The organism is Streptomyces sp. NPDC017202, assembly GCF_044331705.1.
Lineage (GTDB): Bacteria > Actinomycetota > Actinomycetes > Streptomycetales > Streptomycetaceae > Streptomyces.
Genome location: NZ_JBIRNP010000034.1, coordinates 1 through 45680, shown reverse-complemented (window position 1 = coordinate 45680; position 45680 = coordinate 1). Strand labels below are relative to the sequence as shown.

General features: G+C 71.1%; 37 protein-coding genes. 23 read left to right on the top strand and 14 right to left on the bottom strand.

Annotated elements, in window-relative coordinates:
• Positions 1–141 precede the first annotated feature (141 nt).
• Entirely contained in the window at positions 142–1047 is a 906-nt protein-coding gene (locus tag ACH4N1_RS33880; RefSeq protein ID WP_398104186.1) for a pseudouridine-5'-phosphate glycosidase, read from the bottom strand.
• A gap of 102 nt (positions 1048–1149) precedes the next feature.
• Here ACH4N1_RS33880 and ACH4N1_RS33875 point away from each other — a divergent pair, with 102 nt between their 5' ends.
• Positions 1150–1578 (top strand): VOC family protein, encoded by a 429-nt coding sequence (locus ACH4N1_RS33875; protein ID WP_398104182.1) that lies wholly within the window; start codon positions 1150–1152, stop codon positions 1576–1578.
• 111 nt (positions 1579–1689) lie between these two features.
• Here the strand turns inward: ACH4N1_RS33875 and ACH4N1_RS33870 are convergent, their stop codons facing one another.
• Positions 1690–2244: a methylated-DNA--[protein]-cysteine S-methyltransferase gene (locus ACH4N1_RS33870; RefSeq protein ID WP_398104180.1), complete on the bottom strand. Its 555-nt coding sequence runs from the start codon at positions 2242–2244 to the stop codon at positions 1690–1692.
• A 73-nt stretch (positions 2245–2317) separates the two neighbouring features.
• Positions 2318–3187, bottom strand: a complete 870-nt coding sequence (locus tag ACH4N1_RS33865) for a glycerophosphodiester phosphodiesterase (RefSeq protein ID WP_398104178.1) — start codon at positions 3185–3187, stop codon at positions 2318–2320.
• A 275-nt stretch (positions 3188–3462) separates the two neighbouring features.
• Between ACH4N1_RS33865 and ACH4N1_RS33860 the strand changes: the two genes are divergently transcribed.
• From ACH4N1_RS33860 to ACH4N1_RS33835, 6 genes are all read left to right on the top strand, one after another.
• Complete coding sequence (locus ACH4N1_RS33860) at positions 3463–4320, top strand: MHYT domain-containing protein (RefSeq protein WP_398104176.1); 858 nt, start codon at positions 3463–3465, stop codon at positions 4318–4320.
• Between the two features lie 40 nt (positions 4321–4360).
• Positions 4361–6508: an excinuclease ABC subunit UvrB gene (gene uvrB / locus ACH4N1_RS33855; RefSeq protein ID WP_398104174.1), complete on the top strand. Its 2148-nt coding sequence runs from the start codon at positions 4361–4363 to the stop codon at positions 6506–6508.
• A 154-nt stretch (positions 6509–6662) separates the two neighbouring features.
• Positions 6663–7241, top strand: a complete 579-nt coding sequence (locus ACH4N1_RS33850) for a TerD family protein (protein WP_366062170.1) — start codon at positions 6663–6665, stop codon at positions 7239–7241.
• 54 nt (positions 7242–7295) lie between these two features.
• On the top strand, positions 7296–9320 hold the full coding sequence (locus ACH4N1_RS33845) for a TerD family protein (RefSeq protein WP_398104172.1): 2025 nt from the start codon (positions 7296–7298) through the stop codon (positions 9318–9320).
• A 288-nt stretch (positions 9321–9608) separates the two neighbouring features.
• Positions 9609–10610, top strand: coding sequence for a TerC/Alx family metal homeostasis membrane protein (locus tag ACH4N1_RS33840; protein ID WP_398104170.1), 1002 nt, complete (start codon positions 9609–9611; stop codon positions 10608–10610).
• Positions 10611–10736: 126 nt separating this feature from the next.
• On the top strand, positions 10737–11837 hold the full coding sequence (locus tag ACH4N1_RS33835) for a calcium:proton antiporter (RefSeq protein WP_398104168.1): 1101 nt from the start codon (positions 10737–10739) through the stop codon (positions 11835–11837).
• A 78-nt stretch (positions 11838–11915) separates the two neighbouring features.
• On the opposite strand, the gene ACH4N1_RS33830 is transcribed toward ACH4N1_RS33835, so the two are convergent.
• Complete coding sequence (locus tag ACH4N1_RS33830) at positions 11916–12449, bottom strand: hypothetical protein (protein WP_398104166.1); 534 nt, start codon at positions 12447–12449, stop codon at positions 11916–11918.
• Between the two features lie 69 nt (positions 12450–12518).
• Positions 12519–13565 carry a S66 peptidase family protein gene (locus tag ACH4N1_RS33825; protein WP_398104164.1) on the bottom strand — a complete coding sequence of 349 codons (1047 nt, stop codon included), beginning with the start codon at positions 13563–13565 and terminating at the stop codon, positions 12519–12521.
• Between the two features lie 102 nt (positions 13566–13667).
• On the opposite strand from ACH4N1_RS33825, the gene aroQ reads away from it, so the two are divergent.
• Positions 13668–14141, top strand: coding sequence for a type II 3-dehydroquinate dehydratase (gene aroQ / locus ACH4N1_RS33820; RefSeq protein ID WP_398104162.1), 474 nt, complete (start codon positions 13668–13670; stop codon positions 14139–14141).
• Positions 14142–14332: 191 nt separating this feature from the next.
• Complete coding sequence (locus ACH4N1_RS33815; protein ID WP_398104160.1) at positions 14333–14644, top strand: hypothetical protein; 312 nt, start codon at positions 14333–14335, stop codon at positions 14642–14644.
• Between the two features lie 154 nt (positions 14645–14798).
• Here the strand turns inward: ACH4N1_RS33815 and ACH4N1_RS33810 are convergent, their stop codons facing one another.
• Positions 14799–15452 carry an MBL fold metallo-hydrolase gene (locus tag ACH4N1_RS33810; RefSeq protein ID WP_398104158.1) on the bottom strand — a complete coding sequence of 218 codons (654 nt, stop codon included), beginning with the start codon at positions 15450–15452 and terminating at the stop codon, positions 14799–14801.
• A gap of 10 nt (positions 15453–15462) precedes the next feature.
• The gene (locus tag ACH4N1_RS33805) at positions 15463–16152 is read right to left on the bottom strand and encodes a maleylpyruvate isomerase family mycothiol-dependent enzyme (protein WP_398104156.1); all 690 of its coding nucleotides are present in this window, start codon (positions 16150–16152) and stop codon (positions 15463–15465) included.
• 222 nt (positions 16153–16374) lie between these two features.
• Here ACH4N1_RS33805 and uvrA point away from each other — a divergent pair, with 222 nt between their 5' ends.
• On the top strand, positions 16375–19386 hold the full coding sequence (uvrA, locus tag ACH4N1_RS33800; protein WP_398104154.1) for an excinuclease ABC subunit UvrA: 3012 nt from the start codon (positions 16375–16377) through the stop codon (positions 19384–19386).
• Between the two features lie 51 nt (positions 19387–19437).
• Here uvrA and ACH4N1_RS33795 read toward each other — a convergent pair whose 3' ends face one another.
• Positions 19438–20349, bottom strand: coding sequence for a carbohydrate kinase (locus ACH4N1_RS33795; RefSeq protein ID WP_398104152.1), 912 nt, complete (start codon positions 20347–20349; stop codon positions 19438–19440).
• A 365-nt stretch (positions 20350–20714) separates the two neighbouring features.
• On the opposite strand from ACH4N1_RS33795, the gene ACH4N1_RS33790 reads away from it, so the two are divergent.
• Positions 20715–21140 (top strand): Rieske (2Fe-2S) protein, encoded by a 426-nt coding sequence (locus ACH4N1_RS33790; protein ID WP_398104150.1) that lies wholly within the window; start codon positions 20715–20717, stop codon positions 21138–21140.
• Between the two features lie 100 nt (positions 21141–21240).
• Here the strand turns inward: ACH4N1_RS33790 and ACH4N1_RS33785 are convergent, their stop codons facing one another.
• Positions 21241–22269 carry a hypothetical protein gene (locus ACH4N1_RS33785; protein WP_398104148.1) on the bottom strand — a complete coding sequence of 343 codons (1029 nt, stop codon included), beginning with the start codon at positions 22267–22269 and terminating at the stop codon, positions 21241–21243.
• A gap of 273 nt (positions 22270–22542) precedes the next feature.
• Between ACH4N1_RS33785 and uvrC the strand changes: the two genes are divergently transcribed.
• The 11 genes from uvrC (at position 22543) to pgi (ending at position 37357) form a co-directional block, all read left to right on the top strand.
• Positions 22543–24639 (top strand): excinuclease ABC subunit UvrC, encoded by a 2097-nt coding sequence (uvrC, locus tag ACH4N1_RS33780; RefSeq protein ID WP_398104146.1) that lies wholly within the window; start codon positions 22543–22545, stop codon positions 24637–24639.
• A complete protein-coding gene (rapZ, locus tag ACH4N1_RS33775) occupies positions 24636–25784 on the top strand; it encodes an RNase adapter RapZ (protein WP_398104144.1) in 1149 nt (382 codons plus the stop codon). The genes uvrC and rapZ overlap by 4 nt, the downstream gene beginning before the upstream one ends.
• Positions 25781–26848 carry a uridine diphosphate-N-acetylglucosamine-binding protein YvcK gene (gene yvcK / locus ACH4N1_RS33770; RefSeq protein WP_398104142.1) on the top strand — a complete coding sequence of 356 codons (1068 nt, stop codon included), beginning with the start codon at positions 25781–25783 and terminating at the stop codon, positions 26846–26848. Before rapZ ends, yvcK begins: the two co-directional genes overlap by 4 nt.
• Positions 26839–27828: a DNA-binding protein WhiA gene (gene whiA, locus ACH4N1_RS33765; RefSeq protein ID WP_398104140.1), complete on the top strand. Its 990-nt coding sequence runs from the start codon at positions 26839–26841 to the stop codon at positions 27826–27828. Before yvcK ends, whiA begins: the two co-directional genes overlap by 10 nt.
• A gap of 365 nt (positions 27829–28193) precedes the next feature.
• Positions 28194–31160, top strand: a complete 2967-nt coding sequence (locus ACH4N1_RS33760; RefSeq protein WP_398104138.1) for a M14 family zinc carboxypeptidase — start codon at positions 28194–28196, stop codon at positions 31158–31160.
• Between the two features lie 229 nt (positions 31161–31389).
• The gene (gene gap, locus ACH4N1_RS33755; RefSeq protein WP_366062536.1) at positions 31390–32400 is read left to right on the top strand and encodes a type I glyceraldehyde-3-phosphate dehydrogenase; all 1011 of its coding nucleotides are present in this window, start codon (positions 31390–31392) and stop codon (positions 32398–32400) included.
• 132 nt (positions 32401–32532) lie between these two features.
• Positions 32533–33744: a phosphoglycerate kinase gene (locus tag ACH4N1_RS33750; protein WP_398104136.1), complete on the top strand. Its 1212-nt coding sequence runs from the start codon at positions 32533–32535 to the stop codon at positions 33742–33744.
• Between the two features lie 6 nt (positions 33745–33750).
• Entirely contained in the window at positions 33751–34527 is a 777-nt protein-coding gene (gene tpiA / locus ACH4N1_RS33745; RefSeq protein WP_398104134.1) for a triose-phosphate isomerase, read from the top strand.
• Between the two features lie 112 nt (positions 34528–34639).
• Entirely contained in the window at positions 34640–34870 is a 231-nt protein-coding gene (gene secG, locus ACH4N1_RS33740; RefSeq protein WP_356569274.1) for a preprotein translocase subunit SecG, read from the top strand.
• Between the two features lie 209 nt (positions 34871–35079).
• Positions 35080–35415, top strand: a complete 336-nt coding sequence (locus ACH4N1_RS33735) for an RNA polymerase-binding protein RbpA (RefSeq protein WP_082412914.1) — start codon at positions 35080–35082, stop codon at positions 35413–35415.
• Between the two features lie 289 nt (positions 35416–35704).
• Complete coding sequence (gene pgi / locus ACH4N1_RS33730; RefSeq protein ID WP_398104131.1) at positions 35705–37357, top strand: glucose-6-phosphate isomerase; 1653 nt, start codon at positions 35705–35707, stop codon at positions 37355–37357.
• Positions 37358–37438: 81 nt separating this feature from the next.
• Here the strand turns inward: pgi and pgl are convergent, their stop codons facing one another.
• The 5 genes from pgl to tkt are packed head-to-tail and all read right to left on the bottom strand — an operon-like array spanning position 37439 to position 44127.
• Positions 37439–38221, bottom strand: coding sequence for a 6-phosphogluconolactonase (gene pgl, locus ACH4N1_RS33725; protein ID WP_398104129.1), 783 nt, complete (start codon positions 38219–38221; stop codon positions 37439–37441).
• Positions 38218–39363 (bottom strand): glucose-6-phosphate dehydrogenase assembly protein OpcA, encoded by a 1146-nt coding sequence (opcA, locus tag ACH4N1_RS33720; RefSeq protein ID WP_398104127.1) that lies wholly within the window; start codon positions 39361–39363, stop codon positions 38218–38220. Before opcA ends, pgl begins: the two co-directional genes overlap by 4 nt.
• Positions 39360–40883, bottom strand: coding sequence for a glucose-6-phosphate dehydrogenase (gene zwf, locus ACH4N1_RS33715; protein ID WP_366062354.1), 1524 nt, complete (start codon positions 40881–40883; stop codon positions 39360–39362). Before zwf ends, opcA begins: the two co-directional genes overlap by 4 nt.
• Before the next feature lie 4 nt (positions 40884–40887).
• Positions 40888–42006 carry a transaldolase gene (gene tal / locus ACH4N1_RS33710; RefSeq protein WP_398104125.1) on the bottom strand — a complete coding sequence of 373 codons (1119 nt, stop codon included), beginning with the start codon at positions 42004–42006 and terminating at the stop codon, positions 40888–40890.
• Between the two features lie 33 nt (positions 42007–42039).
• Complete coding sequence (gene tkt / locus ACH4N1_RS33705) at positions 42040–44127, bottom strand: transketolase (RefSeq protein WP_398104123.1); 2088 nt, start codon at positions 44125–44127, stop codon at positions 42040–42042.
• Positions 44128–44538: 411 nt separating this feature from the next.
• Here tkt and ACH4N1_RS33700 point away from each other — a divergent pair, with 411 nt between their 5' ends.
• On the top strand, positions 44539–45486 hold the full coding sequence (locus ACH4N1_RS33700) for a heme o synthase (protein ID WP_398104184.1): 948 nt from the start codon (positions 44539–44541) through the stop codon (positions 45484–45486).
• Positions 45487–45680: the final 194 nt, after the last annotated feature.

Sequence of the window (45680 nt, the reverse complement as noted above, 5' to 3'; positions counted from 1 at the left end):
GGACGAACTCCCACTCCGCATCGGACAGTTCATGGCGACGTATCACCCGACCATGATCCACCACTCAAGATCATTTGAAGACACCACCTAGGCCGTCGGAGCCTCGATCCGCCCCGCCGGAACCCGGCCCCGGACCGCCGGTCACGCCCCGGCCCACGCCGAGGCGATCCGCCCCGCCAGCCGTACGTTGCCGCGCACCGCGGCCAGGTTGGCGCTCAGGGAGGCGCCGTCGGTGTGGCGGACCAGGTGGTCGAGCAGGAACGGCGTGACGGCCTGGCCCGTGACCCCCTCCGCCGCACACGCCTCCAGCGCCTCCGCGAGCACGCGCGCGTGCAGCGCGGGATCCAGCTGCTCCTCCTCCGGCACCGGGTTCGCGACGATCAGCGCCGACTCCGGCAGACCGAGCGCGACCTGAGCCCGCATCACGTCCGCCACCTGACCGGGACTCTCCAGCGTCCAGTCCACCGGATGCCCCGAGTCGGACAGGTAGAAGCCGGGAAAGCGGTCGGTGCCGTACCCGGCGACGGCGACCCCCAGCGTCTCCAGCCGCTGGAGCGTCGCCGGCACGTCCAGGATCGACTTCACCCCCGCGCACACCACCGTGATCCGGGTACGCGCCAGCAGGCCCAGGTCGGCCGACTCGTCCTGGGTGACCGTCCACTCCCGGTGCACCCCACCGAGTCCGCCCGTCGCGAACACCCGCACCCCGGCCAGCGCCGCGAGCAGCGCGGTCGCCGACACCGTGGTCGCCCCGCTCGCCCCCGAGGCGACCGCGAGAGGCAGGTCGCGGTGGCCCAGCTTGCGGATGCCGTCCTCGTTGGCGACCCGCTCCAACTGCTCCTTGTCGAGTCCGACACGGGGCCGCCCGTCCAGCACGGCGATCGTCGCCGGTACGGCGCCCTCCGCGCGCACCAGCGCCTCCAGCTCCCGCGCCACCTGAAGGTTGCGCGGACGTGGCAGCCCGTGGGCGATGATCGTGGACTCCAGCGCCACCACGGGGCGACGCGCGTCGACCGCCTCCCGCACCTCTTCCGACACCACCAGCACCACGTGCCCGCCTCCTGTCCGTCGGTCCTCCCTCATCTCTGGCGGGCGGCGCGCCCGGCCAAACCCTTGCGGCCTGTGCGGGACGACACCAGGCTGGAAGGCATGACCGACAACTCGCCCCGCCTCGACCACGTCGTCCTGTGGGTGCGCGACCCGCTCGCCGCGGCCGACTTCTACGAGAACGTCGTCGGCCTGGCACCCGTCCGGCTCGCCGAGTTCGCCGCGGGTGAGGAGCCCTTCCCCTCCGTCCGGGTCGACGACGGGAGCCTCCTCGATCTGATGCCGCTGACCATGGTGAAGGGCATGACGATGCTCCCCGGGGCGGCCGACAGTGCCGGACACCCCGTGAACCACATCTGCCTCGCCCTGTCCCGCACCGCCTTCGACGCCCTCCGCACCCGCCTGGCCGAGCACGCCGTCCCGGTCTCGGACGTCTCGCACGGCTCGTTCGGCGCCCGGGGCGCGGCCACGCGCAGCCTCTACTTCCGCGACCCGGACGGCAACGTCGTCGAGATCCGGCACTACGACTGACGCGGGCGCCGGTACACACCCGCACCGCCCCGCCCGCACGCCGTCGCCCGCACCCGTCGCGGACCAGCATCCCAGCCGGTCCGCGCCTGCCCCGACGCCCGCCCGAGCCGCTCAGAACAGCGGCTCGGGCAGAACCCCCTCCAGGGCGAGCAGCCTGCGCTTGGCCTCCAGGCCGCCGCCGAAACCGCCGATCCCGCCGTCGCTCTCCACCACCCGGTGGCAGGGCACCACGACCGGCAGCGGGTTGGCACCCATCGCCGTCCCCACCGCCTGCGCCGCGCCGGGCTGGCCCACACGCTTGGCCAGATCGCCGTAGCCGACGACCGCGCCGTACGGGACGCCGGAGGCCAGCTCACGCAGGACCTGCCGGTTGAAGCCGGAGATCAGCGACCAGTCCAGGGGGAGTGCGAAGTCGCGCCGCTCCCCGGCGAAGTAGGCGTCGACCTGGCGTATCGCCTCGCGCAGCAGAGGAGATCCGGGCGACTCGACCGGCTCCGCACCCAGCCGGTCCGCGAGGCGGCGGAGCGCTTTCTCGCGCACCGGCTCATCGGCGTGGAACACGACATTGACCAGACCCGCGCGAGTCGCGGCCAGCAGCAGCGGACCGATGCCGGTGTCGACGACGGTCCACACGACCTGCTGCTCGTACTGTCCGTGGCTGTCCATGTGCCCACCGTACGACCCGCCGCCGACAACGCCGCGGCCCGACGGCGGGCACGGCGCCGGACCGGTCGCGGGGTCAGTGCCCGTACAGGGCCCGCGCCACCACGTCCGGCTTGTCGGTGATGATGCCGTCGACGCCGTACCCGGCCACGGTCCGGGCCGCCGCCGCGTCGTCCACGGTCCAGACGAAGATCCTCAACGGGCTGCCGTGCGGTCCCTCGACCGCGTGCACGGCGGAGACGTACTCCGCGGAAAGAGACACGTACGAGGGATTGACCAGGTCGGTGAAGGCCGCGCTGCCGGGCAGGTCCCGCACCGGTGGCTTGCCCAGCAGACCGGTCGTCACCGACGGCGCCAGGTCGTGGACGGTCCGCAGACTGCCGGCGCCGAAACTCTGCACGACCAGCCGGTCGAGATGCTCCCGGTCCAGCCACCCCTCGTCGGCGAGCACCTTGAGGGTGTCCTGTTCGATCCCCGGGTACAGCGCGGGGTTCTTCAGCTCCAGCAGCAGTTTCTGGCCGTGACGCTCGACACGGCGGACGTACTCCCGGAGCGTCGGCACGCGCGCGCCCGCGTACGCGGGGCCGAACCAGTTGCCCGCGTCGAGCCGTGAGACCTCGGCCGCGGTGAAGTCCCGCACCTTCCACGGAGCCCGTCCGGGAAAGACCTCCTCGACGTCGGTGGTCCGCTCGAGGCTGTCGTCGTGGATCACCACCAGTTCGCCGTCCTTCGTGCGCTGGACGTCGTTCTCCACCCAGCGGGCGCCCAGGTCGGCGGCCGCGTCGACGGCCGCCAGCGTGTTCTCGGGAGCCTGGGCGGAAGCGCCCCTATGGGCGATCACCACGGGCCGCCCGACGATCCCCGCCCGGGCGTCGTGCACCGGGAGCAGGAGGGCGACGAAACCCACCAGTGCGGTGGTCGCCGCGGCGACTGCGCGCGCGTGCATGCGTACTCCTCGCATCGGCCGATCACGTACGGCACCACTGTGACAGCAGAGAGTCGACGGCGGATGCGTGTGGGAAGGCCGAAGGACGGAGGTTGACGGCCGGGACCGCACACCGGTGCCGCACATTGCGGCAAGGCCGTGTTTCTTTGCCGGAAAATCGTTCGACCATTCCGGTGGCAGTCATACTGCTCTGCGTCAACCCTGATCGCTCGCGCGGTCCTGGGTACACGGCGCGCTCCAGGCATTCCAGCACCAGGGCGGAAGGGCAACCGCGCATGCACGGCACGGCCGACGGATTCAGCTACGGACTCGTGACACCGCTGGTGGCCTACCTCATGGCCTGCCTCGGCGGTGCCCTGGGCCTGCGCTGCACGACCAGAGCCATGCGCGTCGCCCGCTCCTGGCGCCCCGGATGGCTCGCCCTCGGCGCGGCCGCGATCGGCTCCGGCATATGGACCATGCACTTCGTCGCCATGACGGGCTTCACGGTCGCCGGCGCCCCGATCCACTACGACAAGCCGATGACCTACGCCAGCCTCGGCGTCGCCGTCGTCATGGTGGGCGTAGGGATCTTCATCGTCGGCTACCGGGGCGCGGCCGGCACCGCCCTGTTCACCGGAGGCACCATCACGGGCCTCGGGATCGCCTCGATGCACTACCTGGGCATGGCCGGTATGCGGTTCGACGGCAAGTTCGAGTACAACACCCTCACCGTGGGTGTCTCCGTGGCCGTCGCCATGGCCGCCGCCACCACCGCGCTGTGGGCCGCCGGGCAGGTCAGGGGCTTCCTGTGGAGCGTCGGCGCGAGCCTCGTCATGGGCCTCGCCGTGACCGGCATGCACTACACGGGCATGGCCGCCCTCAGTGTCCATCTGCACGCCACGGGATCGCCGTCCGCCGGCGACTCGCCCACCGATCTCCTCGCGCCGATGCTGATCGGCCCGCTCTCCTTCCTCTGCCTCGCCGGCGTGGTGGTGCTGTTCGACCCCCTCATGACGACGGGCAGGCCCGACCGCGGCCCCGCCGAGCACCGGCCCGGCGTCCCGGCCCACCCGCACCCCGTCGCCCGGGCCCGGCTCCGCACCCGCCGCAAGGCGGCCCCCCACGAGCACCGGACCCCGCAGAACCGCTGACCGGACCGCATTGTCAGTGGCGGGTCGTACGGTGGATGGCATGCGGCCCGTTTCCAGCATCGAACGCACGGTGGCGCCTTTCGAGGTCGTCAGCCCCTACCAGCCCAGCGGTGACCAGCCGGCGGCCATCGCCGAACTGGCCAAGCGCATCGAGGCCGGTGAGAAGGACGTCGTCCTCCTGGGCGCGACCGGCACCGGCAAGTCCGCGACCACCGCGTGGATGATCGAGAAGCTCCAGCGCCCCACGCTCGTGATGGCGCCGAACAAGACGCTGGCCGCCCAGTTGGCCAACGAGTTCCGCGAGCTGCTGCCGAACAACGCGGTGGAGTACTTCGTCTCGTACTACGACTACTACCAGCCCGAGGCGTACGTCCCGCAGTCGGACACCTACATCGAGAAGGACTCCTCGATCAACGAGGAGGTCGAGCGGCTGCGCCACTCCGCGACCAACTCGCTGCTCACCCGCCGGGACGTCGTCGTGGTCGCTTCGGTCTCCTGCATCTACGGCCTCGGCACCCCCCAGGAGTACGTGGACCGCATGGTCCCGCTGAAGGTCGGCGCCGAGATCGACCGCGACCAGCTGCTGCGCCGTTTCGTCGACATCCAGTACACGCGCAACGACACGGCCTTCACCCGCGGCACCTTCCGGGTCCGCGGCGACACCATCGAGATCTTCCCGGTCTACGAGGAACTGGCCGTCCGCATCGAGATGTTCGGCGACGAGATCGAGGCCCTGTCGACCCTCCACCCGCTCACCGGCGAGATCATCAGCGACGACGAGCAGCTGTACGTCTTCCCCGCCACCCACTACGTGGCCGGTCCGGAGCGCCTGGAGCGCGCCGTCAACGACATCGAGAAGGAGCTGGGCGAGCGCCTCGCCGAACTCGAGAAGCAGGGCAAGCTCCTCGAGGCCCAGCGCCTGCGCATGCGCACCACGTACGACATCGAGATGCTCCGCCAGATCGGCAGCTGCTCGGGCGTGGAGAACTACTCGATGCACTTCGACGGGCGCCTGCCCGGCTCCCCGCCGAACACCCTGCTCGACTACTTCCCCGACGACTTCCTCCTCGTCATCGACGAGTCCCACGTCACCGTCCCGCAGATCGGTGCCATGTACGAGGGCGACGCCTCCCGCAAGCGCACCCTCGTCGACCACGGCTTCCGGCTTCCCTCCGCCCTCGACAACCGCCCCCTGAAGTGGGAGGAGTTCCAGGAGCGCATCGGGCAGACCGTCTATCTGTCGGCGACGCCCGGCAAGTACGAACTCTCGCGCGGGGACGGCGTCGTCGAGCAGATCATCCGCCCCACCGGCCTCATCGACCCCGAGATCGTCGTCAAGCCCACCGAGGGCCAGATCGACGACCTGGTGCACGAGATCCGCACGCGCGTCGAGAAGGACGAGCGGATCCTGGTCACCACCCTCACCAAGAAGATGTCCGAGGACCTCACCGACTACTTCCTGGAACTCGGCATCCAGGTCCGCTACCTGCACAGCGACGTCGACACTCTGCGCCGCATCGAGCTGCTGCGCGAACTGCGGTCCGGTGAGTTCGACGTGCTGGTCGGCATCAACCTCCTGCGGGAGGGCCTCGACCTGCCCGAGGTGTCCCTGGTGGCCATCCTCGACGCCGACAAGGAGGGCTTCCTGCGCTCCGGCACCTCGCTGATCCAGACCATCGGCCGCGCCGCGCGCAACGTCTCCGGCCAGGTCCACATGTACGCCGACAAGGTCACCCCGGGCATGGAGCGGGCCATCGAGGAGACCAACCGCCGCCGCGAGAAGCAGATCGCCTACAACACGGCGCGCGGAATCGACCCGCAGCCGCTGCGCAAGAAGATCAACGACATCGTCGCGCAGATCGCGCGCGAGGAGGTCGACACCGAGCAGCTGCTGGGCTCCGGCTACCGCGCGAAGAAGGACGGCGGCGGCACCAAGGCGCCGGTGCCCTCCCTCGGCGGCAAGGCGGCCAAGGGCGCGAAGTCCACCAGCGCCGCGAAGGGCAAGGCCAAGGAGACGGTCCCGACCGACCGCCCCGCCGCCGAACTCGCCGGCCAGATCGAGGAGATGACGGCGCGGATGCGGGCGGCCGCCGCGGATCTCCAGTTCGAGGTCGCGGCCCGGCTGCGCGACGAGGTCTCCGAGATGAAGAAGGAACTGCGCCAGATGAAGGAGGCGGGTATCGCCTGACGTACCACGCGGGGCCCGGCCGTCGTACGCGCTGTGTTGCAAGAACGACACAAAGTGCGGTCCTGGGTACGGCACTGTCAGTGCCCTTGCGTAGGGTTTTCGTCAACCGCGGGGACCGCGGCAACAGGGGACAGTCCGAGAGGGGAATCAGCGCGTGACCGTCAACATGACCAAGGGTCAGGCCATCAGTCTGCAGAAGACCGACGGAGGCAGCCTGACCGCGGTGCGCATGGGTCTCGGCTGGCAGGCTGCCCCCCGGCGCGGCCTGTTCGGCTCCCGCACCCGGGAGATCGACCTCGACGCCTCCGCGGTCCTCTTCGCGGACAAGCAGCCGGTCGACGTCGTCTTCTTCCGTCACCTGGTGAGCGACGACGGCTCGGTCCGGCACACCGGCGACAACCTCGTCGGCGGCGTCGGCCAGGGCGGCGACGACGAGGCGATCCTCGTCGACCTCTCCCGCGTGCCGGTCCACATCGACCAGATCGTCTTCACGGTGAACTCCTTCACCGGCCAGACCTTCCAGGAGGTGCAGAACGCGTTCTGCCGCCTGGTCGACGAGACCAACGGCCAGGAACTGGCGCGCTACACGCTCGCGGGCGGCGGTGCCTACACCGCCCAGATCATGGCCAAGGTGCACCGGGTGGGCGCGGGCTGGAACATGACCGCCCTCGGCACCCCGGCCAACGGCCGCACCTTCCAGGACCTGATGCCTGCCATCCTGCCCGCGCTGTAACCGGGCCGGGCGGCACACGACGACACGACACGCGACGCAGGGGGACCACAGGCGATGACGGCCGAGCTGGTGCGGGGCCAGAACCACCCGCTCTTGGAAGTCCGCCTGGAGATCCGGGTCTCGGCCGGCGCCCCGGTCGTGGCGGCGGCCACGCTCTGCGACGAGAGCGGCAGGATCCACGGCGTGGAGTGGGTCGCCCACCCGGGCGCACCCACTCTCCCCGGTCTCGAGGTCTCCCGGCAGGCGGCCACCGACCACCGCCTCGCGGTGGACCTGGACGCCGTCGCGGAGAGCGTGCACCGCGTCAGCGTTCTGCTCGCCCTGCCCACCGGGGTGGGCGGACCGGTCGTCTTCGGCTCCCTCGCCGCCCCCTTCGTCGCCGTCACCGGCCTCGACGGTTCCGAAGTGGCCCGCTTCACCCTCACCGGTCTCGGCCCCGAGTCGGCCGTCGTCGCCCTGGAGCTGTACCGGCGTCAGGGCGCCTGGAAGGTCCGGGCGGTCGGCCAGGGGTACGCGGGCGGCCTCGCCGCCCTCCTCGCGGACCAAGGCCTGGCGCAGGCCCAGCAGCTCGCGTCCGGTATCAACGAGGCCGTGGCCCAGGGCATGGCCCGCTCGGTGCCGGCCCCACCGCCGCGCACGGCCGACGCCGACCGCTCCCGACAGGCGGCCGCCTCCGCCCTCGGCCCCGACCAGGGCGGATCCCCGTACGGCGGGCAGAGCGCCCCGGGCCCCGTCGGCCCGTACCCCGGTCCCCAGCCGTCGCAGGGGGCGGCGGATGCCGTGGCGGGGCACCCGACAGGGCCCGCGGACCCCGCGGCCACCACCCAGCCGGGCACCCCCGCGGCGTCCGGCACCGGCGGCCCCGTCGACTACAGCCACCCGCGGCGGCGGAACACCGCCCCGCCACCCCCGCCCGCCGCACCCCCGGCCGAGCCCGGCAGGCCCGCGCGGCCGGTCGCCGGCGACGCCACCGGCTGGTCCATGGAGGAGCGGCTGTACAACCAGGTCTGGGGCATGTTCGAGGACCTGGCCCGCACCACGGCCGCGTACCGCAGCGCCGTCGACTTCGCCGACACGCGCAGGGAAAGGGAACTCGACGAGGCCCTCTCCGACCCGCGCAGCCGGATCGGCGGCCAGGGCGACGCCGCCCGCGAGACCGCTCACGCCAAACACACCCAGCTCGTCGACCAGGCCCGGCAGGTGCTGGACCGTGATCTCGCCCAGCTCGTGGCCGAGGCCGACGTCGTCGAGCCGGCGCTGCCACCGGCCTTCGCGCGTTGGGACAACCCCGTCTGGCACGCCTATCGCGTCCCGATGGAAATGCCCATGGCGCTGCGCCTGGGCGACCTCCGCCTTCCCGAGAGCGACCGGCTGCGCATCCCCATGCTCATCCGCCTCCCGCTGGAGCGCGGTCTGTGGATCGACAGCGGGCGGACGGGCTCGCCCGACGGCTCGTTCCTCGACTCCCACGAGCTGCGCCGTCTCGCACTGGACTCGGCCGTGGCGCACACGGCCCGGCTGCTGGCGGTCCACCCGGCCGGCGAGTTCACGGTGCACGTCGTCGACCCGGACGGTTCGGGCGCGTCGGCGCTCGCCCCGCTGGTGCGGAGCGGAGTGCTGGCGGCACCGCCCGCGGTGGGCTCGGCCGGCGTGACGGACGTGCTCACCCGGCTCACGCAGCACGTCGACCTGGTGCAGATGGCGGTGCGCGGCGGTGCGGCCGACTCGCTCCCGCCCGGTTTCGACACCGCCCAGCAGCTCCTGGTCGTCAACGACTTCCCGCACGGCTTCGACGATCGTGCCGTGACCCAGCTCCGCTACCTCGCGGACGAGGGCCCGTCCGTCGGCGTCCACCTGATGATGGTCGCCGACCGCGAGGACGCCGCCGGTTACGGTCCGTTGCTGGATCCGCTGTGGCGCGGGCTGATGCGGCTGACCCCGGTGCCCGACGACCACCTCGCCGATCCCTGGGTCGGCCACGCCTGGACGTACGAGCCGGCCCTCGTGCCGCCCGGCAGCCAGGTTCTCCAGCAGGTCCTGACGCAGGTCGCCGCGGCCCGCCGGGCGTGGCGGGGCTGATCGCTTCCACCGCTTCGCCAAGCGACCGTAAAGCCGCCCTGACCAGGTTCTTTGATCTTTCCTTTGCCAAACTCTTTACCTTTCCTTGGCGATTGGGTACTGTTTTTCGTGCGGAGGGGAGTACTCCCTGTCAACTGCGGCGTACCCGTCAATACGGATCAGAGCTGATCCCGGGGCGTCGGCCCGTGCGGCCCCGTGCGCATGCCCTGCGCCGGGACCCGGGGTGGAAGAGACCTCCGGCAGCGCGACGACGCTGATCACCTGCCGTTACGTACTGCCGGAGGCGCAGTGGATGTTTCCCTGACCCTGTGGGTCCTGACCGTCGTGGGCCTGAGTGCCCTCATCGCGATCGACTTCTTCATCGGCCGCAAGCCGCATGACGTGTCGATCAAGGAAGCCGGTATCTGGACCGTCGTCTGGATCGCCCTGGCCAGCCTGTTCGGGCTCGGCCTGCTCGTCTTCGGCGGGGGACAGCCCGCCGGAGAGTTCTTCGCGGGCTTCATCACCGAGAAGTCGCTCAGCGTCGACAACCTCTTCGTCTTCGTCCTGATCATGGCGAAGTTCGCCGTCCCCTCGCAGTACCAGCAACGGGTCCTGCTCGTCGGCGTGCTCATCGCCCTGGTCCTGCGGGCGATCTTCATCGCCGCGGGCGCCGCGATCCTCGCCAGCTTCTCCTGGGTGTTCTACCTCTTCGGCGCCTTCCTGATCTGGACCGCCTGGAAGCTCATCCAGGAGGCCCGGGCGGACGAGGAGGACGAGGAGTTCGAGGAGAACAAGCTGCTCAAGGCCGCCGAGCGCAGGTTCGGTGTCGCCGACCGCTACCACGGCACCAAGCTGTGGATCGAGCAGAACGGCAAGCGGGTCATGACCCCGATGCTGGTCGTGATGCTCGCGATCGGCACCACCGACGTGCTGTTCGCCCTCGACTCGATCCCCGCGATCTTCGGCCTGACGCAGGACCCGTACATCGTGTTCACGGCCAACGCGTTCGCGCTCATGGGGCTGAGGCAGCTGTACTTCCTCATCGGCGGCCTGCTGCGCAAGCTCGTCCACCTCAGCTACGGCCTGTCGATCATCCTCGGCTTCATCGGCGTCAAGCTGGTACTGCACGCGCTGCACGAGTCCGGGGTCCACGTCCCCGAGATCAGCATCCCGGTCTCGCTCGGCGTCATCTGCTCCGTCCTGATCGTCACCACGATCACCAGCCTGCGGGCCTCCAAGAAGCAGGCGGCGGCCGAGAAGACGCAGCCCGGGAGCGAGGACGCTCCGAAGGACAGCGTCGACGTCTGACCGCGGACGACGCGGGAACCACCTCCGGGAGCGGTGCACGGCGATTCGCCGGGCGCCGCTCCCGGCGCTCTCCGGGCGCTTCTCGGACGGAATGCGGAGCCCCTGCCGCTCTGCGACGATCACTGCATGACCGCTCGGCTCAGGTCGCTCACGACCCGCTGGACATCCCTCGTGCCGGCGCTCGCCGTCGTCCTGCTGGCCCTGACCTGGGGCCGTGACCTCGCCCCCGCGGTCGTCGCCCTGATCACGGTCGTCCTCGCCGGAGCGGTCCTGGCGGCAGTGCACCACGCCGAGGTCGTCGCGCACCGCGTCGGTGAACCGTTCGGCTCCCTGGTACTCGCGGTCGCCGTGACGATCATCGAGGTCGCGCTCATCGTCACGCTGATGGCGGACGGCGGCGACAAGAGCTCCACCCTCGCGCGGGACACGGTCTTCGCGGCCGTGATGATCACCTGCAACGGCATCGTCGGCCTGTGCCTCCTCGTCGCCTCCCTGCGCCACGGCACGGCGATCTTCAACCCCGAGGGCACCGGCGCGGCCCTGGCGACCGTCGCCACCCTGGCCACCCTCAGCCTGGTCCTGCCGACCTTCACCACCAGCAAACCGGGCCCGGAGTTCTCCAGCGTCCAGCTCACCTTCGCCGCCCTGTCCTCACTGGTCCTGTACGGCCTGTTCGTGGCGACCCAGACCGTCCGGCACCGTGACTACTTCCTTCCGGTCACCCGGCAGGGCGACGTGATCACCGGGGACGACCACGCCGCCGCGCCCTCGTCGCGGACCGCGCTGATCAGCCTGAGCCTGCTCGGCCTGGCCCTCATCGGCGTGGTCGGACTGGCCAAAGGGGTCTCGCCCACGATCGAGGACGGCGTGGAGGCCGCCGGGCTTCATCACGCCGTCGTCGGTGTGATCATCGCGCTGCTCGTCCTGCTCCCCGAGACCATCGCCGCACTGCGCTCCGCCCGCCGCGACCGGGTGCAGACCAGCCTCAACCTCGCGCTCGGCTCCGCGATGGCCAGCATCGGCCTGACGATCCCGGCGGTCGCCCTGGCCTCGGTCTGGCTCTCCGGTCCGCTCGTCCTCGGCCTCGGCCCCACCCACATGGTGCTGCTCGCGCTGACCGTCGTCGTCAGCTCCCTGACGGTCGTTCCGGGCAGGGCCACGCCGCTGCAGGGGGGCGTGCATCTGGTGCTGTTCGCGGCGTATCTGGAGCTGGCGGTCAATCCCTGAGGTCTTTCGGCCGGGCCGGCGCCGGTCGGGTCTCCGGCAGCAGGGCGAAGCAGCCGAGGCTGAGCAGGGGGACACCCCTCAGATACGCGCCCCCCAGGGGACCCGCTCCGAGCGCTCCGCGAGTGCCGTGGCCGCGAGGGGCGTGAGTGCGCCGCCGAGGTGGTGGCCGACCGCCGCGCCCGTCCAGCGGATCCGTGGCTCGTGCAGCTCCGGCAGACAGGCGGCGACGACAGCGAACATGGTGACGAACGCGAGCATGGCGCCGAGGAAGCCCAGGAACATCGCAAGCGGCTCGCCCGTGCCCAGCAGCGCCATCAGAGGGAACATCCACAGCGCGGCGGCGGCACAGCCGACGAGGCACAGCGGCCGCGCCACGAAACCCGCGCCGAACGTCGCGAAGGCGGCCGGCGTTCCCGTCGGTGAGGAGAACGTGGGAACGGAGAGCGGCCCCAGGACGAGCGCCGCGGCGGTCCCGTAGACGAACCCGTAGACGAAGAAGTCGTAGAACTCGACGGCCGTCCCGGCGAGCGAGGAGGCCGCGAGCCGCGGCAGGGAAGACGCCCTCGCGGTGCTCGCGGTGCTCGCGGTGTTCACCGTGCGTACGTCGTGCACGCCGCGTCAACCACCCACCGTGACCGACGGGTACGGGGCGCGCGGTGGCGCGACCGCGTCGCGCGGGGCTCAGTAGGTGACGGTGATGCGTCGTCCGGGGCCGTCGACGCGGATCGTCCCTCCGTAGGGGAGGACGAGCTGCGGGTCCGTGTGGCCGAAGTCCACGTCGAAGACGGCGAGGGTGTCGGGCGCGTAGGCCTCCAGCGCGCTCAGTACCGCTTCGCGCTGCTCCGCGGCGTAACGGGCGGCTGCCTCGGGGCCGTTGGGGCGTTCGAAGGACCAGGTCTTGGCGCGGGCCATCAGGAACGCGGGGAACCGCTGGAGGAGGCCGCGCTCGCCCATGTTGCGCAGGATCCGGAAGACCTCCGTGGCGCTGGGGAGTTCCTCGGAGGTCTCCAGGAACAGCACGCCGCCGTCGTAGACCGACAGGTCGTGCGAGATCTCGCGGTCGGCCATCAGGAGCCAGGAGAGGATCTCCAGATTGCCGCCCCAGCCGCGGCCCTCGACCACGCGCTCGGCGTTGCGCCATGTCCAGCCGGTGCCCGGCCGGGTCTCCGGCCGCGACGCGAAGGTCACGGGGTCGGCCCAGTCGCGGTCGACGTCGTTCCAGCGTTCGGCGGGCCGCAGTTCGTAGGCGCCCGAGGTGAACAGGGCCGCCCGGAGGGAGTCCGCGGTCAGTGCGTCCATGGCCACCGGCCGCCCGAGCTGCACCATCACGCTCGCGCCGTGGTAGCCGACGATCCCGGTGTTGTACAGGAAGGCGAGCAGGTTGGTGTTGTCGCTCGTGCCGAAGAACGGCTTCGGGTTGGCCCGGATCAACTCGCGGTCCAGCAGCGGCAGGACGGTGATCTGGTCGTCACCCCCGATCGACGCGATGACCGCCTTGATGCCGGGATCGGCGAAAGCGGCGTGGATGTCGTCGGCCCGCGCCTGCGGCGTGGCGCCCATCGTCCGGGTCGTCGGGTACTCGACCGGTTCGAGGCCGAACTCCTCGCGCAGCCGTTCCAGGCCCAGTTCGAAGGGGACCGGGAACAGGCCCGGCAGACCTTCGGCCGGGGAGAGGACGGCCACACGGTCACCGGGGGAGGGCTTCGGAGGATACGACGGTGTGGTCATGCGGGTGAGACTAGGGCTTCCCGCCCCGCTGTTTCACCGTGATAAACCGGGTCCGAGCAGCGGTCCGACGGACCGCCCCACGCCGAACGGACCGGAGGAACCGTGCCCCGCACCCTGGCCAGCGCCCCCATCATGATTCTCAACGGCCCCAACCTCAACCTCCTGGGGCAGCGCCAGCCCGAGATCTACGGCTCCGACACGCTCGCCGACGTCGAGGCGCTCTGCGCCAAGGCCGCGGCGGCGCACGGCGGCACGGTGGACTTCCGGCAGTCCAACCACGAGGGGGAGCTGGTGGACTGGATCCACGAGGCGCGGCGGGACCACTGCGGCGTCGTGATCAACCCCGGCGCCTACTCGCACACGTCGATCGCGATCCTCGACGCGCTCAACACCTGCGACGGACTGCCGGTGCTGGAGGTCCACATCTCCAACATCCACCGGCGGGAGTCCTTCCGGCACCACTCGTACGTCTCGCTGCGCGCCGACGGCGTCATCGCGGGCTGCGGAGTGCAGGGCTACGTGTTCGCCGTGGAACGCGTCGCCGCACTGGCGGGGGCGGGGCAGGCGAGCACGTGAGCCCAGGCCGCGCATGAGCACCGGCTTCCTGGCAGGCGCCCCTTACCGGCGTCCGGCTTCCACGGAGGCAAGGCGCCGTACGACTTGACCGCGTCCGTCTTCCTGCGCCGACGGAGGGCAAGTTGCGTGACCCGTATGGGGTATTAGTGTGGAAATGAGTCCCCCGCAATCTATGTACGCAAGGGGTAATCATGACCGCTAGGCATTGGAAGCGTTCCGTCGTCGCCTGCTCGGTCCTCGTCCTCGGCTTCGCACCGGTGGGCATACAGCAGGCTTCAGCGGTCACACCGACCGAGACCCACGCCAGCGCACCTGCAGCCGTCAACAGTCCGCGCGACTACCGGCAGGGCTTCAGGGCCGGTTTCCGGGACGGCTACCAGGATGCCAGGGACGACTGCCGGCTGGACGCTGTCGGAGACGGCTTCAGCAACCGCGACTACGCCCGTGGCTACGCCGACGGCTACAGCGCCGGTTTCGCCCGGGCCGAGCGGCGGTACTGCTGAGTCGCACCGGCTCGGCCGTCGATCTGTCGTGAAGTCAGGGAGGCCGCCTCCCGGGGCACTTCGGAGCCCCCGGGAGGCGGCCTCCCCTCTTGATTCCCCTCGGGCGGCGGCGTGAGGCGGGCCCGTTGCCGGTTGCCCCGCGCGGATCGACCGATCACCAGCCCCGGGATCTCCACTCCGCCAGGTGCAGCCTCTCGAACCCGAGCGTCGTGTCGTTCCCATGGCCCGGATAGATCCACGTCTCGTCGGGCAGCAGGCCGAAGATCTTCTCCTCCAAGCCGTCCATCAGACTCGTGAAGTCCACCGGACTCGTCGTCCTGCCGGGGCCACCCGGAAAGAGGCAGTCGCCCGTGAACACGTGCGGATGCCCGTGCGGGTCGTCGTACACGAGGGCGATCGAGCCCGGCGTGTGTCCGACGAGATGGCGCGCGGTCAGGCGCACGTCGCCCACCCGGACGACGTCGCCGTCGTCGAGCAGGACGTCGGTCGGCACCGGGATGCCCTCGGCGTCCTCCCGGCCGGCGTACGTACGCGCGCGCGTGGCCGCGACGACCTCGGCGAGAGCCTGCCAGTGGTCTCCGTGACGGTGTGTGGTGACGACCGAGGCGATGCCGTCGTCACCGATCGTGCCGAGCAGCGTCCGGGCGTCGTCGGCCGCGTCGATCAGCAGCTGCTCGTCCGTGGCCCGGCAACGCAGCAGGTAGGCGTTGTTGTTCATCGGGCCGACCGCGATCTTGGTGATCATCAGGTCCTTCAGCTCGTGCACGTCCGCCGAGCCGCCGACCCGCACCTCTCCGCTGTACGTCATGACCGCCAGCCTATAGCGGGGGGAGGGCCGGGAGCGGGCCGCCGTCGACCGTGAGCGCGGAGCCGTCGCGGCGTCCCGAGAGCCAGCCGAGCAGGTCCGCGGCCGGGCCCCTGACGTCGACGGGCCCACCGGGTGCGCCGCCGCCCGTGGTCCAGGTCCCGCCGTCGTCGCCGCTGAGGCGCGTCGACGGGACGTCCCCGTGGCCGCGGAAGCGTTCCACCAGGAAGTCGATCTCCCGCGCGACGAATTCCTCCGGCAGGTCCTCCAGCTCGTAGCCGATCCCGAGGTCCACGTGGTGCAGCTCCACCTCCGCCCAGCGCCGGAAGGGCACCCGCGCCGCCGAGTCGGTGACGCCGTTGCGCAGCTCGACCGTGCGCGACCAGTCCGCGGGGACGGCGGCGGCCTCCTGGAGGCGGGCGGCGCTCTCCCGGACGTCCGCGAGCTGGACGTCCAGGGGGCGAGGGGCGTCCCGCTCGATGTCGGCGTCCCGCACGGCGGCGTCGACGTACATGGGGCGGCCCTGGAAGACGTTCACCAGGGCGTCGGCGTTGCGGGCCAGGTGGGCGAGGACGTGGCCGCGGCTCCAGCCGGGAAGGCGTGACGACTGCGTCACGGACGCGTTGTCCAGCTTGGCGGCTGCGGTGAGCAGCCGGTCCGTCGCGTCACGTACAGACGCCAGGTCATGAGCGTGATCAATCATGGTGCTGACCTTAGCTCCGCCACTCCTTCGGGTGAAGGCGATCGGCGGCCGCCCGTAAATCGAATGTGCGTGCCATAAGGTCGTGGGTGGCGTCGGGCATGCTGGATGGCGGGGGATTGTTGTCAACCCGTGAATCCGACCGGCGTTGTCAGTGGCTCCCCCTAGTCTGAGAAGGACGGGGCCCTGCCCCTGTCACTTCCCTCAAGAAAGGTGCGGACCGGCGTGGCCGACCGTCTCATCGTCCGTGGCGCGCGCGAGCACAACCTCAAGAATGTCTCGCTCGACCTGCCGCGCGACTCGCTCATCGTCTTCACGGGCCTGTCGGGGTCGGGCAAGTCCTCGCTGGCCTTCGACACGATCTTCGCCGAGGGACAGCGGCGCTACGTCGAGTCCCTCTCCTCCTACGCCCGGCAGTTCCTCGGCCAGATGGACAAGCCGGACGTCGACTTCATCGAGGGCCTCTCCCCGGCCGTCTCGATCGACCAGAAGTCGACCTCGCGCAACCCGCGCTCCACGGTCGGCACCATCACCGAGGTCTACGACTACCTGCGTCTGCTCTTCGCGCGCATCGGCAAGCCGCACTGTCCCGAGTGCGGCCGCCCCATCTCGCGCCAGTCGCCGCAGGCCATCGTCGACAAGGTGCTGGAGCTGCCCGAGGGCAGCCGCTTCCAGGTGCTGTCGCCGCTGGTCCGCGAGCGCAAGGGCGAGTTCGTCGACCTGTTCGCCGACCTCCAGACCAAGGGGTACAGCCGCGCGCGGGTGGACGGCGAGACCGTCCAGCTCTCCAACCCGCCCACGCTGAAGAAGCAGGAGAAGCACACCATCGAGGTGGTCATCGACCGCCTCACGGTGAAGGAGTCCGCCAAGCGCCGCCTCACCGACTCCGTGGAGACCGCCCTCGGTCTGTCCGGCGGCATGGTCGTGCTCGACTTCGTCGACCTGCCCGAGGACGACCCCGAGCGCGAGCGCATGTACTCCGAGCACCTGTACTGCGCGTACGACGACCTGTCCTTCGAGGAGCTGGAGCCCCGCTCCTTCTCCTTCAACTCGCCCTTCGGCGCCTGCCCCGACTGCTCCGGCATCGGCACGCGCATGGAGGTCGACCCCGAGCTGATCGTCCCCGACGAGGACAAGTCCCTCGACGAGGGCGCCATCCACCCCTGGTCCCACGGGCACACCAAGGAATACTTCGGCCGCCTGATCGGCGCCCTCGCGGACGCGCTGGGATTCCGGACCGACATCCCCTTCGCCGGCCTGCCGCAGCGCGCCAGGAAGGCCCTCCTGCACGGCCACAAGACGCAGATCGAGGTCCGTTACCGCAACCGGTACGGCCGCGAGCGCGTGTACACGACGCCGTTCGAAGGCGCCGTTCCGTTCGTGAAGCGCCGGCACAGCGAGGCCGAGAGCGACGCCAGCCGCGAGCGCTTCGAGGGCTACATGCGCGAGGTGCCCTGCCCCACCTGCGAGGGCACCCGCCTCAAGCCGATCGTCCTCGCGGTCACGGTCATGGGGAAGTCCATCGCCGAGGTCTCCGCCATGTCGATCAGCGACTGCGCGGACTTCCTGGGCGAGCTGAAGCTCGACGCGCGCGACAAGAAGATCGCCGAGCGCGTCCTGAAGGAGGTCAACGAGCGCCTGCGGTTCCTGGTCGACGTCGGCCTGGACTACCTCTCGCTCAACCGCGCCGCCGGCACGCTCTCCGGCGGCGAGGCCCAGCGCATCCGCCTGGCCACCCAGATCGGCTCCGGTCTCGTCGGCGTGCTGTACGTCCTCGACGAGCCGTCCATCGGCCTGCACCAGCGCGACAACCACCGGCTGATCGAGACCCTCGTCCGGCTGCGCGACATGGGCAACACGCTCATCGTCGTCGAGCACGACGAGGACACCATCAAGGTCGCCGACTGGATCGTCGACATCGGTCCCGGCGCCGGCGAGCACGGCGGCAAGGTCGTGCACAGCGGCTCCCTGAAGGAACTGCTCGCCAACGACGAGTCGCAGACCGGGCAGTACCTGTCCGGCAAGAAGGCCATCCCGCTGCCCGACCTCCGGCGCCCGCGCGACCCGTCCCGGCAGCTCACGGTGCGCGGGGCCCGCGAGAACAACCTGCGGGACATCGACGTCTCCTTCCCGCTGGGCGTCTTCACCGCGGTCACGGGCGTCTCCGGCTCCGGCAAGTCGACCCTGGTCAACGACATCCTGTACACGCACCTGGCCCGCGAACTGAACGGCGCGAGGAACGTGCCGGGGCGCCACACGCGCGTGGACGGCGACGACCTCGTCGACAAGGTCGTCCACGTCGACCAGTCGCCCATCGGCCGCACCCCGCGGTCCAACCCGGCGACCTACACCGGCGTCTTCGACCACGTCCGCAAGCTGTTCGCCGAGACCACCGAGGCCAAGGTCCGCGGCTACCTGCCCGGCCGCTTCTCCTTCAACGTCAAGGGCGGCCGCTGCGAGAACTGCGCGGGCGACGGCACGATCAAGATCGAGATGAACTTCCTCCCGGACGTCTACGTCCCGTGCGAGGTCTGCCACGGCGCCCGCTACAACCGGGAGACCCTGGAGGTCCACTACAAGGGCAAGTCCATCGCCGACGTCCTGAACATGCCGATCGAGGAGGCGGCCGAGTTCTTCGAGGCCGTCCCCGCGATCGCCCGCCACCTCAACACCCTCAAGGACGTCGGTCTCGGCTACGTCCGGCTCGGTCAGTCCGCGACCACCCTGTCCGGCGGTGAGGCACAGCGCGTCAAGCTCGCCAGCGAGCTCCAGCGCCGCTCCACCGGCCGCACGGTCTACGTCCTGGACGAACCGACCACGGGTCTGCACTTCGAGGACATCAGCAAGCTCCTGAAGGTCCTCTCCGGCCTGGTGGAGAAGGGCAACACGGTCATCGTCATCGAGCACAACCTCGATGTCATCAAGACCGCCGACTGGGTCGTCGACATGGGCCCCGAAGGCGGCGCGGGCGGCGGCGTCGTCGTCGCCGAGGGCACGCCGGAGGAGGTGGCCGGGGTCCCGGCCAGCCACACCGGCAAGTTCCTGCGCGAGGTCCTCGGCGACCGCGTCAGCGACGCGCAGCCGGTCAGGGCCCCGCGCGGGGCGGCGGCGAAGAAGACGGTCGCGGCCAAGGCGGCGCCGAGGAAGACGGCGACCGCCAAGGCCACCGTCGACAGCACGGCGGCCAAGAAGGCCACCACCAAGAAGACGGCCGCGAAGAAGGCGACGAAGAAGTAGGAGAAGTGGCGGCGGTGTCCCGCGGGGAACTCCCCGCGGGACACCGCCGTTTCACAGCTCGCCGAGCTCGGAGGCGTACGGCGGTTCCGCGCCTGCCCGCGAGCAGGTGATCGCCGCCGCGCGGGCCGCGAAGCGCAGCAGCCGTTCCCAGCCGTCACGGCCCAGGCCCGCGAGGGCCGTCGGGGAGAGAGCGTCCTGGACCGAGAGGGCGTGCAGCAGAGCCGCGTTCACGGTGTCGCCGGCGCCGATGGTGTCCACGACGTCGACCTTCTCGCCGGGCACCGGATACACGGAGCCGTCCCGGGTGTAGGCGGTCAGCCCGTCGCCGCCGTGTGTGATCACGACGGCGGAGGGCCCGGCGGCCAGCCAGTCGCGCGGGGTGCCGCCCAGCCAGAGGGCGTCCTCCTCGGAGAGCTTGAGCAGGGACACCGAGGGCAGCCAGCTCCTGAAGCGCGCCCGGTAGGCGTCGGCGTCGGGGATCAGACCGGGCCGGACGTTCGGGTCCAGGGCGGTGAAGAGGCCTTGGGCCGCCGCCGTCCGCATCAGCTCCTCGTACGCGCTCGCGCCCGGCTCCAGCACCAGCGAGCAGGTGCCGAAGGACACCGCCCGGCTGCCGGCGGGCAGGCCGACGGGGGCGGTGAACAGCCGGTCCGCGGTGCCCTCGACGTAGAAGGAGTAGGCGGCCGAGCCGTTCCCGTCGAGCGTGGCGACCGCGAGGGTGGTCGGCTCCGCGCCGCGCTGCACCGCGGACACGTCCACCCCCGAGTCGCGCAGCCCGCCGAGGAGCGCCTCGCCGAAGGCGTCGTAGGAGACGCGGGAGCAGAACGCGGTCGCGGAGCCGAGGCGGCCCAGGGCCACGGCCGTGTTGTACGGGCCGCCGCCGCGGGCCGGCTGCAGAGCCGCGAGGGCGCCAGTGCCCTGCGGTACCAGGTCGATCAGGGCCTCACCGGCGACGACGATCACGGGGCGGTTCCTCTCCGGTGGCTCGCTGAGCACACCGCTCGGGCTGTCGGTGGCCAGGGTCGCACGAAGCCCGGGGGTTCGGGCGTGTTCCCCCGCCGGACGGCGGACGGCGGACGTACACGCTGACGCAAGCGTTGCCGTCCGCACAACCCCGCGCGGCCGCGAGCTCCTTCGCGACCTCCGCCGCACCCCCGTGCGCTCCGCGGTGGCCCCTTCGGCGCAACCCGTGGCATTCCGTGGCAACCCGCCGCCGTCCGGTGCGGTCCCGGCCGGTATCGTGCGCGGGGCAGCGGCCCGCCGGCCGCGTGCCGTACGGCCGTCCCGCACCGCCGGGCCCGCCTCCGCCCCGGACCCTGGAGATGCGCATGTCCGCCCGCCCGTCAGCGACCCGCCGTACCGTCCTGCGGGGAGCGGCCCTCGCACCGGCCGCGGGCCTCGGTCTGGCCGCCTGCTCGCCGACCGGCGGGACCACCTCGCCCGCCACACCGACCGCGCCCGTCGAACTGGGCGCGGACGGCGAGGTCGCGAAGGGGGGCGCCAAGCTCTACCGGGACCACAACGTGGTGGTCAGCCGGTCCGCGGGCGGTGAGCTGAAGGCGTACAGCTCGATCTGCACGCACGCGGGGTGCCCCATCAACAAGCTCGAAGGGACGACCCTGATCTGTCCCTGCCACGGCAGTGAGTTCGACGCCGCGACCGGCGAGGTGCTGCGGGCACCGGCGACCGTGCCGTTGAACGAGCTTCCGGTCAGGACCGAGAACGGCAAGATCGTTTCGGGGCCGGCCGTCTGACCCGTCGGGGGCAGGCTGTCCGACCCGTCAGGGACCGGCCGTCTGCGTCCGACCCGTCAGGGACCGGCCGTCTGCGTCCGACCCGTCGGGGGCAGGCCGCTCACTCCCAGTCCCACCCGATGCCCACCGTGCCCGACCGCACCCGCGGCTCGACGAGGTGCACCGAACGGTGGCGTCGGCTGAGGGGGAGTTCCTGACGGCTGCCGCGCGGGGCCGCCGGGGAGTGCCGTGTGAAGCGGTGGCAGCGCACCGGCACGGCGCTCTCGTCGAACCGGACCTGGAGGGCGTACTGGCCGCCGGGGGCGCCGAAACCGCGGACGTACTCGCGGGCGGCCCCGGCGGTGCCGTCCTCGACGCCGTAGCCGAAGAGGAAGGTGTCGCCGGCGCGCAGGCGGGTGTCGAAGAGGAACTCGGCCACCAGGACGCCGGTGCCGTGGTGCCGGCGGACGCGGCCGGTCCGGCAGTTCTCCAGGGCGTGCACGGACATCCGTTCCGGGGTGCAGCCGGGGTCCCCGTGGTGGACGGCGACGAAACGGTCGACGCCGTCGCGGTGGGCGCGGACGATGTGCTGCGACTCGCGTTCCAGCAGTTCGCGGCAGGCCCCGATGCGGACCCGTTCGTGGTGGCCCAGGGTGCGCAGTCCGCCGTCCAGGGGGCACTCCAGCTCGACGAGGAGTTCCTCCAGGACGTCCGAGGCCTCCAGGAGCGACCGGTACGTGCGGCCGGCCGGCTGTCCGGCGGGCACCTTCTCGTCGGGCTCCGCGAGCAGCCGGATCAGGGACTCGTCCGGCAGTTCGAGGATCTCCTCCAGGGCGCGCACGGCCCGCAGCGACTCCGGGCGCTGCGGGCGCCGGGCCCCCTGCTGCCAGTAGCTCAGGCTCGTGACCCCGACCTTGACCCCGTGTCGCGACAGGTGGTGCTGGACGCGCTGGAGGGGCAGCCCCCGGGCGGCGATCGCGGCGCGCAGGGCGACGTGGAAGGGGCCGCCGTTCAGCGCCCCGTCCAGTTCGGCGACGACGCCGGGCCCGTGCCGGGGGTCGGCCTTCACGCCGGTCTCCGGGCCGGTCTTCGCGGAGGTCTCCGTGGCGGTGTGCGCGTCGGCGTCCGCGTGCTGTGGAGCGTGCGGCATGCAGGGGCCTCTCTGTGAATGCTCGCGACGGCTGGTCGGACCGTTCGCGTGAGTGTCCGGGCCGCCCCGGCGACGCGGGCGCGCCTTCACATCCGTAGTGCGGGGTTCACCGCCCGGAGTCCCCCGCATTGAAGCGTGTCGACATGGTCCCGACAACAGGTGGCGCCGGAACGCGGCGCGGCCGTGGCCGAGTCGGCGCCCTTGCCCCGCACGCCCCGCGCCGTTGTCCACAGCCCCGTCGGACTGTCACCGCGCGCCAGTAGGGTGTGAGACATGGCCGACCCCTCCAGCTACCGCCCCAAGCCGGGACAGATCCCCGACTCTCCCGGGGTGTACCGGTTCCGCGACGAGCACCGCCGGGTGATCTACGTCGGAAAGGCGAAAAGCCTGCGCCAGCGCCTGGCGAACTACTTCCAGGACCTGGCGGGTCTCCACCCGCGCACCCGCACGATGGTCACGACGGCCGCGTCCGTGGAGTGGACCGTGGTGTCCACGGAGGTCGAGGCGCTCCAGCTGGAGTACTCGTGGATCAAGGAGTACGACCCCCGCTTCAACGTCAAGTACCGCGACGACAAGAGCTACCCGTACCTCGCGGTGACGGTGAACGAGGAGTTCCCGCGCGCGCAGGTGATGCGCGGCCACAAGAAGAAGGGCGTCCGGTACTTCGGGCCGTACGCGCACGCGTGGGCGATCCGGGACACCGTCGACCTCCTCCTGCGGGTCTTCCCCGTCCGCACCTGCTCGGCCGGCGTCTTCAAGAACGCCGCCCGCACCGGCCGTCCCTGCCTGCTCGGCTACATCGGCAAGTGCTCCGCGCCCTGCGTCGGCCGGATCTCGCCCGACGACCACTGGGAGCTGGCGGACGAGTTCTGCGACTTCATGACCGGCCGCACCGGCACCTACCTGCGCCGTCTGGAGAAGCAGATGACGGAGGCGGCCGAGGAGATGGAGTACGAGCGGGCCGCCCGCCTGCGCGACGACATAGGGGCCCTGAAGAAGGCCATGGAGAAGAACGCGGTCGTGCTCGCCGACGCGACCGACGCCGACCTGATCGCGGTCGCCGAGGACGAGCTGGAGGCGGCTGTCCAGATCTTCCACGTCCGCGGCGGACGCGTCCGCGGCCAGCGCGGCTGGGTCACCGACAAGGTCGAGGAGATCACCACCGCCGCCCTCGTCGAACACGCCCTCCAGCAGCTCTACGGCGAGGAGACCGGCGACGCGGTGCCCAAGGAGGTCCTGGTCCCCGCCCTGCCCGAGCCGCTGGAACCGGTCCAGGAGTGGCTCACCGCCCGCCGCGGGTCCAACGTCTCGCTGCGCATCCCCCGGCGCGGGGACAAGCGGGCCCTGATGGAGACCGTGGAGCGCAACGCCCAGCAGGGCCTCGCCCTGCACAAGACCAAGCGTGCCTCCGACCTCACCACGCGCTCGCGCGCGCTGGAGGAGATCGCCGACGCCCTGATGCTGGACAGTGCCCCGTTGCGGATCGAGTGCTACGACATCTCGCACCTCCAGGGCGACGACGTCGTGGCCTCCATGGTCGTCTTCGAGGACGGCCTGGCCCGCAAGAGCGAGTACCGCCGCTTCCAGATCAAGGGCTTCGAGGGCCAGGACGACGTCCGCTCGATGCACGAGGTGATCACCCGCCGCTTCCGCCGCTACCTCGCCGACAAGGAGCGGACGGGGGAGTGGGGCGACGGCGACACGGACGCCGTCGCCGGCTCCGCCGAGCTCCCCGCGGAGGCCGCCGACGGCCCGGTCGCCGGCAACCTCACCGAGGACGACGGCCGGCCCAAGCGGTTCGCCTACCCGCCCCAGCTCGTCGTCGTGGACGGCGGACAGCCCCAGGTGGCGGCGGCCGAGCGGGCGCTGGACGAGCTGGGCATCGACGACATCGCCGTCTGCGGCCTCGCCAAGCGCCTGGAGGAGGTCTGGCTGCCGCACGACGACGATCCCGTGATCCTGCCCCGCAGCAGCGAGGGCCTCTACCTGCTCCAGCGGGTCCGTGACGAGGCACACCGCTTCGCGATCACCTACCAGCGGACCAAGCGGGCCAAACGGTTCCGCGCCGGCCCGCTGGACGACGTGCCGGGCCTCGGTGAAACACGCAAACAGGCGCTCATCAAGCACTTCGGTTCGGTGAAGAGGCTGCGTTCGGCGACGATCGACCAGATCTGCGAGGTGCCCGGCATCGGCCGCAAGACGGCCGAGACGATCGCCGCGGCCTTCGCCCGGACGGCACCGCCCGCACCCGCCGTGAACACCGCGACCGGAGAGATCATGGACGAGGAGGAGCCCGACACGACGGCGGGCTCCCCCGGGGAGCCCGTCGCAGCGGGCGCCCCGGAGGACCGACGGGGGCAGGAGACATGACCGAGCACGACGCACGACCCGCACCGGAGCGAGAACCCACGCCCACGGCCGCGCCCACGGCCACGCCCGCGGTCCGGCGCACGCCCGCGGCGACCGCCGGGGCCGCCCCTCAGCAGGGACACAGCCGGACCGGCGAGAATCACCCCCAGCACCACCCCCCGCACGACGCGGGCCCCGCCGGGGCCGAACACCCCGTGGACGCCCCCGCCGCCGCGCACATCGCAGGTCACGAAGACGGAGCACAGGTGAGTACCGACGTCACGCCGCCCGGAATCCCCGAGGCGGCCATCCCCGAGCTGGTGATCATCTCCGGCATGTCCGGGGCCGGCCGCTCGACGGCCGCCAAGTGTCTGGAGGACCTCGGCTGGTTCGTCGTCGACAACCTCCCGCCCGCGCTGATCCCCACCATGGTGGAGCTGGGTGCCCGCTCCCAGGGCAACGTGGCGCGGATCGCGGTCGTCGTCGACGTGCGGGGCCGCCGCTTCTTCGACAACCTCCGCGAGTCCCTCGCCGACCTCGAGGCCAAGGGCGTCACCCGGCGGATCGTGTTCCTGGAGTCCTCCGACGACGCCCTGGTCCGCCGCTTCGAGTCCGTGCGCCGCCCGCACCCCCTCCAGGGCGACGGCCGGATCGTCGACGGCATCGCCGCCGAGCGCGAACTGCTGCGCGAACTGCGCGGCGACGCCGACCTGGTGATCGACACCTCCAGCCTCAACGTGCACGAGCTGCGCGCCAAGATGGACGCCCAGTTCGCCGGCGACGAGGAGCCCGAGCTGCGGGCCACCGTGATGTCCTTCGGCTTCAAGTACGGCCTCCCGGTGGACGCCGACCTGGTCGTGGACATGCGCTTCCTGCCCAACCCGCACTGGGTCCCGGAGCTGCGCCCCTTCACCGGCCTGAACGAGGAGGTCTCCGGCTACGTCCTCAACCAGCCCGGCGCGAAGGAGTTCCTCGACCGGTACACCGAACTCCTCCAGCTGGTCGCCGCGGGCTACCGCCGCGAGGGCAAGCGTTACGTGACCATCGCGGTCGGCTGTACGGGCGGCAAGCACCGCTCGGTCGCGATGTCGGAGAGGCTCGCCGCGCGCCTCGCGGCCGAGGGCGTGGAGACGGTGGTCGTGCACCGGGACATGGGACGGGAATGACGGGACGCACTCCGCGGCTGGGCAGGCTGCGCAGAACGGCGCCGGAAGGGCGCACGAGCCGGCCGGTCGAGGCCCGCGGCGGCAGACCGCGCCGTCGCGGCACCCAGCCCAAGGTCGTCGCCCTCGGCGGCGGCATGGGCCTGTCCGCCTCGCTCACCGCACTGCGCCGCATCACCGGCGACCTCACGGGTGTCGTCACGGTGGCCGACGACGGCGGTTCCAGCGGGCGCCTGCGCGACGAGCTGGGCGTGCTGCCGCCCGGCGACCTGCGCAAGGCCCTGGCCGCCCTGTGCGGCGACGACGACTGGGGCCAGACCTGGGCCCGGGTCATCCAGCACCGCTTCCAGTCGCAGGGCGAGATCAACGGCCACGCCGTCGGCAACCTGCTGATCGTCGCCCTGTGGGAGCAGCTCGGCGACCACGTCCAGGCCCTGGACCTGGTCGGCAAGCTCCTGGGCGCACAGGGACGCGTGCTGCCCATGTCCGCCGTACCGCTGGAACTCCAGGCGCTGGTCAAGGGGCACGATCCGGCCCGCCCCGAGGACGTCGACACCGTGCGCGGGCAGGCGACCGTGGCGCTCACCACCGGTGAGGTGCAGTCCGTGCACCTCGTGCCGTCCGACCCGCCGGCCGTCCCCGAGGCGGTGGCGGCCGTCCTCGACGCGGACTGGGTGGTGCTCGGCCCCGGTTCCTGGTTCTCGTCGGTCATCCCGCACCTGCTGGTGCCCGAACTGCTGGACGCGCTCACCGAGACGAAGGCACGCCGGGTACTCTCGCTCAATCTCGCGCCGCAGCCGGGAGAAACCGAGGGCTTCTCCCCGCAGCGTCATTTGGAGGTTTTGGGACGACACGCCCCTAAACTCGCCCTGGACGTGGTGCTGGCCGACGAGGCCGCCGTGCCCGACCGCGACTCCCTGACCGATGCCGCCAAGCGGTTCGGGGCCGCGGTCGAGCTGGCGCCGGTGGCCCGGCCCGACGGCACCCCGAGGCACGACCCGGAGCTGTTGGCCGCCGCGTACGACCGTATTTTTCGGATGCATGGAAGGATCGGCCCATGGCGATGACGGCAGCGGTGAAGGACGAGATCTCCCGGCTCCCCGTCACCCGGACCTGCTGCAGAAAGGCGGAGGTCTCCGCCATCCTGCGGTTCGCCGGCGGCCTCCACCTGGTGAGCGGGCGCATTGTGATCGAGGCGGAGCTGGACACGGCGATGGCGGCCCGCCGGCTCAAGCGGGACATCCTGGAGATCTTCGGCCACAGCTCGGAGCTGATCGTGATGGCACCCGGCGGTCTGCGCCGCGGCTCGCGTTACGTCGTACGGGTGGTCGCCGGCGGTGACCAGCTGGCCCGCCAGACCGGTCTGGTGGACGGCCGCGGGCGCCCCATCCGCGGGCTGCCCCCGCAGGTGGTCTCCGGTGCCACCTGTGACGCGGAGGCGGCCTGGCGCGGGGCCTTCCTGGCACACGGTTCGCTCACCGAGCCCGGCCGGTCCTCCTCCCTGGAGGTCACCTGCCCGGGTCCCGAGGCCGCGCTCGCGCTGGTCGGTGCCGCCCGGCGGCTGTCGATCGCCGCGAAGGCCCGCGAGGTGCGCGGAGTCGACCGGGTCGTGGTCCGCGACGGGGACGCGATCGGCGCACTGCTCACCCGCCTCGGCGCCCACGAGTCGGTGCTGGCCTGGGAGGAGCGCCGGATGCGTCGTGAGGTGCGCGCCACGGCGAACCGTCTCGCCAACTTCGACGACGCCAACCTGCGCCGCTCCGCCCGGGCCGCCGTCGCCGCCGGTGCCCGCGTCCAGCGTGCCCTGGAGATCCTCGCCGACGAGGTGCCCGAGCACCTGGCGGCGGCCGGCCGGCTGCGCATGGAGCACAAGCAGGCCTCCCTGGAGGAGCTGGGCGCGCTCGCCGACCCGCCGCTCACCAAGGACGCGGTCGCGGGCCGGATCCGCCGACTGCTGGCGATGGCCGACAAGCGGGCGTCGGACCTCGGCATCCCGGGCACGGACGCCAACCTCAGCGAGGACCTCGCCGACAACCTGGTGGGCTGACCGCCCGGCCGAACCCGCCTGGCCGGACCCACCCGTCCGACGCCCCGCCCGACGTCCTGACCGGGCCGAACCCGGCCCGGACGGCCGGTACGCGTAACCGGCCCGCCGGTGCCGACCCGCCGGTGCCGACCCCCTCCCCGGAGGGCGGTCGGCACCGGCGTCGTCACTCCCGCAACACCGTCATGGCCACTCCCGCAACACCGGCGTCGTAGCCCCCGCAACACCGGCCTTCTCCCCTTGAGCGCACGCGTACCGACGACAACTTCCGTCCGTCTGCACCTTCTTGACGCACCCTTGACTCGATCATGAACAGTCATGAGCCTGACTCTGTCCGCCGCCGTGGCGGACTCACGCAAGGGGGGTTCATGAGACGTAGAGCGAGATCGATCCTCGCTGTCGGCGCGCTCCTGATCGGCGGAGCGAGCATCGCACCCGTCGCGCAGGCGCAGCCCGGAAGTTCCTCCGACACCTCCGACACGTCCGATGCCGGAGAGGTCAAGGTCTTCCGCGCCGAGGTCACCAAGAAGCAGGTACCCCTGCTGCTGGCGGCCGGCCAGGACGGCCACGAACTCAGTGAGCAGGCGCCCGAACAGGGCACCGCCACCGTCGAGGTGTACCTCACCGACGACCAGGCGCGGAAGCTGGAGAAGCAGGGCGTCCCCCTCACCGAGCACACCCTCTCGGCCAGGGCGGAGAACCGCGTGGCGGCCGCGGCCGACGGCGTGTTCCGGCCGTACAGCGGCAGCGGCGGCCTCAAGGAGGAGATCCTCCGCACCGCCCGGCAGAACCCCGGCCTCACCAAGGTCGTCTCCATCGGGAAGACGGTCCGCGGCCAGGACATCCTCGCGCTCAAGCTCACCAGGAACGCGAAGAGGTCCGAGGACGGCTCCAAGCCCTCGGTGCTGTACATGTCCAACCAGCACGCGCGCGAGTGGATCACCCCGGAGATGACCCGGCGGCTGATGCACCACTACCTCGACCACTACCGGACCGATCAGCGCGTCAAGAAGCTCGTCGACTCGACCGAGCTGTGGTTCGTCCTGTCGGCCAATCCCGACGGCTACGACTACACCTTCCAGGACCCCGCCAACCGTCTGTGGCGCAAGAACCTGCGGGACGTCAACGCCGACGGCGAGATCCGCACCGGCGACGGCGTCGACCTCAACCGCAACTTCGCCTACAAGTGGGGCTACGACGACGAGGGTTCGTCCCCCAACGCCACCAGCCAGACCTACCGCGGCGCGGCCCCGAACTCCGAGCCCGAGACCAAGGCGCTCGACGCCTTCGAGAAGCGCGTCGGCTTCGCCTACGGCATCAACTACCACTCCGCGGCCGAACTCCTCCTCTACGGCGTCGGCTGGCAGGTCGCCACCGGCACCCCGGACGACGTCGCCTACCGGGCGCTGGCCGGCACCCCGGAGAACTCCGCGATCCCCGGCTACCGCCCGCAGGTCTCCTCGGAGCTCTACACCACCAACGGCGAGGCCGACGGCCACGCCTCCAACGTCAACGGCACCGCGATGTTCACCCCCGAGATGTCGACCTGCCAGACGGCCTCGAACCTCTCCCCGGACGACCAGTGGAACGCCGCCGACTGCCGATCGGTGTTCAACTTCCCGGACGACGAGAAGCTGATCCAGCAGGAGTTCGAGAAGAACGTCCCCTTCGCGCTCTCCGTCGCCGAGAGCGCCGCCCGCCCCGACCGGCCGAAGTCCTCCGTGGGCCTGGAAGCCGCCGACTTCACCCCGGCCGGCTTCACCACGTCGTACTCGCGCGGCGCCGACCAGGAGGTCTCCGTCGTCGTACGCAAGGCGATCCGCGACAAGGAACTCAAGTACCGCGTCAACGGCGGCCGTACGTACGACCAGGCGCTCAGGCCCTGGAAGGGCGGTGAGACCTACGGCGGCGAGGACAACCTGTTCCACGACGAGTACCGGGCGAAGGTCCAGGACGGCGAACCCGGCGACGAGGTCGAGGTGTGGTTCACCGGCGAGACCGCCGGCGGCAAGAAGGTCTCCAGCTCGCACTTCACCTACACGATCGCCGAGCGGCCGCGGGCCGACACCCTCGTCGTCGCCGAGGAGGGCGCGACCGCCACGCAGGCGCGGACCTACGTGGACGCGCTCCGGGCCAACGGCCGCAGGGCGGTCGTCTGGGACGTCGCCACGCAGGGCGCGCCCGACGCGCTCGGCGTGCTGAGCCACTTCGGCACGGTCGTCCACTACACGGGCGCGAGCACCCCCGGCAATCCGACCCAGCTGGAGCTGCGCGCCTTCCTCAACGAGGGCGGCAAGCTCATCGAGGCCGGCGAGCTGGCCGGCGGCGACGTCGACCTCGGCGACGGCACCCCGTCCGACGACTTCAGCCAGTACTACCTGGGCGCCTACTCGCGCACCTCCACCCCCGGCGCCACCGGGTTCACCGGCGCCGGAGCGCTCTCCGGGTACACCGGACCGCTCGCCGGCGCCCCCGGCAACCCGCTGGACCGGGCCGGCACCTACGGCGTCACCTCCGACGAGCTGCCCGCCGCCACCCACCCGCAGTTCGCGAGCGCGGGAGCGGGACAGTTCGCCGGGACCGTCACCCCGTACGGGCCGTACGCGGGCACGGCCATGGCGGCCGCCGTCCACACCGACGACGCCTACAAGCGCCTCACCCGCGCCATCGACCTCACCGGCGTCACCGCCGCCGACCGGCCCGCCCTGCGCGCCCAGCTGCTGTGGGACACCGAACCGGGCTACGACAACGCGCTGGTCGAGATCCACACGGTCGGGGCCGACGACTGGACGACCCTGCCCGAGGCCGGCGGCGCCACCGGCACCGCCGTACCCGCCGACTGCGGGGCCGGGTACTACCTCGGGGAGCATCCGCAGCTGCGGCACTATCTGACCCTGACGGGGGACGAGTGCGCCGCGACCGGCACCACCGGCTCGTGGAACGCCCTCACCGGCGCCTCCAGCGGCTGGCAGCAGGTGACCTTCGACCTGAGCGCCCACGCCGGGAAGACCGTGGAGGTCTCGCTCAGCTACGTCACCGACCCGGGCAGCGGCGGCCACGGCGTCCTCGCCGACGAGGTCTCGCTCGTCGTGGGCGGCACCGCCACCCGGACCGAGGGCTTCGAGACCTCCCTCGGCGCCTGGCAGGTCGCCGGACCGCCCCCGGGCAGCCCGGCCGTCCTGAAGGACTGGGCGCGCACCGGCACGCTGTTCCGGACCTACGGGGCGGTCACCACCGACGACACCGTGCTGCTGGGCTTCGGCCTGGAACACGTCGCCGCGGCGGCCGACCGCACCGCGCTCATCGGGAAGGCCCTCGACTCACTTGACGGCTGACACGCAGAGGTCGGCCGAGGACGACACGGAGTGACCGAATCGGGTGACCGGCCTTTCGGGGCGGGGCGGTCCGTACCCCTACTGGTGGGTACGGACCGCCCTGCCGGGTATGGGCGAAGTCGATGTCACCCCGGCCGCCTCGGAGAGGTAGGGTCGGGGGTGGTCGGGGACATCCCAAATACAGCTCGCCGGCACCTCGTGGCCGGCGTACCAACGAGGAGATCGGTTCGTGACGATCCGCGTAGGCATCAACGGCTTTGGCCGCATCGGTCGTAACTACTTCCGCGCGCTGCTGGAGCAGGGTGCTGACATCGAGATCGTGGCTGTCAACGACCTGGGTGACACCGCGACAACCGCTCACCTGCTCAAGTACGACACCATCCTGGGCCGCCTGAAGGCCGAGGTGTCGCACACCGCCGACACGATCACCGTCGACGGCCACACCATCAAGGTCCTGTCCGAGCGCGACCCCGCCGACATCCCGTGGGGCGACCTCGGCGTCGACATCGTCATCGAGTCGACGGGCATCTTCACGAAGAAGGCCGACGCCGAGAAGCACATCACCGGCGGCGCCAAGAAGGTCCTCATCTCGGCTCCGGCCAAGGACGAGGACATCACCATCGTGATGGGCGTCAACCAGGACAAGTACGACCCGGCGAACCACCACGTCATCTCCAACGCCTCCTGCACCACCAACTGTGTGGCGCCGATGGCCAAGGTCCTCGACGAGAACTTCGGCATCGTCAAGGGTCTGATGACGACGGTCCACGCGTACACCAACGACCAGCGCATCCTGGACTTCCCGCACAAGGACCTGCGCCGCGCCCGCGCCGCCGCCGAGAACATCATCCCGACCACGACGGGCGCCGCCAAGGCCACCGCCCTGGTCCTGCCGCAGCTCAAGGGCAAGCTCGACGGCATCGCCATGCGCGTCCCGGTCCCGACCGGCTCGGCCACCGACCTGGTCGTGACGCTCCAGCGCGAGGTCACCAAGGACGAGGTCAACGCCGCGTTCAAGAAGGCCGCCGAGGACGGCGACCTCAAGGGCTTCCTGACCTACACCGAGGACCCGATCGTCTCCTCGGACATCGTCAGCGACCCGTCCTCCTGCACCTTCGACTCCTCCCTGACCATGGTCCAGGAGGGCAACACGGTGAAGATCCTCGGCTGGTACGACAACGAGTGGGGTTACTCCAACCGCCTCGTCGACCTGACGGTCTTCGTCGGCAACCAGCTCTGATCGACGGATCAGGCACCTCGATGTGAGGGCAGGGCCCGGACGGCGCGGGGACGCGTCGCCGGGCCCTGACTCACGTGCAGACCGCCCTCTCTACGATCACGGAGAACACGAGCCCTCCCGGGAGCCCCTTACATGAAGACGATCGACGAACTCCTCTCCGAAGGCGTGGCCGGCAAGCGGGTCTTCGTCCGCGCCGACCTCAACGTGCCGCTGGACGGCGCCACCATCACCGACGACGGCCGTATCCGCGCCGTGCTCCCGACCGTCAAGGCCCTCGCGGACGCGGGCGCCAAGGTGGTCGTCGCCTCGCACCTGGGCCGCCCCAAGGGCGCCCCGGACCCGGCCTTCTCACTCGCCCCGGCCGCCACGCGCCTCGGTGAACTCCTCGGCACCGACGTGGCGTTCGCGACCGACACGGTCGGCGACTCCGCCCGCTCGACCGTCGCCGGCCTGACCGACGGCAAGGTCGCCGTCATCGAGAACCTGCGCTTCAACGCGGGCGAGACGGCCAAGGACGACGCCGAGCGCGGCGCCTTCGCCGACCAGCTGGCCGAACTCGCCGACGTGTACGTGGGCGACGGCTTCGGCGCCGTCCACCGCAAGCACGCGTCGGTCTTCGACCTCCCGGCCCGGCTGCCGCACGCCGCCGGCTACCTCATCGCCACCGAGGTCGGCGTCCTGAAGAAGCTCACCGAGGACGTCCAGCGGCCCTACGTCGTCGCCCTCGGCGGATCCAAGGTCTCCGACAAGCTCGCCGTCATCGACCAGCTGCTCGGCAAGGCGGACCGCCTCCTCATCGGCGGCGGCATGGTGTTCACCTTCCTCAAGGCGAAGGGCTACGAGGTCGGTGCCTCGCTGCTCCAGGAGGACCAGATCCCGGTCGTCCAGGAGTACATCGAGCGGGCGCAGAAGAGCGGCGTGGAGCTGGTCCTCCCCGTCGACGTGGTGACCGCCACCACCTTCCCGGACCTGAAGACCAAGGCGCCGTCGCACCCGAACACCGTCGCCGCGGACGCCATCCCCGCAGGTCAGCTCGGCCTGGACATCGGTCCGGAGACCCGCAAGCTGTACGCCTCGAAGCTCGCCGACGCCGCCACCGTCTTCTGGAACGGACCGATGGGCGTCTTCGAGCACCCCGATTACGCCGAGGGCACCAAGGCGGTCGCCCAGGCCCTCCTCGACTCCCCGGCCTTCACGGTCGTCGGCGGTGGCGACTCCGCCGCGGCCGTCCGTCTGCTGGGCTTCGACGAGGACGCATTCGGCCACATCTCGACCGGTGGCGGCGCCTCCCTCGAATACCTCGAGGGCAAGACGCTCCCCGGCCTCGCCGCACTGGAGGACTGACCCCGCATGAGCACCCGTACGCCGCTGATGGCGGGCAACTGGAAGATGAACCTCAACCACCTCGAGGCCATCGCCCACACCCAGAAGCTCGCCTTCGCCCTGGCGGACAAGGACTACGAGGCCGTCGAGGTCGCCGTCCTGCCGCCCTTCACCGACCTGCGCTCCGTGCAGACGCTGGTCGAGCACGACAAGCTGAAGATCAAATACGGCGCCCAGGACATCTCCGCCCACGACGGCGGCGCCTACACCGGCGAGATCTCCGGCCCGATGCTCGCCAAGCTGCGGTGCACCTACGTCGCGGTCGGCCACTCCGAGCGCCGGCAGTACCACGGCGAGACCGACGAGCGGGTGAACGCCAAGGTCAAGGCCGCCTACAAGCACGGTCTCACCCCGATCCTGTGCGTCGGCGAGGAACTGGACGTCCGCGAGGCGGGCAACCACGTGTCGCACACCCTCGCCCAGGTCGAGGGCGGTCTGCGGGGCGTCCCGGCCGAGCAGGCCGAGACCGTCGTGATCGCCTACGAGCCGGTGTGGGCCATCGGCACCGGCAAGGTCTGCGGCGCCGAGGACGCCCAGGAGGTCTGCGCGGCCGTCCGCGGCAAGCTCGCCGAGCTGTACTCCCAGGACGTGGCCGACAAGATCCGCATCCAGTACGGCGGCTCGGTGAAGTCGGGCAACGTCGCCGAGATCATGGCGCAGGCCGACATCGACGGCGCACTGGTCGGCGGCGCCTCGCTGGACCACGAGGAGTTCGTCAAGATCGTGCGCTTCCGCGACCAGTGACCGGGCTGTGAGTATGCGGTAGCGGCGATCCGTCGTACCCTTGCGGGGGCACAGCGCGGTAGCTGTGCCCCCGTCGTCATCCGAATCCGAGGAAGTTGGTCCAGCCGTGGTTTTGGGGTTCTCGATCGCCCTGATCGTCTTCAGCCTGCTGCTGATGCTGCTGGTGCTGATGCACAAGGGGAAGGGCGGCGGCCTCTCCGACATGTTCGGCGGCGGCATGCAGTCCTCCGTCGGCGGCTCCTCGGTCGCCGAGCGCAACCTCGACCGCATCACCGTGGTGATCGGTCTGCTCTGGTTCGCGAGCATCATCGTCCTCGGCATCCTGATGAAGACGAACAGCTGATCAGCCTCTCGCAGGCACACATTCCGTACGTAAGGCCCCATGTCCGGTACGCGCAGCTGAGCGCGGCCTATCATGGGGCTTGCGTCTACGTGTGGGGGGTTGTAGCTCCAATCACTGGACGCGCGTTGGGCCTTACGTAGACTGAGGCGCTCGCAGCGAAGCGAAACGCCGACTCGCTTCGCGGCACCATCACGCAGGGAGTTACGACCGTGGCAAGTGGCAACGCGATCCGAGGAAGCCGGGTCGGGGCGGGGCCGATGGGCGAGGCCGAGCGCGGCGAGTCCGCGCCGCGTCTGCGCATCTCCTTCTGGTGCTCCAACGGACACGAGACGGTGCCCAGCTTCGCCAGCGACGCGCAGGTTCCCGAGACCTGGGACTGCCCGCGCTGCGGCTTCCCTGCCGGGCAGGACCGGGACAACCCCCCGGCCCCGCCGCGCACCGAGCCCTACAAGACGCACCTCGCCTATGTGCGCGAGCGGCGCAGCGACGCGGACGGCGAGGCGATCCTCGCCGAGGCGCTTGCCAAACTGCGGGGCGAGATCTAGGAGTTGCGGACCGGCCAGGTGCCCACGGCACTTGGCCGCAGCTGTTCCGCGCACCGGTGGCCGACCGCCGGGTGGGCAGCTCGTGCTGCCCTGCTGCTCTGCCGCTCTCACTTTCCTTTTCATCCCGTCGGCCGCCGCGCTGACACCTGCGGGCCGCGCGCACGTACCTCTTGTCGCACCGCGAGACGGTCCCACGACAGCTCACGTGACGCGCTGATCAATTAGGTTGGGACCGCAGCGGGACAAGATGCGCGGCACGGACAGGTGAGAGAAGAGGGCTGGGTCCGACATGAACGCAGACGGCCGTACGAGGCTCGATCAGACGCCCGAGTGGACCGCTCTGGCCAAGCACCGCGAGGAACTCGGCGAGGCGCGGCTGCGCGAGCTGTTCGCCGCCGATCCCGGGCGCGCCGAGCGGTACACCCTGCGGGTCGGTGACCTGCACATCGATTATTCCAAGCATCTGGTCACCGACGAGACGCTGGCGTTGTTGCGGGAGCTGGCCGCGGCGACCGGTGTGTTCGGTCTGCGGGATGCGATGTTCGGCGGTGAGCGGATCAACGTCACCGAGGACCGGGCGGTGCTGCACACCGCGTTGCGTGCTCCGCGGGACGCGGTGGTCGAGGTGGACGGCGAGGACGTGGTGCCGGCGGTGCACGCCGTGCTGGAGAAGATGGCCGGTTTCGCCGGGCGGGTGCGCTCGGGTGAGTGGACCGGTCACACCGGGCGGCGGATCCGCAACGTCGTGAACATCGGTATCGGCGGTTCCGATCTGGGGCCGGCGATGGCGTACGAGGCGTTGCGGGTGTTCACCGACCGTTCGCTGACGGTGCGGTTCGTCTCCAATGTAGACGGGGCGGACCTGCACGAGGCGGTGCGGGATCTGGACCCGGCCGAGACGCTGTTCGTCGTGGCGTCGAAGACGTTCACCACGATCGAGACGATCAGCAACGCCACCTCGGCCCGCACCTGGCTCCTGGAGGGCCTGGGTGGCGAGGAGGAGGCGGTCGCCCGGCACTTCGTCGCGCTGTCGACGAACGCGGAGAAGGTGACCGCCTTCGGTATCGACCCGGCGAACATGTTCGCGTTCTGGGACTGGGTGGGCGGCCGGTACTCCTTCGACTCGGCGATCGGCCTGTCGTTGATGATCGCCATCGGTGCGGACCGCTTCCGCGAGCTGCTGGACGGCTTCCGCCTGGTCGACGAGCACTTCCGTACCGCGCCGGCCGAGGCCAACGCGCCGCTGCTGCTGGGCCTGCTGGGCATCTGGTACGGCAACTTCCACGATGCGCAGGCGCACGCGGTGCTGCCCTACAGCCACTACCTGTCGAAGTTCACCGCCTATCTGCAGCAGCTCGACATGGAGTCCAACGGCAAGTCCGTCACCCGTGACGGCCGGCCGGTCGGGTGGCAGACCGGTCCGGTGGTGTGGGGCACGCCGGGCACCAACGGGCAGCACGCCTACTACCAGTTGATCCACCAGGGCACGAAGCTGATCCCGGCGGACTTCATCGGCTTCGCCCGCCCGGCCGGCGAGCTGAGCGCGGAACTCGCCGCCCAGCACGATCTGCTGATGGCGAACTTCTTCGCGCAGACGCAGGCGCTGGCGTTCGGCAAGACCCCGGACGAGGTGCGTGCCGAGGGGGTGCCCGAGCACCTGGTGGCCCACAAGACGTTCCCGGGCGACCACCCCACCACCACCATCCTGGCCGCCGAGCTGACCCCGTCGGTGCTCGGCCAGCTCATCGCGCTGTACGAGCACAAGGTGTTCGTCCAGGGCGCGGTCTGGGACATCGACTCCTTCGACCAGTGGGGCGTCGAACTCGGCAAGGTCCTCGCCCGACGCGTCGAACCCGCCCTCACCCAAGGCACCGACGTCCCCGGCCTCGACCCCTCCACGAAGGCCCTCGTCGCGACGTACCGGGAACTGCGCGGCCGCTGACGGCCCGCCGCTCGGTGGAGTGACGCCGACGACGAGCGGGGGCGGCGGGCTTCGCAGGGAAGCCCGCCGCCCCCGCTCGTCTCAGGGCGAAGCCGGCGGATACAGCGAGCGCGGCAGTCCCGACGCCGCCGCCGCGTCCAGCAGCCACAGGGTGCGGGCACGGCCCCGCGCACCGGCCGCCGGGGCCTGGATCTCGCCCGCGCCCGACAGGGCGATGGCCGCCGCCTGCGCCTTGTCCTCGCCGGCCGCCAGCAGCCACACCTCACGCGCCGACCGGATCGCCGGAAGGGTGAGGGTGGTGCGGGTCGGCGGCGGCTTGGGCGCGCCGCGCACGCCGACCACCGTGCGCTCGGTCTCCCGCACGGCCGGCAGCTCGGGGAAGAGCGAGGCCACGTGGGTGTCCGGGCCGACGCCCAGCATCAGGACGTCGAAGGTGGGCACGCGGCCGTGGTTCTCCGGACCGGCCGCGCGGGCCAGCTCCTCCGCGTAGCCGGCCGCGGCCTCCTCCACGTCGGTGCCGTGCGGGCCGTCCGACGCGGGCATGGCGTGCACGCGTTTCGGTTCCAGGGGCACCGAGTCCAGCAGGGCCTCGCGGGCCTGCGTGACATTGCGGTCCGGGTGGCCCTCGGGCAGGAACCGCTCGTCGCCCCACCACAGGTCGAGCCGGCCCCAGTCCACGGCGTCGCGGGCGGGGGCCGCCGCCAGCGCGGCCAGCAGGCCGTTGCCGTTGCGGCCGCCGGTGAGGACCACGGACGCGTGGCCCCGGGACGCCTGCGCGTCCACGATCTTCGTGATGAGCCGGGCCGCGGCGGCCTGGGCCATCAGATCCTTGTCGTGATGCACGACGAGCTGGGGTGTGCTCACTTCGCGGCCGCCTTCTTCACCGGGGCCGGTGCCGTCGCTTCCTCCGCGGGTGCTTCCGCAGCCGCTTCGACGGGAGCGGGGACCGCGACCGGTTCTCCTTTGGCGGCTCCCCCTTCGGCTCCTCCTTCTGCTTCTCCTTTGGCGACGGCTTCCGGAGCGTCGGCCGTCGGTTCCGCCGCGACGGAACCCCCGGTACGCCGGTCACCCCCGCCGGCCGAGGTGTGCAACCGCTCCACCCCGAACCGCAGCGCCGACGCGTAGGTGTCGTCCGGGTCGAGGCGCCGCAGCTCCTCGGCGATCAGCTCCGCCGTGTCCCGGCGCTTGAGCGCCACCGCACGGTCGGGCTGCCCGTCGATGGACAAGGTGGCCAGCGAGCCGTCGGCCCGGTCCAGCACGATCGGGCCGCAGGACGTCGACAGCCGTACGGCCGTGAGGCCCGGCCCGCCGGACAGCGAGCGCTGGACGGGCACGCCCAGCCGGTCGCCGAGCCACATCGCCAGCAGCTCGCAGCTCGGGTTGAACTCCTCGCCCTCCACCTCGACCGACTCGACCTCGCAGGTGACCTGGTCGAGAGCCGCGGCCAGCATCGAACGCCAGGGCGTGATGCGGGTCCACGACAGGTCGGTGTCGCCGGGGGCGTAGGTCTCGGAACGGGCCGTCAGGTCCCGCACCGGCTGCTCGGCGGCGTAGGTGTCGGTGACGCGGCGCTGGGCCAGCGCGCCGAGCGGGTCGGCGGCCGGGTCGAGCGGCGCGTTCACCGGCCACCAGGCGACGACGGGCGCGTCCGGCAGCAGCAGCGGCAGCACGACCGACTGCGCGTGGTCGGCCACCTCGCCGTACAGGCGCAGGATGACCGTCTCGCCGGTGCCCGCGTCCGCGCCCACCCGCACCTCGGCGTCCAGGCGGGACTGGGTGCGGTCGCGCGGGGAGCGGGAGACGCGCTTGATCACCACGAGCGTGCGCGAGGGGTGCTCGCGGGAGGCGTCGCCCGCGGCCTTGAGCGCGTCGTACGCGTTCTCCTCGTCCGTGACGATGACCAGCGTGAGCACCATGCCCACGGCCGGCGTGCCGATGGCCCGACGGCCCTGCACCAGCGCCTTGTTGATCTTGCTGGCCGTGGTGTCCGTGAGGTCTATCTTCATGGCCGGCGCCAGCTCCGTCCGTCTCGTTCGAGCATCTCGTCCGCCTCGACGGGTCCCCAGGTACCGGACTGGTACTGGGCCGGCGTGCCGTGCGCGTCCCAGTACTGCTCGATCGGGTCGAGGATCTTCCAGGACAGCTCGACCTCCTCGGTGCGCGGGAAGAGGTTCGAGTCGCCGAGCAGCACGTCCAGGATGAGGCGCTCGTACGCCTCCGGGCTGGACTCCGTGAAGGACTCGCCGTAGGCGAAGTCCATCGACACGTCCCGGATCTCCATGGAGGTGCCGGGGACCTTGGAGCCGAAGCGGACGGTGACGCCCTCGTCGGGCTGGACGCGGATGACGATCGCGTTCTTGCCCAGCTCCTCCGTCGCCGTGTGGTCGAAGGGCGAGTGCGGGGCGCGCTGGAAGACGACCGCGATCTCGGTGACGCGGCGGCCCAGGCGCTTGCCGGTGCGCAGGTAGAAGGGGACGCCCGCCCAGCGGCGGTTGTCCACCTCCAGCTTGACGGCCGCGTAGGTGTCGGTCTTCGACTTGGGGTCGATGCCCTCCTCCTGGAGGTAACCGACCGCCTTCTCGCCGCCCTGCCAGCCGGCCGCGTACTGACCGCGCACCGTGTCGCGGCCCAGGTCCTTCGGCAGCCGGACGGCACCGAGGACCTTGGTCTTCTCCGCGGCGAGCGCGTCCGCGTCGAAGGAGGCGGGCTCCTCCATCGCGGTCAGCGCCATCAGCTGCAGGAGGTGGTTCTGGATGACGTCCCGGGCGGCGCCGATGCCGTCGTAGTAGCCGGCCCGGCCGCCGATGCCGATGTCCTCGGCCATCGTGATCTGCACGTGGTCCACGAAGGACCGGTTCCAGATCGGCTCGAACATCGTGTTGGCGAAGCGCAGCGCCAGGATGTTCTGGACGGTCTCCTTGCCCAGGTAGTGGTCGATGCGGAAGACCTGGTCCGGGGCGAAGACCTCGTGGACGATCGCGTTGAGTTCCTCGGCCGACCTCAGGTCGTGGCCGAACGGCTTCTCGATGACCGCGCGCCGCCAGGAACCCTTCGACTGGTCGGCCAGCTGGTGCTTCTTCAGCTGCTGGATGACCACGGGGAAGGCCCCCGGGGGCACCGACAGGTAGAAGGCGAAGTTGCCGCCCGTGCCCTGCGCCTTGTCGAGTTCGTCGATCGTCGAGCGCAGCCGCTCGAAGGCGTCGTCGTCGTCGAAGGTGCCCTGCACGAAGCGCATGCCCTGGATGAGCTGCTGCCAGACCTCCTCGCGGAAGGGGGTGCGGGCGTGCTCCTTCACCGCGTCGTGGACCTCCTGGGCGAAGTCCTCGTGGGCCCATTCGCGGCGGGCGAACCCGACCAGCGAGAAGCCCGGCGGCAGCAGACCCCGGTTGGCGAGGTCGTACACCGCGGGCATCAGCTTCTTCCGTGACAAATCGCCCGTGACACCGAAGATGACCAGACCCGACGGCCCCGCGATACGCGGGAGCCGTCGGTCTGCGGGGTCACGCAGCGGATTGCTGCTCGACAAATTCTCAGCCCTCCGAAGGGGCGAGGCGCTGGAGCTCCGCCTCGGTCGACTTGAGCAGGTCGTTCCAGGACGCCTCGAACTTCTCGACGCCCTCGTCTTCCAGGAGCTGCACCACGTCGTCGTACGAGATCCCGAGCTTCTCGACCGCGTCGAGGTCGGCACGGGCCTGCTCGTAGGTGCCGGTCACGGTGTCGCCGGTGACCTCACCGTGGTCCTCGGTGGCGAACAGGGTCGCCTCGGGCATGGTGTTCACCGTGTTCGGCGCGACCAGGTCGACGACGTACATCGTGTCGCGGTACGCCGGGTCCTTCACACCGGTGGACGCCCACAGGGCGCGCTGCTTGTTCGCGCCCGCCTTCTCCAGGGCGCTCCAGCGCTCGCCCGCGAAGACCTCCTCGTACGCCTGGTAGGCGAGCCGGGCGTTGGCGACGCCGGCCTTGCCGCGGGCGGCCTTGGCCTCGTCGGTGCCGAGCGCGTCGAGCCGCTTGTCGATCTCGGTGTCCACGCGGGACACGAAGAAGGACGCCACCGAGTGGATCAGCGACAGGTCCAGGCCGCGCTCCCTGGCCTTCTCCAGGCCGGCCAGGTACGCGTCCATGACCTGGCGGTAGCGCTCCAGGGAGAAGATCAGCGTGACGTTGACGCTGATGCCCAGGCCGACGACCTCGGTGATGGCCGGCAGGCCGCCCATCGTGGCCGGGATCTTGATCAGCGTGTTGGGGCGGTCGACCAGCCAGGCCAGCTGCTTGGCCTCGGCGACCGTCGCCTCGGTGTGGTGGGCGAGGCGCGGGTCGACCTCGATCGACACCCGGCCGTCCTGGCCGCCGGTGGCGTCGAAGACCGGGCGCAGGATGTCGGCGGCGTCACGGACGTCCGCCGTCGTGATCATGCGGATGGCCTCTTCGACGGTGACCTTGCGGGCGGCGAGGTCGGAGAGCTGCTGGTCGTAACCGTCGCCCTGCGAGATCGCCTTCTGGAAGATCGACGGGTTGGTGGTGACGCCCACGACGTGCTGCTGGTCGATCAGCTCGGCGAGGTTGCCGGACGTGATCCGCTTGCGCGACAGGTCGTCCAGCCAGATCGCGACGCCCTCCTCGGAGAGGCGCTTGAGTGCGTCTGTCATGGAATTACATCTCCTACGGGTCGTGTACGGGCGTCAGCGCTGGGCGGCCGCGAGGGATTCCCGGGCCTTGTCGGCCACGTTCTCGGCAGTGAAGCCGAACTCGCGGAAGAGGACCTTGCCGTCGGCCGAAGCACCGAAGTGCTCCAGGGAAACGATGCGGCCGGCGTCTCCGACGTACTGGTGCCAGGTGAGGCCGATACCCGCCTCGACGGCGACCCGGGCCTTCACGGAAGGGGGCAGCACGCTGTCCCGGTACCCCTGCTCCTGCTCCTCGAACCACTCCACGGACGGCATGGACACCACCCGCGTCGGCACGCCGTCGGCCTCCAGCAGCTCGCGCGCCTCGACGGCCACGTGCACCTCGGAGCCGGTCGCGATCAGGATCAGCTCGGGCGTCCCGGTGGAGGCCTCCACCAGGACGTAGCCGCCCTTGGCCGCGTCCTCGTTCGGCTCGTACGTCGGCACGCCCTGGCGGGTGAGGACCAGACCGTGCGGGGCGCCCTTGCCGAAGACCTTGGTGTAGCGCTTGAGGATCTCGCGCCAGGCGATCGCGGTCTCGTTGGCGTCCGCGGGGCGGACGACGTTCAGGCCGGGGATCGCGCGCAGCGACGCCAGGTGCTCGACCGGCTGGTGCGTCGGACCGTCCTCGCCCAGACCGACGGAGTCGTGCGTCCACACGTACGTCACCGGCAGGTGCATCAGGGCCGACAGCCGGACCGCGTTGCGCATGTAGTCGGAGAACACGAGGAACGTGCCGCCGTAGATGCGGGTGTTGCCGTGCAGGGCGATGCCGTTCATCTCCGCGGCCATCGAGTGCTCGCGGATGCCGAAGTGCACCGTGCGGCCGTACGGGCTCGCCTCCGGCAGCGGGTTGTCCGCCGGGAGGAACGACGACGTCTTGTCGATCGTCGTGTTGTTCGAGCCGGCCAGGTCGGCCGAGCCGCCCCACAGCTCCGGGACGACCGCGCCGAGCGCCTGGAGCACCTTGCCGGACGCGGCACGGGTGGCGACGCCCTTGCCCGGCTCGAAGACCGGGATCTGCTTCTCCCAGCCGGCCGGCAGCTCGGCCGCCGCGACGCGGTCGTACTCGGCCGCGCGCTCCGGGTTGTTGTCCCGCCACAGCTGGTAGGACTTCTCCCACTCCGCCTTCGCCTGGGCGCCGCGCTCCAGGGCCTGCCGGGTGTGGGTGATGACCTCGTCGGAGACCTCGAAGGACTGCTCCGGGTCGAAGCCCAGGACGCGCTTGGTGGCCGCGACCTCGTCGTCGCCGAGCGCCGAGCCGTGCGCGGCCTCGGTGTTCTGCGCGTTCGGGGCGGGCCAGGCGATGATCGAGCGCATCGCGATGAAGGAGGGCCGGTCCGTGACCTGCTTCGCCGCCTCGATCGCGTCGTGGAGGGCGTGCGGGTCGAGGTCGCCGTCCGGCTTCGGGGCGACCCGCTGCACGTGCCAGCCGTACGCCTCGTAGCGCTTGACGGTGTCCTCGGAGACGGCCGTCTCGGTGTCGCCCTCGATCGAGATGTGGTTGTCGTCCCACAGCAGCACGAGGTTGCCGAGCTTCTGGTGACCGGCCAGCGAGGACGCCTCGGCGGAGATGCCCTCCTGGAGGCAGCCGTCACCGGCGATGCAGTAGACGAAGTGGTCGAAGGGGGACTCGCCCTGCGGCGCCTCCGGGTCGAACAGACCGCGCTCGTAGCGGGCGGCCATGGCCATGCCCACCGCGTTGGCGACGCCCTGGCCCAGCGGACCGGTGGTGGTCTCGACGCCCGTGGTGTGCCCGTACTCCGGGTGACCGGGGGTCTTCGAGCCCCACGTCCTGAAGGCCTTCAGGTCGTCCAGCTCCAGGCCGAAGCCGGCCAGGTACAGCTGGGTGTAGAGCGTCAGGGACGAGTGGCCCGCGGACAGCACGAAGCGGTCGCGGCCGACCCAGTCGGCATCGGCGGGGTCGTGCCGCATCACCTTCTGGAAGAGGGTGTACGCGGCAGGCGCCAGGCTCATCGCCGTACCGGGATGGCCGTTGCCGACCTTCTGTACGGCGTCGGCGGCCAGGACGCGGGCGGTGTCCACGGCCCGCTGGTCCAACTCGGTCCACTCGAGGTCTGTGGTGGTCGGCTTGGTGCTCACCCTGGGTCAGGGCTCCTCTCCACATGTCGAATACCGGTTGCTTCGGGCGGGCGCCCACCGGCTGCCGGTGACTGGATAACCACCGGCCGTTGTCGAGCCTACCCCCGTGAGGACGTGCGTTTTTTCGAGTCGTTCCAGACTGCCGGGCCATCCGGGGATCCGCCTCCCGACCGGCCGGAGCCGCCTTCTGCACATGAATACGGGGCCGCTCATCTGACTGCTCAAAAGAGCCTCCGCGCGATCGGTGAGCGCACCTGTGTACGAGAGCCGGAACGGCTGCTGGGCGGGGCCCCCAACACGACCCCACCCCCGCGAAGCCCGGGGTATGGGCAACGTCTACAGTGGCGTGGTACGCGCGAGCCTCTACCCGTACTTCACACGGGGAGGCTCGCTGGGATGTCTCTGTCAGGGGTGTGCGTGACGGCCGTTGAATCCCGTCCAGCAGGGGTTATCGGGACGAGCCCGAGCCGGCGGCCGGTGGGGGCCCGCGTCATGGCGTTCGTGGCGCTGACCAAGCCGCGGATCATCGAGCTGCTGCTGATCACCACCGTTCCGGTGATGTTCTTGGCCCAGCAGGGGGTGCCGGACCTCGGTCTGGTGCTGCTCACCTGCCTGGGCGGCTATCTCTCCGCGGGCGGCGCCAACGCGCTGAACATGTACATCGACCGCGACATCGACGCCCTGATGGACCGCACCTCGCAGCGTCCACTGGTCACCGGCATGGTCAGCCCCCGCGAGTGCCTCGCCTTCGGCATCACCCTCGCGGTCGTGTCGACCCTCCTGTTCGGCCTGACCGTCAACTGGCTGTCCGCCTGGCTGGCCCTCGGCGCGCTCCTCTTCTACGTCGTCGTCTACACGATGGTCCTCAAGCGCCGTACCTCGCAGAACATCGTCTGGGGCGGCATCGCCGGCTGCATGCCGGTCCTCATCGGCTGGTCCGCCGTCACCGACTCCCTCTCGTGGGCGCCGGTCGTCCTCTTCCTCGTCATGTTCTTCTGGACCCCGCCGCACTACTGGCCGCTGTCCATGAAGGTGCGCGAGGACTACGCGCGCGTGGGCGTGCCGATGCTGCCGGTCATCGCCTCCAACAAGGTGGTCGCCAAGCAGATCGTCATCTACAGCTGGGTGATGGTCGCCGTCTCGCTGCTGCTGACCCCGCTCGGCTACACCGGCTGGTTCTACACCGCGGTCGCGCTCGCGGCCGGCGGCTGGTGGCTGTGGGAGGCGCACTCCCTCCAGAACCGCGCGAAGGCGGAGACCACGGGCGGCAAGCTCAAGGAGATGCGGCTGTTCCACTGGTCCATCACCTACGTCTCGCTGCTGTTCGTGGCGGTCGCGGTGGACCCCTTCCTGCGCTGAGGTCCCCCTCCTGCGCCGAGGACCCCTTCCTGTACGACCCCTTCCCGGGAGCCCCTGAACGGCCCGGCGGCCGGGGGGGGGGGGGGAGGGCCCCCCCCCCCCCCCCCGCCGGGGGGGGCGGGCCCCCGGGGGCCCGGCGGCTCACCAACACGGTTTTCTGTCACCCGCAGCCAAACGGGGCCCCCGCGCGGCGC

Excerpts from the sequence above, each read along its gene's own strand:
- ACH4N1_RS33825 (WP_398104164.1), bottom strand. The coding sequence starts at position 13,565 with ATGACCACACCGTCGTATCCTCCGAAGCCCTCCCCCGGTGACCGTGTG.
- ACH4N1_RS33845 (WP_398104172.1), top strand. The coding sequence starts at position 7,296 with ATGACGGCCGAGCTGGTGCGGGGCCAGAACCACCCGCTCTTGGAAGTC.
- tal (WP_398104125.1), bottom strand. The coding sequence starts at position 42,006 with ATGACAGACGCACTCAAGCGCCTCTCCGAGGAGGGCGTCGCGATCTGG.
- tpiA (WP_398104134.1), top strand. The coding sequence starts at position 33,751 with ATGAGCACCCGTACGCCGCTGATGGCGGGCAACTGGAAGATGAACCTC.
- ACH4N1_RS33785 (WP_398104148.1), bottom strand. The coding sequence starts at position 22,269 with ATGCCGCACGCTCCACAGCACGCGGACGCCGACGCGCACACCGCCACG.
- ACH4N1_RS33870 (WP_398104180.1), bottom strand. The coding sequence starts at position 2,244 with ATGGACAGCCACGGACAGTACGAGCAGCAGGTCGTGTGGACCGTCGTC.
- uvrC (WP_398104146.1), top strand. The coding sequence starts at position 22,543 with ATGGCCGACCCCTCCAGCTACCGCCCCAAGCCGGGACAGATCCCCGAC.
- opcA (WP_398104127.1), bottom strand. The coding sequence starts at position 39,363 with ATGAAGATAGACCTCACGGACACCACGGCCAGCAAGATCAACAAGGCG.
- uvrB (WP_398104174.1), top strand. The coding sequence starts at position 4,361 with ATGCGGCCCGTTTCCAGCATCGAACGCACGGTGGCGCCTTTCGAGGTC.
- yvcK (WP_398104142.1), top strand. The coding sequence starts at position 25,781 with ATGACGGGACGCACTCCGCGGCTGGGCAGGCTGCGCAGAACGGCGCCG.
- ACH4N1_RS33860 (WP_398104176.1), top strand. The coding sequence starts at position 3,463 with ATGCACGGCACGGCCGACGGATTCAGCTACGGACTCGTGACACCGCTG.
- ACH4N1_RS33865 (WP_398104178.1), bottom strand. The coding sequence starts at position 3,187 with ATGCACGCGCGCGCAGTCGCCGCGGCGACCACCGCACTGGTGGGTTTC.
- ACH4N1_RS33810 (WP_398104158.1), bottom strand. The coding sequence starts at position 15,452 with ATGACGTACAGCGGAGAGGTGCGGGTCGGCGGCTCGGCGGACGTGCAC.
- pgi (WP_398104131.1), top strand. The coding sequence starts at position 35,705 with ATGAACGCAGACGGCCGTACGAGGCTCGATCAGACGCCCGAGTGGACC.
- rapZ (WP_398104144.1), top strand. The coding sequence starts at position 24,636 with ATGACCGAGCACGACGCACGACCCGCACCGGAGCGAGAACCCACGCCC.
- ACH4N1_RS33805 (WP_398104156.1), bottom strand. The coding sequence starts at position 16,152 with ATGATTGATCACGCTCATGACCTGGCGTCTGTACGTGACGCGACGGAC.
- ACH4N1_RS33835 (WP_398104168.1), top strand. The coding sequence starts at position 10,737 with ATGACCGCTCGGCTCAGGTCGCTCACGACCCGCTGGACATCCCTCGTG.
- ACH4N1_RS33815 (WP_398104160.1), top strand. The coding sequence starts at position 14,333 with ATGACCGCTAGGCATTGGAAGCGTTCCGTCGTCGCCTGCTCGGTCCTC.
- ACH4N1_RS33790 (WP_398104150.1), top strand. The coding sequence starts at position 20,715 with ATGTCCGCCCGCCCGTCAGCGACCCGCCGTACCGTCCTGCGGGGAGCG.
- ACH4N1_RS33750 (WP_398104136.1), top strand. The coding sequence starts at position 32,533 with ATGAAGACGATCGACGAACTCCTCTCCGAAGGCGTGGCCGGCAAGCGG.
- whiA (WP_398104140.1), top strand. The coding sequence starts at position 26,839 with ATGGCGATGACGGCAGCGGTGAAGGACGAGATCTCCCGGCTCCCCGTC.
- ACH4N1_RS33875 (WP_398104182.1), top strand. The coding sequence starts at position 1,150 with ATGACCGACAACTCGCCCCGCCTCGACCACGTCGTCCTGTGGGTGCGC.
- ACH4N1_RS33760 (WP_398104138.1), top strand. The coding sequence starts at position 28,194 with ATGAGACGTAGAGCGAGATCGATCCTCGCTGTCGGCGCGCTCCTGATC.